The organism is Rhodobacter maris (genome assembly GCF_900217815.1).
GTDB classification, from domain to species: Bacteria; Pseudomonadota; Alphaproteobacteria; order Rhodobacterales; family Rhodobacteraceae; genus Rhodobacter; species Rhodobacter maris.
On the sequence record NZ_OBMT01000003.1, the window covers coordinates 220,520 to 275,629 of the forward strand.

Sequence of the window (55,110 nt, forward strand, 5' to 3'; positions counted from 1 at the left end):
ACCAGATCGGCGCGGTGGTGGGCAGCCAGCCCTTTGGCGGCGAGGGGCTCTCGGGCACCGGGCCGAAGGCGGGCGGGCCTCTTTACCTGAACCGCTTCTTTGCGCCCGATGCGCCGGAGGCGCCGCAGACGGCAGCGGCCCCGGCCGCTCTCGAGATCGTTCTGCCCGGCCCGACCGGTGAGCTGAACCGGCTCAGCTTCCATCCGCGCGAGCCGGTGCTTTGCCTCGGCCCGGGGGTGGAATGTGAAGCGGCACAGGCAACGGCTGTTTTGGCGCTGGGCGGGCGGGCAAAACGCCCCGAGGCTCCGGTGACGCCCGAGCAACTGACGGACATGGAAGGCATTTCCGCCGTGCTCTGGTGGGGCGATGCGGAGCGGGGCCGCGCCTTCGCGCAGGCGCTCGCCGCGCGGCCCGGGCCGATCGTGCCGCTGCTGACGGTGCGGCCCGATGCGGCGCATGTGCTCCATGAGCGGCATCTGTGCGTCGATACGACCGCCGCGGGCGGCAATGCGGCGCTCCTGGCCAGCTGAGTGCCGATCCATGCGTAAAACGCATGGATGCGCATGAAATCGGCGGTCGATCCGGGGCCGCCGACGCGCTAACAAGGGCCTTGGCGCGGCAGGCGCGCCGAGGGAGACGGAGATGACGGACGCGCCGCTCAAAGGGCTCAAAGTGGTCGAGCTGGCCCGGATTCTGGCCGGGCCGTGGATCGGTCAGGTGCTGGCCGATCTGGGCGCGGAAGTTGTAAAAGTAGAATCCCCCGAGGGCGACGACACCCGCCGCTGGGGCCCTCCCTTCATCGAGCGCATCCGCGCAGACGGCACGTTTGAGACCGTGGCGGCCTATTTCCACGCTGCAAACCGCGGCAAGACCTCCGTGACCTGCGATTTTTCCGACCCGGAGGACTTGGCGCGGCTGAAGCGGCTGATTGCCGGGGCCGATGTGGTGATCGAGAATTTCAAGTTTGGCGGGCTGAAAAAGTTCGGTCTCGATTACGAAAGCCTTGCCGCCACCAACCCCGGCCTCGTCTATGTCTCGGTCACGGGTTTTGGCCAAACCGGCCCGCGCGCCGCGCAGCCGGGCTATGATTTCCTTGTGCAGGGCATGTGCGGGATCATGGACCTGACCGGGGCGGCAGGGGGCGAGCCGCAAAAGGTCGGAGTGGCGTGGATCGACATTTTTACCGGGCTTTATGGCGTGATCGGGGTGCAGGCGGCGCTCGCCGAGCGGGCGCGCTCGGGCCGTGGCCAGCAGGTGGATATGAGCCTTCTCGATTGCGGCGTCGGGGTGCTGGCCAATCAGGCGATGAACCATCTGCTCGGCGGGCTGGTGCCGCACCGGCTTGGCAATGCGCATCCGAATATTGTGCCTTATCAAGTGTTTCCGGCGGCTGACGGGCATCTGATCATTGCTTGCGGCAATGACCGGCAGTTTGCCGCTCTGTGTCAGATGCTCGGTTTCCCGGAGCTGGCGCAGGCGCCCGACTATGCCACCAACCCGGCCCGCGTTGCGCATCGTGACGCGCTTTGCGCGCGCATTGCCGCGGCGACCGTGGCGCGCTCGAAAGCGGATCTGATTGCCGCGCTGGAGGCGGCGGGCGTGCCGGGAGGGCCGATCAACGATGTGGCCGAGGCTCTGGCCGAACCGCAGGTGATTGCGCGGGGCATGCACATCGCACCCGAAGGGATCGCCGGGCTGCGCACGCCGATTGCCTTTTCGCGCTCGGATCTGACGCTTGAGAAGGCGAGCCCGGTGCTCGGTGACGGAGATTGGCATTTTTCCGTCGGTTGAGGCGTTGCCGGAGGGCGCGCGCGCCGCATATCTGGGCAAACCGCGCGGGAACGAGTGACCAAGATGCCGAGTTTCGACTTCGACCGGGGGCCGGAAGGCGCCGGGCAGCGTTTCGCGCAGCCCGAGGCGGTGATCCGGGTCGAGCGGCCGGAGGAGGTCGCGCCCGCATTCGCGGCGATTGCGACGGCGCAGCGGGCAGGCAAATGGCTCGCGGGGATGATGAGCTATGAGCTGGGCTATCTCTTCTCCCCCAAACTCGCGCCGCTTCTGCCCGAAAACCGGGATCTGCCGCTGATGCTGTTTGGCGTTTACGATGCGCCCGCGCCGTTGCCCCCCGAGGTGGCGCCGTGCCCGGAGGCGCCCGCCTTTACCCCGATGATGTCGCAGGCGGAGTATCTGGCGGCATTTGCTCGGGTGCAGGGCTATATCGCGGCGGGAGACTGCTATCAGATCAATCTGACCTTCCCGCTTGGTGCGCGTTTCAGTGGCGATCCGCGCGCGCTTTATGCGCGCCTCAAGGCGGTGCAGCCGGTCGGGCATGGGGTGCTGCTCGAGGCGGAAGATTTCACGCTGCTCTCGCGCTCGCCGGAACTCTTCTTTGCCATTGATGCGGCTGGCCAAGCCACGGTGCGTCCGATGAAAGGCACGGTGCCACGCGGCCGTGACCCTGCCGCAGACCGCGCCGCAGCGGACTGGCTCCGCGGCTCGGAAAAGAACCGCGCCGAGAATTTGATGATCGTCGATCTGTTGCGCAACGATCTGAGCCGGATTTCGGCGCTGGGGTCGGTCAGGGTGCCGCGGCTTTACGAGATCGAGAGCTACCGCACCGTGCATCAGATGACTTCGACCGTCACCGCGCAGATCTTGCCCGGCACGGACTTTCGAAGCATTTGCGAGGCGCTCTTTCCCTGCGGCTCGATCACCGGCGCGCCGAAGATCCGCGCCATGCAGATCATCCGCGAACTGGAAATCAGGCCACGGGGTGCGTATTGTGGCGCTATCGGCTGGATCGCCCCCACAGGCGCGATGGCGTTCAACGTGGCGATCCGCACCATCACGCTGCGGGGCGATGAGGCGGTGCTGAATGTCGGCGGAGGGCTGGTGCATGACAGCGAGGGGGCGGCAGAATGGGCGGAAGCGCTGAGCAAGGCCGCCTTCGTGCGCGCGCCCCTGCCGGATTGCAACTGATCGAGACGATGCGCTGGGTGCCGGGGCTCGGCGTCGAGTTGCTGCTCGGCCATATGGCGCGGCTCGAAGCGGGCTGCGCGGCGCTCGAGATCCAATGCGATCTGTGGCGGGTCGAGCAGATGATCGATGCGGTCCGCGGCGAAGAGCCCTTGCGCCTGCGGCTCACGGTGGGGCTCGATGGCACGGCAGATCTCACGCAGGCGCCGCTGCCGGACCCCAAGCCGATGTGGCGGGTGGGGCTGGCGCAAGCGCGGGTTGATGCGACGGACCCGTTCCGGCAGATCAAGTCGACGGAACGCGCGCTTTATGACGGGACAAGGGCGGATCTCCCCAAGGGGTGGGACGAGGCGGTGTTCCTCAACGAGAAAGACGAGCTTGTGGAGGGCACGATCAGCACGGTCTTTCTTTGGGCGGACAATGCGCTTCTGACGCCACCGCTTTCCTCGGGGGCGCTGCCGGGCGTCTTGCGTGCCGATCTGATCCGGGCGGGCCGCGCGCGCGAGGCCCGGCTCAGCTTTGCCGACATCATGGATGCGCGCATCTATATGGGCAATGCGCTGCGCGGGCTCATTCCGGCAGTGGTGATCTGAGGGGGATTCCCATCCCTGCGCGGCTGTGGCAGGGTGCGGGCGCTAACATGAGAGGACCGCATGCGGAAAGTGGAACTGGGCCGGACCGGCGTGATGGTAACGGAAATCTGCCTTGGCACGATGACCTGGGGGACGCAAAATACCGAGGCCGAGGGCCATGCGCAGATTGATTGCGCGCTCGATCGGGGTGTGAATTTCATCGACACGGCAGAGGTTTACCCGGTCAACCCGATCAGCGCCGAGACCGTCGGGCGCACCGAGGAAATCATCGGCACTTGGTTTGCCAAAACCGGGCGGCGCAAGGAGGTGGTGCTCGCCACCAAGATCGCGGGCAATGGCATGAAGGCGGTGCGCGAGGGCGGGCCGATCTCGCCTCAGGAGATCCGCACCGCGGTCGAGGGCTCTCTGAAGCGGCTCCAGACCGACCACATCGACCTTTACCAGTTCCACTGGCCGAACCGCGGTGGCTATCATTTCCGCCAGAACTGGAAATATGACGCCACGAAGCAGCCCGGTAAGGCGGAGATCGAGGCGGATATGATCGCCTGCCTCGAAACCCTCGCGGCGCTGCGCGGCGAGGGCAAGATCGGCCATTTCGGGCTTTCGAACGAAAGCGCCTGGGGCACGATGCAATTTGCCCGCCTTGCGGACGCCGGGCATGGGCCGCGCGTCGCCGCGATCCAGAACGAATATTCGCTGATGTATCGGCTCCACGATACCGATCTGGCCGAGACCTGCGTGCATGAGGGGGTGACGCTGCTTGCCTATTCGCCGCTCGCCACCGGCATGCTGAGCGGCAAATATTCGGGCGGGGCGGTGCCGGAGCGCTCGCGCCGTTCGATCAACCGTGATCTCGGCGGGCGCTCGAACCCGCGCGCGTTTGACGTGGCCGATCTTTATGTCGGGCTTGCCCGCGAGGCGGGGCTCGACCCGGTGACGATGGCGATTGCCTGGGTGATGGGGCGGCCTTTCCCGGTGGTGCCGATCATCGGCGCAACTTCGGTGGCGCAGCTCGAAAAATCGCTCGACGCCGCGGGGAGAACGCTCGACAAGGCCCTCCTCGACGCAATCGACCGGGTGCATCATGCCCATCCGATGCCGTTCTGAACTCGCTCTCCTCGGGCTCGTTGCCCTGCTCGCTGCCTGCAAACCGGGGGGCGAGCCAGAGGCGGCGCTGCCCCCGGTGGGGGAGGCCGCGCTCGCGCAGCAACAGGCCCAATGCGAAAAGGATGGCGGCCAGTGGGCGCGGCTTGGCGGGGCGTTCACCTGTGTCCGGCGCACCAAGGATGCGGGCAAGGCGTGCCACACCGGCCTTGACTGCGACGGCGCCTGCCTCGCACGCTCGATGACCTGTGCGCCTGCGCGCCCGCTTCTGGGCTGCAACGAGGTGTTGTCCGAAACCGGGATCAGGGGGACCGAATGCATCGACTGAGCACAGCCGGGGCCGGGCTTTTGATGGCGGCGGCGCTTGCGGCCTGTTCCCCGCCCCCGCCGCTTTTGGCGCCCCTGCGCAATACTGGCGCGCGGATCTCTTCGGCGGCGCTTTTTGATCCGGCCCGCTTTGGCGGCGACTGGATCGTGGTGCAATCCGGTACGCCGGGCTGCATGGGGGCGAAGCAAAGCTGGATCTGGGACGCAAAGCACGGCCGCTATGATCTCACGGGCGTGGATTGCACCGGTCTTACCCCGAGCCGTCTCAATGGCGAGGCGGAGCTGACCGGGCCGGGCGGGCGGCTCAGCGCGATCAAGGGCTACGGTCAGGACGTGATCTGGGTACTCTGGTTCGATCAGGATTACCGGGTTGCCGCGCTTGGCACACCCTCAGGATCCTGGGGGGTGATCCTGGTGCGCCCCGGGCATGACCGGCTCGACCTGATCAATGCGGCGCGCGAAGTGATGGAATTCAACGGCTACGATACCAGCCGGATCGGCCCGTGATCGCGGCACGGCCGGCTATTTCAGCCGGGCGAAAGTCGCGCGCGGCCCGCGGTTGTCAAAAAACGGGATTGTCGCGGGCTCGGTTCCAGAGACCAGTTGCGCCTGCACCTCGGCCAGCACCACTTCGGTGATGAAAGGCAGGTTCAATTCGCGCGCCTGCGCGAGCGGCACCCATTGCAGAAGGCTCAGCTCGTCGCTTGCGCGGCTGAAATCATCGGGGTCGCAGGCAAGCGCGCGGGCCTCGGCGAGAAAGAACCGTGCATCGAAGCGACGTGGTCGGCCGGGCGGCGTGATGGCGCGGAAGATGAAGCGCAGCCCCGCAGCAGAGGGGCGATGGCCGGTGGCCGCAAAACCGGCCCAGTCTTCCGGGACCGGCCCCTCCCAGGCGCCGGGCTCCCCGAGGATCAGCCCGGTTTCCTCCCAAAGTTCGCGGATCGCCGCGGTCGCCAGCGCCGGGCCGATGCCGTCCGGGGCGTCTTGGGCGAGACGTCGCGCGGAAGCGTCGGGCAGGGGGGCCGCAAGGGGCACCACACTGTCGCCCGGATCGAGCGCACCGCCAGGGAAGACATGTTTCGAGGGCATGAAGGCGGCCGTTGCACCGCGCAGACCCATCAGCACGGCCGGTCCCTCGGAATGATCGCGGCGCAGCACGATCAGCGTCGCGGCATCGCGCAGAGCGGATTTGTCGATAGTCATGCGGCCTCGATCGGGCGGGGACGGTCGGGGCAAGCCTAGCGACGGCCCCGGTCGCTGAAAAGCCTGACCGCGCGTCACGGTGTCGTGAAGGGGCGACGGAATGGTGCGGCCGGGGCGTTTGGTCAGCACATACGGACAATGAACCGTGCGCGAACAGGAGAATAATGATGAAATCTGCTCTCACCAAAACGATGATCGCCGTGCTGGCGACGAGCGTAGCCCTGGGGGCGATGCCGGTGCTGGCGCAGGAGACCGCACCTGCCGCAGACGCCGCCAATCCGGCGCAAGCGGTGCCGCCCGCGGCGATGCCGGGCGGCCCCGGCCCGATGGGACCGCAAGGTGGAATGGGGATGGGCGGCATGGGTCCGCAAGACGGGATGGGGCCGATGGGCGGTTCGTTCGAGGGTCCGATGGGGCCGCTGGCCGACGGTTGGCCCGCCATTGATCTGAAAAGCCTCGACACAGATGGCGATGGCAAGGTGACGATGGCAGAGATTCAGGCCAGACGCGCCGAGATGGCGAAGGGGATTGACGCGGATGGCGATGGTCTTCTGAGCGCCGACGAACTGGTGGCAGCCGATCTCGCGCGCATCAAGAGCCGTATCGAGACACGGGTGCAGGCGCGGATTGCGGCGCAGGATATCGATGGCGATGGCAAACTCTCGGCGGCGGAACTTGCGAGCCCGCCGGTGCCGGTGCGGCTGTTCGAACGGCTCGACACCAATGACGATGGTGCGGTGAGTGCGGAGGAAATGGCGCAGGCGCCGCAAATGATGCCGCACCGCGGCCAGGACCGCGGCGGTCGTCCCGGCCCGCAGGGCATGGGGCCGATGGGTCAGGGGCCTCAGGGCATGGGGCCGCAGGGAATGGGGTCGATGGGCCCGGGCCAGAATGGCATTGGGCCCGCGGGAGACCAGGGGCCGGGCGGGGGCTGCGATGCCGCTGCGCGAGATCATCATCGCGGCTGGTTCAATTTCGGCAATTGACGCCGGAAGCGGGCGGCCCCGGGCATCCGGGGCCGGGCCGATGATTGCGATGCGGATCGATCCGCGCTAGGCCTGAGGCGATGGAGATGGCATTCGACGCGCAGAGCGAGCTTTCCGACGAGGCCCTGCTGGTGCTTTATGGCAACGGCGACGGGGCGGCGGCGCGCGCGCTCGTGACCCGGCTCGGGCCAATCGCCTATCGTGTCGCGCTGCGGATGCTGAACGATCGTGCCGAAGCCGAGGATCTCGCCCAGGAGGCGATGCTGCGGCTGTGGCGGATCGCGCCGGACTGGCGTTCGGGCGAGGCGAAACCCTCGACCTGGATCTACCGCGTCACCACCAACCTCGCCACAGACCGGCTGCGCAGGCGGCGCGGTCTGGGGCTCGACGAGGCGCCAGAAGTGGCCGACGGGGCGGCTTCGGCGCTCGACACGATGATCGAAACCGATCGCGCCTCGGCGCTGGAATGCGCTTTGGCGCAACTCCCTGCGCGGCAGCGTCAGGCGGTGGTGCTGCGCCATCTCGAGGGACTCTCGAACCCCGAGATCGCGGCGGCGATGGAGATCGGGGTCGAGGCTGTGGAAAGCCTGACCGCGCGTGGCAAGCGCGCCCTTGCGGCGCTTCTGGCGGGTCGGCGGGAGGAACTGGGGTATGGGCATGACTGAGATGAGTGACGAAGACGACATCCGGCTTGAAGATTTCTTTGCCCAGGCGCGCCAGGTGGCGCCCGAACCCGCGCCGGCCCTTCTGGCGCAAATGGCGCTTCAGGCCGAAGTGATTCTCGCCGAGCGGCAGGCGGCCACTGCCGCTGCGCGCGCCAAAGCGGCGGTGGCACCCCGGCGCGGGCTGCTGGCGACCCTTGCGGAGACGTTTGGCGGGTGGAGGGCGCTCGGCGGCATGGCGGGCGGCATGGCCACCGCCACCGTGGCCGGGCTCTGGATTGGCATCGCGCAGGCCCCGAACCTGATGCAATCGGCGGGGTTTGCGACCAACGGCACGAGCACGGCTGCGGTGAGCGAGACATCAAGCTATCTCAACGATGGCGATATTCTGGCGCTGGCACTGGTGGATTGAGAGGGCAGGCATGACGAACGACACGACCGGCGCACCGCAGCCCGCACCGGGGAAAAGCGCCGAGGGGCGGATGCGCGGCGGTGTGAAAGTGCTTTTCATCCTCTCGCTGACGCTCAACTTTCTGGTTCTGGGCGTCGTCGCCGGAGGGGTGATCGGCCATTTCCGGCATCCGCCGCCCCCCCCGGGGATGGAGCGCGGCAGCGGCGGGCCGGAGGCTTTCGCCTTCGGGCCGCTCGCCGGGGCCTTCACCCGCGAGGACCGGCAGGCGATGCGCCGCAGCGCCGAGGGCGCGGGCAGCGATCTGGCGGGGATGCGCGCGCAGATGCAGTCCGATTTCGCGCAACTCGATGCTGCGCTTCGGGCGCAGCCCTATGATGAGGTGAAATTGCAGGCCGTGCTTGCCGAGATGCGCGCCCGCTCGCAAGCGCGGATTGATCTGGGCGAACAGGTGATGCTGCGCCGGATCGCGGCGATGAACGATGCCGAGCGCGCCGCCTTTGCCGACCGGATGCAGAAGGGTGTCGAACGGTTTCAGCACCGCTTTGACGAGCGGCACGGACAACGGCCGGAAGGGGGAAGGCCCGGGGAAGACAGACCCGGTGACGCCGGCCCCGGATACGGTCAGCCGGGCCGCGCCGGAAACTGAGCCGACAGGGCGCGGCGGGGCCGGTCAGGCCGCGCCGCGCTGGAACACGGTCACTTGATTGCGGCCCTCGGCCTTGGAGCCCAGGAGCGCGCGGTCGGCCTGATGGATCAGCTGCTCGATCGCTTCGGGCTCGGAGCCCAGATTGCTCGTGCCCCCGCCGATCGCGAGGCCAATCGACACGGTGATGTCGAGGCGCAGTCCGCCGGGCAGATTGAAGGGCGTTTCCTCGATCATCCGGCAAAGCCGTTCGGCGGCGATCCGCGCCGCCTCGAGCGTCGTTTCCGGCATTGCCACCAAAAATTCCTCGCCGCCGATCCGCGCCACCAGATCGACCTGTCGCAGATTCATTGTCAGCCGCCGCGCCACCTCGACCAGAACGGCATCGCCAGCGGGATGGCCATAGGTGTCATTGACCGATTTGAAGCGGTCCAGATCGAGCGCCATCAATGCGAAACTGCGCCCCGAAAGCCGCGAGCGCTCCGCCAGCCGCGCCAGATGCGGCATCGCGTAGCGGCGGTTGTAAAGCCCGGTGAGCGGATCGACCAGCGCGAGCCTCAGCCCGTCGGCCACCCGTTCGCGCTGCCGGTCGTGGCGGCGCTTGCGCGCGATCTGGGCGCGTAGCCTGAGCGCCGCCTCTTCAGCCAAAGCGGGCTCGGTGAGCCGCCCGGGCGTGACATCGGAGGCGCCGAGATCGAGCGCCACGGCCGAGGTTTCGCGTGCCGCCTCGGGCACGCCGATGCAGATCACCGCATGGCGCGAGCCGGTGCGCGAGCGCAGCTCGGACATCAGCCGCAGCCCCTCACCCGGGCGGGTCAAATCGGCGGCGATCACATAGGCATCAAGGGGCGGGCTCTCGGCCGCGGCCGAAAGCGCTCCCTGATAATCGAGCACCCGCAGCGTATCCTGCGGCAAGAACCGCGCCATCGCATTTTTCCAGCTGACGCAGGTTTCACGATCCGGCGCGACGAGGCCGATGCGGGCGGGCGGCTCGATGGCCGGGGCCGCCGCCTCGGCAAACCCGAGATCCTGACAGGTGGTTTCGCGCAGCCGCAGTTCCTCGTCGGTCTCGCGCATCCGCATCAGCGCGCGCAGCCGGGCGAGCAGCGTCAACTCCTCGAACGGTTTGACGATGAAATCATCGGCCCCCATCCGCAGCGCCTCAAGGCGCAGTTCGGGTGTGGGAAAGGCGGTGACGACGATCACCGGGAGATGACGGCTGGCCGGATCGGCTTTCAGCCGGCGGCACACGTCCAGACCGCTCATGTCGGGCAGCTGCACGTCGAGAAGCACGAGATCAGGGCTCTCCTGCGCGACCATGCGCAGAGCCGCCGCCCCGGTGCCGGCCTGAATCGTCTCGTATCGGGCGCCCGCAAGCTTGACCTTCAACACGATCCGATTGGTCGCGACATCGTCCACGATCAGGACTTTCCCTGCCATGAACTTTCTGCTCCTTCCACCTGCTCGTTATGATGTCTATCATTGCTTAGGAAAGGTTAACAAATCCTTTAACATTGCGAAGGGGCAGTGGTTTGGAACGCGATTCGGCACAAATTCTTGCGATCAGGGCCCTGGGCTGGATGGCCGGAGAGCCTCCTGTCTGGGACGCGTTCCTGGCTGCGAGCGGGGCGGATGCAGGCCAGGTGCGCGCCGAGGCGGGCCAGCCGCAGATGCAGCGCGCGGCGCTTTCCCATGTGATGCGGGAGGATGACTGGGTGCGCGCCTGTGCGGCCGCGCTCGGTGTGCCGCCCGAAGACCTCGCTATGGCGGCGGCGCTGCTTGAGGGCCCGGGCGGCCGGAACTGGACCTGAGGGGGCGTGATGACGGATATTGTCGCGATCCTCTTTGACAAGGATGGCACGCTTTTCGATTTCGAGGCGACCTGGGGGGCCTGGGCGCGCGGGCTGATGGCGGATCTGGCCAGTGGCGATGCGGCGCAGATCGGGCTGCTTGCGGACGCGATCGGGTATGATCTTGTGGCGCAGCGGTTTGCGCCCCGGTCACCGGTGATTGCCGGGACGGTCGCGCAGGCCGCAGCCTTGATGCTGCCGTACCTGCCGGGGCGGGAGCTGGGCGAGCTTGTGGTGACACTCGATGCCGCGGCGCTGCGCGCCCCGCAGGTGCCTGCGGTCGATCTGCCGCGCTGTCTGGGCGGGCTGCGCGCATCCGGGTTCCGGCTTGGCGTGGCGACGAATGACAGCGAGGCCTCGGCGCGCCACCAGCTTGCGCGGGCAGGCGTTGAAACGCTGTTCGACTTCGTCGCGGGCTACGACAGCGGCTTTGGTGCGAAACCCGAGCCGGGCCCGCTGCTGGCCTTTGCCGCGCGGCTGGGCGTGGCTCCGGAGCAGGTGGCAATGGTGGGCGACAGCCTGCATGATCTTGCCGCCGCCCGCGCCGCCGGCATGCTGGCTGTCGCGGTTCTGACCGGCCCCGCAACGCGCGAGACGCTGGCCCCCGCCGCAGATCTGGTGCTTGAGACGATCGACGGGCTCGCCCCCTGGATCGCCGGTTCCCCACAGGTCTGAACCCGCTGGCATACCGGCGCCGTCGGCGCTAGCCTGCCGCAACGGCAGGAGAACACTATGACGGAACGGCTCATTTTCATTTTCATCGGCCTTGTCGGCGGGCTCGCCTTCTGGGGGCTCACCGAGGCGCCCGAGGTGTTCCGGGCGGCGTTCCTCTGGCTGCCGCTTTGCGTCGCTGCGGCGGCGTTCTTCTTTGCGCTGCTGTCGATGCTCTCCGATCTCGGGCTGCGCCGGGCGCTGTTGCTGGCGGCGGGCATCGCGCTTGTGACGGCCGCGCTCTCTGCGCTTGAACGGAGCGCTTTCGCGAACGCGGCGCAGATGCTCGACACCGGCCACAACCTTGCGGCGCTGATCGTGCTCGGCACGCTTCCGGTGCCCTTTGCGCTCGCTTTCGGGCGCGAGGGGCGGCATGGGCTCACCGATTACCGCATTCTCTTCATGGAGAGCTGGAACATTGTTGTGCGCCAGCTTGCCGCCTGGCTTTTCGTCGGCGTGGTTTTTGCGGTGCTCTGGTTGATGGGAGCGCTGCTCGATCTCGTGGGCGTGCATCTGCTCAGTGCCCTTCTCCAGCAGGGGCTGGCGGTCTGGCTGATCCTCGGCGCCACCCTCGGGCTCGGCCTCTCGGTGGTGACGGAGATGTCCGACATGGTCTCGCCCTATCTTCTGCTGCGGTTCTTGCGACTGCTGACCCCGCTCGTGCTGGCCGTGGTGACGGTCTTCCTCGCCGCGCTGCCCCTGCGCGGCCTCGGCCATCTCTTTGGCGCGCTCTCGGCGGCCTCGGCGCTTCTTGCGACGGCGCTGGCGGTGATCGGGCTCGTATCGGTGGTGGTCGATCAGGACGAGATCGAGGAGGCGCATGCGCCGGTGCTGACCTGGTCGGCGCGCGGCCTCATGCTTTTGCTGCCAGCGCTGGCAGGGCTTGCGATCTGGGCGCTGGCCGAACGGGTGCGCCAATACGGCTGGACGCCGGACCGGGTGGCGGCAACGGCGCTCGCCGGGGTGGTGGCGGGCTATGCGCTAGGCTATCTGGGCGCGCTTTTGTCGGGGCGGCGCTGGATGGAGAAGCTGCGTCAGGCCAATGTGGCGATGGCCTTCGCGATGATCGGGCTCGCCGCGCTCTGGCTCACGCCGCTGATTTCGCCGGAACGGATCGCAGCGCAGGGGCAGCTCGCCCGCTTCGCCGCGGGAACCGTGCAAGCCGGGGCTTTGCCGCTTTGGGAGATGGCGCATGACTGGGGCCGACCCGGGGCTGCGGCGCTCGCGGATCTGCGCAAGGAGGCCTCGCAGGATGGTGCGCTCGCGGGCCGGCTGGCCCAGCTCGATGCCGCCGAAAACCGCTTCAGCTTCGCGCGTGCGGCGGCCCCGGCTTCCGTTCCCGTAACCTGGCCCGCGGGGCTTGTGCTCTGGCCCGCGGGCGAAGCGCTGCCCGAGGGGCTTGAGGCCGCGCTGCTTGCCGCGCTCGAACCCACAGAGCAGGCGCAATGCGCCGCCCCCGCCGGGGCCGGGGCCGTGCCGTCCTGCGCGCTGGTTCTGGCAGATCTGAGCCCGGTGGCGCCCGGGCCGGAGGCGGTGCTTTTGCGCGCTGCGGAATGGGGCGCGCCGAGCGTGTTCGTGAAGGGGCCGAAAGGCTGGAAACGGGTTGCGGCGCGGCTTCTGGGCGCGGGCACGGCGCCCAGCGGGACCGATCTGATCACCGCGCTCGAAGCGGGCTCGGTGGCGCCGGTTCCCGTCGACCTTCGGGCACTGCAGGCGGGCGCCTGGCAGATCATCGTGCTGCCGCAATAAGCCGCGCATGCGACCTGCGTGGCCCGACCGACCCTGCCGGCCCGCGCACACTGAAAAAAACGGGCCGTGTGGGAGAATCCGCTTCGCTCCCCGGTGCCTCTTCGTGCTTTCTTAACAGCCGAACCTCTAGGCTGCGCGCGTGGAGGTCGCATGCTCGGTGTTGTCAATAAATCTATCCAATCCTTTTTGAGCTCCCATTACGGGGGGCATGTCTGGCGTGAGGTGGCCGAGCGCAGCAACGTCGACCCGGCAGGGTTCGAGGCGATGCTGAGCTATGACGACCGTCTTACCGAGGCGCTGCTCGACGCGGCTGAAGCGGTGCTGGAGACACCGCGGGCGATGATCCTCGAAGATATCGGGGCCTGGCTTGCGATGACCGAACCGATGCGGCGGCTGTTGCGCTTTGGCGGCGCGGATTACTGGGACTTTCTGTTTTCCCTCGATGAACTGCCCGGCCGCGGGCTGATGGCACTGCCCGGGCTTGGCCTGCCCGAGCTGATGCTGGCGACCGAGGCGCAGGGCCGGTTCACGCTCTCCGTGAAGGGCGCGATGCCGGGCTGGGGCGCGGTTATGGCGGGGCTCATGCGCGCGATGGCGGATGATTACGGTGCGCTCGTGCTGATCGATGCGAGCGGGCGCAGCGGTCCGGTGGAACGGGTCTCGGTGACGCTGCTCGATATGGCCTTTGCCGAGGCACGGCATTTCGATCTGGCCCTGCCGGCGGGAGTTTTGCGCCATGACCTTGCTTGATCCGAAGGGCCCGGTGCTGCCCGGCGCCCCCGAATTGCAGCTGACCCTCACCCCTGCGGTGCTGGGGCGACTGATGCCGCTGTTCCTCTGGCTGGACCGGCGCGGCCGGATTCAGGCGATGGGGCCGACGCTGGCGAAGATTGTCGGATCCGAGGCGCTGGGCACAAGCTATGCGCGCCATTTCACGTTGCGGCGCGCGCGCGGGCGTGATCTTGGCCCGGAATCGCTCGCGGACGGCCGGCATATCGCGGTGACGCTGGTGCGTCATCCCGGCTTCAACCTGCGCGGCACGGCCGTGGAACTGCCGGGCGCGGCGCAACCGGGGGCCCTGCTCGTCAATCTCTCCTTCGGGATCCACCTTTCGGAAGCGGTGCGGTTCTTCGGGCTGACCGAACAGGATTTCGCGGCTTCCGAGCTGGCGATCGAATTTCTCTTCCTCGCCGAGGCGAAGACCGCGGTACTGAACGAATTGCAGGCGCTGACGCGGCGGCTTGAGGAGGCGCGGCGCGAAGCCGAGAGCGAGGCGCTCAGCGATCCGCTCACCGGCCTGCCGAACCGGCGTGCCTTCGATGCCGCGCTCGACCGCGCGGTAAAGCTGCTCGCACGTGGTGGGCGCAGCTTTGCGCTTCTTCATCTCGATCTCGATTTCTTCAAGCAGGTCAACGACAATCTTGGCCATGCCGCAGGTGATACGGTGCTGATCCGCGTGGCGCAGGTGCTGGCGGAGGAGACCCGGCGCGGCGATATGGTGGCGCGGGTCGGCGGCGACGAGTTCATGCTCATTCTGCGCGGGCCGATCGACGAGCGGCGCGTCGCCGCCTTCGCAGAGCGGCTGATCGCCCGGCTTGAGGAGCCGATCTTCTATGATGGCCGGCCCTGCTGCGTGTCCGCTTCGATCGGTGCGGTGATCGGCGCCGATGGCGCGGGCGCGGTGGCCGACCGGATGCTCGCCGACGCCGATTCGGCGCTTTACCGCTCCAAGCGCGCCGGGCGAGGGCGCTGCACTGTCTGCGCGGAGTGAGCGAGGGCGCGTCGCTGCGTCCCGTCACCCGAGCGTCACATGCCGGTGGCGCGGGGCCTGCCGATCGGATAGGGCAGGGGCATGAGACAGGGCTTTCCCATTGCCATGCGCGGCCAGCGCATCGGCCTTCTGGGCGGATCGTTCGATCCCGCCCATGAAGGTCATGCGCATATCACCCGCGAGGCGTTGCGCCGGTTCGGGCTCGACCGGGTCTGGTGGCTCGTCTCGCCGGGCAATCCGCTGAAAGCGCGCGGCCCGGCGCCAATGGCGACGCGGCTGAGGCAGGCGCGCCGGGTGATGCGCGATCCGAAAGTGGTGGTGAGCGGTCTTGAGGCCGAGCTCGGTACGCGCCACACAGCGCAAACGCTGGCGCGACTCACCGCGCTTTATCCGGGGGTGCAGTTCGTCTGGCTGATGGGGGCCGACAATCTGGCGCAATTCGACCGCTGGGAGGGCTGGCGCCGGATTCTGGCTCTGGTGCCGGTGGGGGTGCTGGCGCGCCCCGGGCACCGGATGGTGGCGGGGCAGGCGCGCGCCGCACGGATCTTTGCGCACGCAAGGCTCGATGCGGGCCGGGCGCGGCTCTTGCCTTTCGCGCGCCGTCCTGCATGGTGCTTCGTGCAGATGCCGATGTCGGACCTCTCCTCTTCCGCGATCCGCGCGGGGGGCGGCTGGCGCGGCCGGTGAGGGCGCACGACGGGGACGGACCATGAAGCTGACGCGGCGGAGCATTCTGTGCGGGGGTGCGGTTGCGGGGATGACGGCGCTGGCTGCGCCACGGCTTGCGCGGGCTGAGGCGCAGGCGCTGCGCCCGCTCTCCGGGGCGGAACTTGTCGCGGCGGCGCAGCTTGGCGGCGAGGTGGGCTATCTGGTAGCCGATGCCCGCACCGGGCTCGTGCTCGAGGCGATGAATGCGGATCGGGCAATGGCGCCCGCCTCCACGGCAAAAACGATCACCACACTTTATGCGCTTGAAACGCTTGGATCTTCCTATCGTTTTGTCACCCGGCTGCTGGCAACGGGGCCGGTGAGCGGGGGCGTTTTGCGGGGCGATCTGATCCTTGCTGGCGGCGGTGATCCGACGCTCGACACCGACGGGCTCGCCGATCTGGCCGCCCAGCTCGTGCGCGCGGGCGTGCGCGGGCTCACCGGGCGGTTCTACACTTGGGGCGGTGCGCTGCCCTATGCCGCCGAAATTGCCGCCGACCAGCCCGTCCATGTGGGCTACAACCCGTCGATTTCCGGGCTGATCCTGAATTACAATCGGGTGCATTTCCGCTGGAAACGCGGTCAGGGCGGCTATGCGCTGGGGATGGAGGCCTGGTCGGAGAAATACCAGCCCACGGCCTATACGATCGACGCCGCGCTCGCAAACCGTTCGACGCCGCTCTTCGGCTACCGGCAGACGGGGGGGAAAGAGCACTGGACGGTTGCATCGGGGGGGCTGAACAAGGCGGGAAGCCTCTGGTTGCCGGTGCGCCTGCCCGATGCTTACGCGGGCGATGTGTTCCAGACACTGGCGCGGGCGCAGGGCTGTGCGCTGCCCGCGCCCGAACCCCTGCGCGGGCTGCCTGCCGGTGCGCAAATGATCGCCGCGCGGCAATCGTCAGAGCTTCCGGTGATCCTGCGCTCGATGCTCAAATATTCCACCAACATCACCGCCGAGGCGGTGGGGATGACCGCGAGCGCGGCGCGCGGGGCCAATGCGGCGCGCGGCGCTTCGGGCGCGGCGATGAGCGCCTGGCTCGCGGCCAAGCTTGGGGGGGGCAAGGCGCGGTTTGTCGATCATTCGGGGCTTGGGGCCGAGGACCGGATCTCGGCGCTCGAGATGGTGCGCGCTGTGACCCTGCTTGGTCCGAAGGCGGGGCTGCGAGGATTGATGAAGCCCTTCGGGCTGCGCGATAGCGCGGGGCGCACGGTTGAGGTGCCGGGGCTGCGCGTCGACGCCAAGACCGGCACGCTGAATTTCGTCTCGACGCTGACGGGGTTCATCACGGCGCCTGACGGCACCGAGCTCACCTTTGCGATTTTCACCGGCGATCTGGCGCGCCGCGCGCGCTCGCAAAGCAGCGGCGAGCCCGAAGGGTCACGAACCTGGGTGCGGCGGTCAAAAGTGCTGCAAAGCCAGTTGATCACGCGCTGGGCCGCGCTTTACGGCTGACGCAATGGACCGGCTTTGCCGCTGCGAGGCTTTCCCGCCTGCCATCCGGCGGCAATGAAAACCTTGTCGCTTGCACGACCCTATCTCTTGCGGGGTCGTTTCACCCCGCCGCGTTGCCCCGGGCGGCCCGCGGTTGAGCGGCCCTTGGCCTGTGTCGCGGCTTCGACCGCTTCTTCCACAACGGACTGACGCGCCAGCGGATCGTCGGCAACCACTAGCTCCACCGCCTCGAGACGCTTGATCTCGTCGCGCAGTCGCGCCGCTTCCTCGAATTCGAGGTTCTCGGCAGCCTTGCGCATTTGCAATCTCAGCCCCTCAAGATGCGCCGCCAGATTGGCGCCCGATTGCACTTTATCAACTTTTGCGGTGACGCGCGCCATATCGGTGTCGCCCGCCCAGAGCCCGGCCAGCACATCCTCGACATTCTTGCGCACGGTCTGCGGTGTGATGCCATGCGTCGCGTTGTAAGCGATCTGCTTTTCGCGGCGGCGGTTCGTTTCGCCAAGCGCACGCTCCATCGAGCCGGTGATCTTGTCGGCATACATGATCACCCGGCCATCGGCGTTGCGCGCGGCCCGCCCGATGGTCTGGATCAGCGAGGTCTCCGAGCGCAGGAAGCCCTCCTTGTCGGCATCGAGAATGGCCACGAGCCCGCATTCGGGAATGTCGAGCCCCTCGCGCAGAAGGTTGATGCCGATCAGCACGTCAAAGGCGCCAAGCCGCAGATCGCGCAGGATCTCGATGCGCTCAATCGTGTCGATGTCGGAGTGCATGTAGCGCACCCGCACCCCCTGTTCGTGCAGATATTCGGTGAGGTCTTCCGCCATGCGCTTGGTGAGCGTGGTCACAAGCACGCGCAGCCCGCGCGCCGCGACCTTGCGGATTTCATCGAGAAGGTCATCCACCTGCGTCTCGACCGGGCGGATCTCCACCTCCGGGTCCAGAAGCCCGGTGGGGCGGATCACCTGTTCGGTGAACACGCCGCCGGTCTGCTCCAGCTCCCATCCCGCGGGTGTGGCGGACACGAACACCGATTGCGGGCGCATCGCATCCCATTCCTCGAATTTGAGCGGACGGTTGTCCATGCAGGACGGCAGCCGGAAGCCGTGTTCGGCGAGCGTGAACTTGCGCCGGTAGTCGCCCCGATACATGCCGCCGATTTGCGGCACGGTGACGTGGGATTCATCGGCAAAGACAATCGCCGTGTCGGGAATGAATTCAAAAAGAGTCGGGGGCGGCTCGCCCGGATTGCGCCCGGTCAGATAGCGCGAATAGTTCTCGATGCCGTTGCACACACCCGTTGCCTCGAGCATCTCAAGGTCAAAATTGGTGCGCTGCTCAAGCCGTTGCGCCTCCAGAAGCTTGCCCTCGCCGGTGAGCTGCTTGAGCCGCTGCGCGAGCTCCGAGCGGATCGACTTGATCGCCTGCTGCAGCGTCGGGCGGGGGGTCACGTAGTGGCTGTTGGCGTAGATCCGGATCTGCTCGAAGCTGTTCGTCTTCGCCCCCGTGAGCGGGTCGAATTCGGTGATCGCTTCCAGTTCCTCGCCAAAGAAGCTGAACTTCCAGGCGCGGTCTTCGAGGTGGGCGGGCCAGAGGTCGACCGTGTCGCCCTTCACGCGGAAGGCGCCGCGCTGGAAGGCGGCATCGAGGCGCTTGTATTGCTGCGCCACGAGGTCCGCCAGAAACTTGCGTTGATCGTAAAGCCCGCCCACGGTCAGGTCCTGCGTCATCGCCGAATAGGTCTCGACCGAGCCGATGCCATAGATGCAGCTCACCGAGGCAACGATGATCACATCGTCCCGCTCCAGCAGCGCCCGGGTGGCCGAGTGGCGCATCCGGTCGATCTGCTCGTTGATCATCGATTCCTTCTCGATATAGGTGTCGGTGCGCGCGACATAGGCCTCGGGCTGGTAGTAATCGTAGTAGGAAACGAAGTATTCCACCGCGTTGTCGGGGAAGAAGCCTTTGAATTCTCCGTAGAGTTGCGCCGCCAACGTCTTGTTGGGCGCAAGGATAATCGCCGGGCGCTGGGTCTCCTCGATCACTTTCGCCATCGTGTAGGTCTTGCCGGTGCCGGTGGCCCCCAGAAGCACCTGATCGCGCTCGCCCGCAAGCACAGCGGCGGCAATCTCGGCAATCGCGGCGGGCTGGTCGCCGGCCGGGGCAAATTCGGTCTTCATGGTGAAACGCTTGCCGCCTTCGAGCTTGGCGCGGGTGAGCACATCGGGGCGTTCGACGGGGCGGTTGTCGTTGTTGTGGGGCATGCTGAGTCCTCGGGCAGGCCTCACTGTCGGTCCCTTTTCGTTCTCTTTCAAGGCCTTGTCGAAAGAGTTGCCGAAAGGTTAAGGTAAACGTTCAAATTGATATAGCAAATCAATGAGTTGCGCGGATATTTCGCTTGCGATTCGGGGCCGTTGTTCGCATGTTGTCGGAGCAAGCAGCATTCGCTACCGGCCGGGGCACCACCCCCACCCCTCGCTCCCCAGACCCGGCCGGTAGCATCCCTCCCCCTTCTTCCGAGCATGATGTGCGGGCGCCTGTGCGAACCGCAGTTTCGGCACACAATGGTATGCAGCGCTTGCGTTTCCGCGCGGATCCGATACAAAGAGGTGTCAGCAGAGAGGGTCCCATGCGCGCACGTATCTACCAGCCTGCCCGCAACGCGATGCAGTCCGGCCAGGCGAAAACCAAGCTTTGGTATCTCGATTTCCTGTCATCCGAGGCGCGGGACATTGACCCGCTGATGGGGTGGACCGGGTCGTCGGACACGCAAAGCCAGGTGCGCCTCAAGTTCGACAGCCGCGAGGCGGCAGAGCATTATGCAAAAACCAGAGGCATCGATTATGTCGTGACGGGCGCCCACAAGCGCGCGATCAATATTCGCCAGATGGGCTATGGCGAGAATTTCCAATCGAATCGCCGTGCGAACTGGACGCATTGAGAGTGTAGAAAAGACCCGAGTTCTCACCGTAGGGCATAAGTTTTAACCGAGATCTGCATATGGGGCGCCCTTGGGGCGCCCTTTTTGTATCTGCTGTGCGCAGGGCGAAGGCTCGTGCGCGGCCCGCGCGCAACAGGGATGACCGTAACAGGGATGACCGTGACAGCGCTGACCTGCACCGGCAGATCTTCCACGATCGCCCCGCACCATCTGTCGAAGTGCGGGGCGGCGGCGAACCAAGGGGCTCTGGACCCGTGCCGGCAATGATCGTGATGCGGCTGCGAAGATCGGAGAGATCCTGCCGCGGATCTCTCCCTACCCTTCAAGCGGCGGTGGCCCGGGGATCCGTCTCCGCGGTGCGGAACCGCTTGACATTCGCAACGAGTTGATCCGCCTCGATCCGCAGGGCCGAGAGTGCGGCATTCGTCTCTTCGATCATCGCGGCGTTTTGCTGCGACACCCGGTCGAGCTCGGTGGTTGCCTTGGAAATCTCCGCGATGCCGACCTTGCTTTCGCCCACGGCGCCCGCGATATGCTCGATCCGTTCCTGAACATCCCCGATCGAGCCGACGATCTGGCCAAGCGCATCGGCCGTGTGATCCACCATCTCGACGCCGCGCCCGACGTCGCGCGCCGCGGTTTCAATGATCTGCGCGATCTCGCGGGAGGCTTCGGACGAGCGCTGCGCCAGCGCGCGCACTTCCGAGGCGACAACGGCAAAGCCGCGCCCGCTTTCGCCCGCCCGCGCCGCCTCGACCCCGGCGTTGAGCGCCAGAAGATTGGTCTGGAAGGCGATTTCGTCGATCACCTGGAGCACGCGCTCGATCCGTTCGGACGATTGCCGGATGCTTTCCATTGCGACAAGCGCATCCTGGGCAATGGTGTTGCCGCTCTCGGCATGGGTCGAAATGGTGTGCATGCGCTCCTTGGCATCATTGGCGATCCCCGCCATGCCACCGATGGAGCTCGCCATTTCCTCAAGTGCCGAGGCGGTTTCCTCAAGCATCGCGGCATTGTGCTCGCTGCGCCGAGCCAGATCGTGCGCGGCGGTCCCGATTTCGGCGCTCGAACTGTCGATGATGCGTGAGGTGTCCTCGATCGCCCGTACCGTCGTTGTGATGCTGTCGTTCGCCGCCCGCACCGATTGCGCCATCTCGGCGAAGACACCGACGAAACCATCAGAGATGAGATAGGTCAGATCGCCTTCGGCGAGGTGACGTAGCGCCCTGTTCACCTCGGCGATGCCCGCATCGGCGATCTCGCCGATCTGGTTCAGACCCCGGCAGATCTCGGCCAGGATCCCCTCCTTGTCGGCCAGGTCGATCCGGCGCGAGAAATCACCTTGCGCACAGGCATTGACGACGACGGAAATCTCGGCGGCGATATGGCGGTCGCGTTCGGCCATCAGCCGTGCCGCCTCGGCCTCGCGGGCCAACCGCGCTTCCTTGCCGGCCCGCGCCGCTGCCTCGCGCTCGGCTTCCTGCCGGCGATGCGCCTCGCGCTCTGCCCTGGCTTGCCGCTCGCGCTCCTGCGCCTCAAGGATGCTCACCCGGAAACTGTCGAGCGCCGCGCCCATTTGCGCCGTTTCGCGCAGGTGCGGCAGGGGCAATGCAGTATCCAGCGCGCCGCGTGCCATCTCGCCCGCCGCCTGTGCGAGATCGCGCACATCCGTCTCGGTGCGTCGCACCGATCGCAGGCCAAGGATCAGGGAGCCCACGAGGGCGCCGACGATGATCCCGCCCACCGCAAGAAAGCCGATCAGGGCGGAACGGGCCTCGTCGGCCGCTTCCGCCTTGATGCCATTGCCGATCACGCTTTCGGCCTCCTTCATCGCCTCGATCCTTTGGGTCGCCGTCGCAAAAAATTCTTCGCCCGTCACACCGCCCAGATCCTGGGTTTCGGGCGAGGTGAAGGCGATCTGACGCATCCGCGCCAGCTCGACGTTGGCCGGCAGCGTTTCAAGGCGCGCGACCGCGGCGCGGTCTTGCGGGGCGGCCAGCGCCTCGAAGAAGAGGAGCGCTTGTTCCTGCTGCGCCACCATCGTGCGCATTGCGAGCAGGACCTGGGTGCCGAAGGCGCCCTTGCGAAAGGCTCCGGCCCCCAGCGCCCGTTCGAGTCCGGAGCGCTCTTTTGCTGTCAGGAAAGCGCCATAGGCGGCGATCCGGTTGCTGATCCGCGCGTTCGAAGTGGACCTCGCCACCACTTCGACCATTTGCAGCACATCTGCATCCATCTCGGTGTAATATTCGATCGCCTCGGCCACTGGCAGGCTGCGCGCATCGACCCCGCTGCGGATCTCCTCGGAGCGTTCAAAATCTCCCGCAAGTTCCGTCACGAGCGCGGAAATCTCGTCGGACAGATGGTCGAGCCCGATCCCGTCGGCCTTTGCCAGAAGCGTCGCGCGTGCGGTGTCGGTGGCGGTGCGCTGCGCCACCAGCCGCTCGGGCAAGGTGGTTTCCGTGCCGTTCAGGAACAGGCTCGTCATGCCGCGTTCGAGTTGCTGTTCATGCGCCACGGCGCCCGCGTCCTGGGCCAGCTCCATCAGTTGCTGAACCATGCGCGCATCGCTCAGCACCTGCCAGCGCTCTGCGATCAGGAAAATGCCGAACACCAGCGCGAGGGTCGCGGGAAGGCCGAGAGACACCGCCATGACGCGGCGCAAGGAGGTTTTGGGGAGGTTAACAGATGTCATCGTTACTACCACAGATCTACATGGGAAAAAGGTGCGGCAAGTTTCCTAAAGCTTCGCAAAGGCGCCCCGGGCCGTGGATTGATCCCGCAAGCGGTACTCGCAAGCGCTTGGATCAACACCGCATTTCTTTCCCTAAAATCCCGACTATCGGCGGTTTTCCCGAAAAAAGGCGGCGTGTTGCCCCTCGCGGCCTGTCCTGCAGGCAACCAAACAGAAGCGGGCGGGCGCGGGGCGAGCCGGGTCAGAAAGGGATCGGCGCAACCGCGCGCTGCGACGGTGATCCTCTGGCTGCGTCAGGCGCTTTGCGTCCCGGCCCAGCGGAACACCCTTAATCCTTTCTAAACCGAGCCGGATTAAGCCTGTTTGTGCTGCGGCCGTGGCCAATTTGGCCCCGATCACATCTCAGAAGGAGACAGCTTTGAACGCCGAAGAATTCCTTTTTCCGCGCGCGCTGGAGGTCCGGCCCAGTAAAATATCGAAGGTTCTGGTCCTCGGCTCCTGCATGGCCGAGGAAACCGTAGCCGGGTTCCGCCGCCAGACGCCGAACACCGAGTTCGATCTTCTGGTTTTCAACGGGCCGGGCGATTTGCCCGATCTGTCAAAAGAAGCCGTTCTGGCCTATGATTTTCAATATGTTCAGCTCTCGCTGCGCTACATCGTGCGCGATGAGGTGGTGCGCTTTGCCGATTTCCAGCAGCCCGGCGTTGCAGAGAGCGTCATGGAGCGATCCTTGCAGTTCTTGCGGGTGACGCTTGAAGCGGCCCTCGCCTACAACCGTGCGCATGGTCTGCTGACATTCGTGACGAATTTCTTCGTGCCGCAGGTGCCGGTCGTGGCGGCCCTCGACCGGGCGGGCAGCAGCAGCGATTTTGCGTCAATCGTCCGTCGGCTGAACGAGGAATTGGCGCGGCTCGTGGCGACCTGTCCCAATGCCTATATCGCCGATGTGGACATGGTTGCCTCTGCCTGTGGCAAACGGTTCCTGATGGACGACACTTTCACTTTCTACTCGCATTCCCATTTCTGGTCGGCGGTCGACAACGAGTTCGACATCTCTCCGGAGTGGAACGCCCCGGCCTGGGGGCGGCTGGACCCGGTGGTTCCTCTGGAGGACATCTACGCCGGGCCGGGGGGTGATGTGTTTTGCGCGCTCTGGCGTCAGGCCGAGTGCCTCTACCGGATCGTGAACCAGACCGACATGGTCAAGATGGTCATCTTCGATCTGGACGACACGCTCTGGCGCGGCCAGATCGTCGAGCATTATGGCCCCGGGATCGCTTCGCCTGTGTTTCACGGCTGGCCTGTGGGCATGTGGGAAGCGATCCAGCACTTGCGCGCGCGCGGCATCATCACGGCGGTGTGCTCGAAAAACGAGGAAAGCCTCGTTCGCGAGCGCTGGCATCATGCCGTGATGCCAAGCTGGCTCACGCTCGACGATTTCGCCATCGTCGAGATCGGCTGGACCCCGAAGGCGGAAGTGATCGGGCGGATGATCTCGCGGGCGGGACTGACCCCCAAGAGCGTGGTATTTGTCGATGACAATCCGGTCGAACGTGAGGCGGTTCGCGCGGCCCTGCCCGGCATCCGCGTGCTTGGCGACTCGCCGAACCAGACGCGGCGGATCCTGCTGTGGTCTCCGGAAACGCAGCTGGCGACATTGTCGAACGAAACGGTCAATCGCGAAACGTCGATCCGGCAGATCCAGCATCGGGAACAGGACCGCGAGACCCTCTCGCGCGAGGAATTCCTGCGCGATCTCAATTGCCGGGTGCGTCTGGTCCGGGTGCCGTCGACCGCACATCGCGACGGTGCGCGCTGCCTGGAACTGCTCAATAAGACCAACCAGTTCAACACAACAGGCCTGCGCTGGACGGCGGCGCAGCTCGACAGTGTGCTCGCCTCCGGCGGCACGCTTTACGGCTTTTACGCCCAGGATCGCTATACGGATTATGGATTGGTCGGGGTGGTGATCTATCGCGAGGGGATCTTTGTGCAATTCGCGATGAGCTGCCGCGTCCTTGGTTTGAGCATCGAGCAGGCGGTCATTCGCGAGATCATGGCCGATGTGCGCCTGCGCGAGCCGGGCCGTGAGTTCGGGGCCCGCATCTTTGCCACCGACTCCAATCTGGTCAGTCGCGATGTGTTCCTGAAATGCGGCTTTCGCGCGCTCGAGACCGATCAGACCGTGCAGGTCGCCGCCGGTGGAACCGAAGTCGCCGCGCCCGCGCATGTCGCGCTCACTTTCGAGCTGTCTGCCGCCGCCTGAGCGCGGCGAGGCCCGGCCTTCGTCGCGCCGAAGGCACCAAAGCGGCCGTGCCGGCTTCAGCCCCGTCTCGCGGGGCTCGGAGCGCCGGAGCGAAGGGCCGCTCCGGCACGCCGTCACATCAGCCGCTCGATCGCCATCGCCGTTGCCTCGCCCCCGCCGATGCAGAGCGTGGCGACGCCGGTTTTCAGGCCATGCGTCTCAAGCGCGGCGAGCAGCGTTACGAGCACCCGCGCCCCCGACGCGCCGATCGGATGGCCAAGCGCGCAGGCGCCGCCGTGGATGTTGACCTTCTCGTGGTCCAGATCGAGCGCTTGCATCGCCGCCATGGCCACCACCGCGAAAGCCTCGTTCACCTCGACAAGATCGACCCGCGCGAGGTCGAGATCGAGTTTGTCCGAGAGGCGCCTGAGCGCCCCGATCGGCGCCGTCGGGAAGAGGTTTGGCCTGTCGGCATGGGTCGCATGGCCGAGAATGCGGGCGCGGGGGGTAAGGCCCCGCCGTTCGGCCTCTGAGGCCCGCATCAGCACGAGGGCCGCGGCACCGTCGGAGATGGAGGAAGAATTCGCCGCCGTCACGGTGCCGCCCGCCCGGAACGCGGGGTTCAGGGTCGGGATCTTGTCGAGCCGTGCCTTGCCGGGCTGCTCGTCGATCTCCACGAGTGTCGTGCCCTTGCGGCCCGAGAGCGGGACCGGTGCGATCTCGGCGGCAAACCGCCCCCCTGCGATGGCCGCCTGCGCGCGGGTGAGCGAGGCGATCGCGTAGCTGTCCTGCGCCGCGCGGGAAAAGCCGAAGCTCTCGGCGCAATCCTCAGCAAAGGTGCCCATCAGGCGGCCCTTGTCATAGGCGTCTTCGAGACCGTCGAGGAACATGTGATCGAGCACCTGATCATGCCCGAGCCGGTAGCCCCCGCGCGCCTTGGCGAGGAGGTAGGGGGCGTTCGTCATGCTCTCCATGCCGCCGGCAAGCACCACCTGCGCCGTGCCCGCAAGCAGCAGGTCATGCCCGAACATCGCCGCTTTCATCCCCGAGCCGCACATCTTGTTCACCGTGGTTGCGCCAGTAGCGAGCGGCAGCCCCGCGCCAAGCGCCGCTTGCCGCGCGGGGGCCTGCCCCTGCCCGGCAGGGAGCACGCAGCCCATGATCACCTCCTCCACGGCCTCGGGCGGGAGCCCGGCACGCGCGACCGCGGCCTTGATCGCCACCGCGCCGAGATCGGCCGCGCTGGCGGTGGCGAGATCGCCCTGAAAGCCCCCCATAGGGGTGCGCGCCATCCCCACGATCACGACAGGATCCATCGCATCCCCCCTCATTTGGCGGCCATCCTGAGCGCACCGTCGAGCCGGATCACCTCGCCGTTGAGCATCTGGTTCTCGAGGATATGGCGCACGAGCGCCGCATATTCGGACGGATCGCCGAGCCGGGGCGGAAACGGCACCGAAGCGCCGAGGCTCGCCTGCACCTCCTCGGGCAGCCCTGCCATCATCGGCGTCTGGAAGATGCCGGGCGCCACGGTGACCACGCGGATGCCATGGCGCGCGAGTTCCCGCGCCGCGGGCAGTGTGAGTGCCGCAACGCCGCCTTTCGAGGCGGCATAGGCGGCCTGACCGATCTGGCCGTCAAAAGCGGCGATTGAGGCCGTGTTGACGATCACGCCGCGCTCGCCCCCCGGGCCGGGCGCGTTGGCGGCCATTGCCTCTGCGGCAAGACGCAGCATGTTGAACGTGCCGACAAGGTTGATCGCGACCGCGCGGGCGAAACTTTCCAGCCGGTGCGCCCCCTCGCGGCCGAGGATCTTTTCGCCCGGCGCCACGCCGGCACAATTGACCAGCCCGTCGAGACGGCCGAATGCCGCGCGGGCAAGCTCGATTGCCGCAATGCCCTCGGCTTCGCTTGTCACATCGGTGCGTGCGAACCGGGCTGCCGTCCCGAGCTCCTCTGCCATCGCCATGCCCGCTTCGGCGTTCACATCGACCAAAACCACCGATCCGCCCGCTTCCGTGACCATCCGCGCGACGGCCGCGCCAAGCCCCGAGCCGCCGCCGGTGACAGCGAAGACCTTGCCTTCGATCTGCATGATTTCCTCCCTTTCCCTGAGGGAAAGTTTAATCGCGCCCGGCCGCCCCGCAATGCCCGAGCGGGTCTGAGGCCGAAAGCGACGCAACGGAATTTGCCGTTGACGGGGCCGGACCGGGCGGCGAGAACGGCACAAAGGAGAGCGCCATGAGCACTGCCACCCCCGCCACCCGCGCCCTTGAGGCTGCAAAAGTGGCATTTGAGCGGATCGCTTACGACTATGTCCCGGGGCAGGAGAAAATCGGGCTGCATGCGGCCGAGGCGATCGGCGCCGCGCCGCGGGAAGTGCTGAAAACACTGATGGTCGAGGTGGATGGCAAGCCCGCCTGTGCGGTGATCCCGTCGGATGGCTCGCTGTCGATGAAGAAGGTGGCGGCGGCTTTCGGAGGAAAGACCGCGGCGATGATGGCCCCCGACAAGGCCGAGCGTCTGACCGGTTTTCATACCGGCGGCATTTCGCCTTTCGGGCAGAAAAAACGTGTGCCCGTCGCGTTCGAGGAAAGCGCGCTCGGACTGGTCTCGGTGGTGATCAACGCTGGCCAGCGCGGCTTGATGGTGCGGCTCGCGCCAGCCGATGCGCTTGCCGTCTCGGGCGGCACGGCGCGGCCGCTTCTGGCGGGATAAGACATGTCATGGCCCCTGCGGCGGCCGGACAGCGGCTGCAATCCAGGGCGAGGCTGAAGGCGATGCGGACCCGGGGCTCCGGCCGGGAAGAGAGGCCCGATGATGAAAACGCTCCCCCCGTTTTGGCGACCGCGACGGGGAGATGCGCAGCCTACGCGCAAGCGGCCGCGGCTCGGTCCGCACAACCGGCTTGGCGGCTTGAGCGGATTTTAGGGGCTCACCCGACACTTCAGAAATTCGGGGGCCAGCCGGAACGGCAATGGACCGGCGCGCTGCGGAGCGACAAACGCTTTTGAACCGGGGCGCGCCGGGGCGCGAAGAAGGGGATTCACAAGCCGAATCACTCGTGCTAGCCTGAGGGCAATCAAGGACCAGAAGGTCCATACCCAGGGCACGGGACATACAGGCAAAGACCTCTTGACCTCTCGAGGCGTTCGTGAGGTCAAGAGATTTCGGAAATCCGCGACATTCCCGGAAGACCCTTGCCGCTTTCGCGGTGCGCCCATGCGCGCCGGCGGCCCGAACCCGATCAACGCTCGGTGAGTTTGAGTTCGATGCGGCGGTTCTGGGCCCGGGCATCCTCGCTTGTGCCTTCCGCTACCGGGCGGAATTCGCCATAGCCCGCCGCGGCGAGGCGTTTCGGGGCGAAACCCTGTGCGTCGATCAGGTAGCGCACCACCGAGAGCGCGCGGGCCTGACTGAGTTCCCAGTTGTCCTTGAACGCGCCTTGCCCGGAAAGCGGTGTGTCATCGGTGAAGCCATCGACTTCGAGCACCCAGTCGATCTCGGGCGGGATCTCCGAGGCCAGGATGCGGAAGGTTTCTGCCACACGGGCGATTTGCGCCTGCCCTTCCGGGGCGAGATCGGCCGAACCGGGAGTGAACAGCACTTCGGACGAGAACACGAACCGGTCGCCCACCACCCTTACGCCTTGCCGGCCTTCGAGCAATTGCGACATCCGGCCGAAAAATTCCGAGCGGTAGCGCGCAAGATCCCTCGCTTCCGCTTCGGCGCGTTTGCGCGCCTCTTCTTCCAGCGTGGCGCGACGCTTCTGCTCGGCGGCCACCTGCGCCAGCGCAGCGTTGAGCTGGGTGCCGAGCGCCTCGACTTGCACCTTCGCGGCATCGTCCTTCGCTTTAGCCTCCCCCAGAACCGCTTGCAGATCGGCAAGCTGGCCGCGCAGGGCCGCGATCTGCTGGTTCAGAAGTGCCACCTGTTCGGCATTGCGGTCGGCCTCTGCCCGGGTTTCGGTGAGGGTCTTTTCAGCCAGCGCCTTCAGCGCGGCTTCCTTCTCGGCGGCGCTCAGCTGGGTCTCGAGCCTGCCTTGCAGATCCGTTTTCGCAGCCTCGGCGGCAGCGAGAAGCGTGAGCGTTTCCTCCGCCTTCCTGCGCGCCTGATCGAGGTCGAGCCGCGCTGCTGCGAGGGCGCTGTCGGTGGCCTTCAGATCCGCCTGAAGCCCCGCGATCTGCGCCGCTCGGGCCGTGAGATCCGTGCCTTGCGCCGCGATCGTGGCACTTTGCGATGCGATCCGTTCACGCGCCGTCGCGGCCTCGGCAAGAAGCCCCGCCACCTGCGCCTCGAAAGCGGAGATCTTCTCGCCCGCCGCGGTGAGCCGCCCGGTCAGCGCAGTGTTTTGCGCCTCTTGCAGGGAGAGCGCCTGCGCCAGCCCCGCCACCTGCGCGGCAAGGGCATCAAGCTCCTGATCTTTCGTGGTGATGGTGTCGCGCAGCATGGATTGCACGATCAGGAAGATCGAGATCACGAAAAAGAGTACCATCAAAAGCGCCGCCATCGCATCGACGAAGCCGGGCCAGACATTGGTGGAAAAGCGTGCGCCGCGGCGCGCCGAGAGTGCCATCGCGCCCCCTAACCTTCGGTTCGCGCACGCGCGAGCACCGCACGGGTGAGGGCGGCAAAGTCGTTGTGCAGCTCCGCCATGCTCTCCTGCCGACCCGCCGCCATCTCTTCGAGGAGCCGCGACATCTGCAGGTCGATCGAGCGCATCCGCATCCGCATCTCGCCATCCATCTCGGCATTCTGTGCGGCGTCCGCCCGTGCACTCACCCCTTCGAGCGCCGCAATCAGCCGCTCTTGTCCGGCGGTCATATGATCGATCGCCTCGGCCTGTGCGGCGCGGGCGGAAAGTTCGGGCGCCATCTGCGCGGCAAAATCGGTGAAAGCCTGCGAGAGCCGGGCAAGCTGAAGTTCAGTCTGGCCGCGGGCATGTTCGGCGCGCGCGAAAAGTGTCTGCAGCGCATCCATCTGCTCGGCCATGTGATCGAGGATCTCGGTCACGGCAGCGTTTTCTCCCCCTTCGCCTTCGCCCGCGGCAAAGCTGAGCCGGGTGATCGAGGAGATCCACTCCTCAAGCTCACGGTAAAAGCGGTTTTGCCCATGCGTGACGAAGAGCTCGAGCAGCCCGACGACAAGCGAACCCGCGAGCCCCAGAAGCGAGGAGGAAAACGCGGTGCCCATGCCGCCAAGCTGGCTCTCCAACCCCGCCATCAGCCGGTCAAAAACTGCCGTGGCGGTTTCGCCGGGTGCCGGCGCGAGGGCGCGGATCGTGTCCACCACGCCCGGCACAGTGGTCGCAAGCCCGTAAAACGTGCCCAGAAGGCCAAGGAAGATCAGCAGGTTCGAGAGGTAGCGGGTGATGTCGCGCGCCTCGTCGATGCGGGTAGCGACCGATTCGAGGATCGAGCGTGCCGCGGAAGTGGCAATCGTCCGGCTCGTGCCGCGCGCGCCCAGAAGGGCGGCGAGCGGCGCAAGCATTTGCGGCGGGCGATACTGCGGGCGGCCGGGACGGTCCGCCGCGAAGCTCTCGATCCAGACCACGGCTTTGGCAAGCTGCGCCACTTGCCAGAAGCAGCCGAGCATGCCCAGCACGAAGACGGCGAGGATCAGGCCGTTGAGCCAGGGGCTCGCCTCGAAGATCGTGAATACCCGGCCATAGGCAAACCAGCCGCCGAGGCCCACGAGGGCCAGCACCGCAAGCATCGAGAGCACCTGCCGGACGGGTTGCGAGAACTGCGGGGCCTGGGGGCGGGCCGGTGCGCGCATGAAGTGCCTCTCGTCTTCTTTCCCGGAAAGATTAGGGCGGGGGCGCGGCGCTCACAAGGGTCAAGCTGGGAGCGCCCGTACCCGGGCCGCAAGTGTGGCGAGCGCGTCATCCTCGAGCCCGAGCGCGCCCAGATGTGCGACGGTATTGAAAAGGTAATCGCGGTTCGGCCCGCGGGTGCCTGCGGCGGTGGCGATGATCTGCGCCTCTTCTTCGGGCGAGAGGCGGCAATATTGCGGCCCGTCCCGGTCGATCACGTAAGCAATCGCGGTGACGCTGCGACCGTCTTTCAACGTTACGGGAAGCTCGCGTTCCAGATAGGCGTCGGAGATCAGTTCGCGGGCGCGGGTCTCGGCCAGCACGCGCGAGCGGTCATCCTCCGCCACGCGCAGCGCCACGCCCCAGCAATGCGCCCCCGGGGCGGCGTCGAGCGCGAGCACGAGGCCCGGCGCCGCTGTGGTGCCGCGAAAATGGATCGAGCGCATGCAGAAGCTGCGGTGCCAGCCGTCGAGCCGCGCGGGGACGACTTCCGCGGGCGCAAAGCCCGGATCCCAGATCAGCGACCCATAGCCGAAGATCCAGAGTGCGTTTGTCATCCGCTGGCCCTCCCTTGCGGCGCGGCATAGAGTGTGGCGCAGGGTTTGGAAAGGGGGCGCAATGCGGGGCTGGATCGGGGCAGGGCTTTTTGTGGCGGCGCTGGGCGTAGCCAGCTGGGGCGCCGGCATGGCGCTGGAGCGGGGGGCCGTGGCGGGCTTTGCAGCGCTTTCGGCGCGCGGGCAAGGCGGGCTCGAGGCGGCGCAGGCCGTGGGCTTTCCGGCGCGGATCGGTGTGGATCTGCAAGGGGTTGCGCTGCGTGATCCGGCCCGCGGGATCGACTGGGAGATCCCCCTGGTCGAGATCGCCGCTCCGCTCTGGGCGCTCTGGTCCTGGCGCGCCGATCTGGCGCTGCCGCAAAAGCTCACGCTGGGCGGGCAAAGCTTCACGCTCAGCGGCGCTCAGGCGCAAGGCGCGATGCGGTTCGGTTTCGGGGCGGATCTGCCGCTGCGCGCCCTCGGGGCGGATCTGCAAGCGATCCGCCTCACCCATGAGGGGGCGGCGGCTCCCGCCTTTGCGCTGGATCGGGCGACCGTCGCAGTTGAAAGCACGGACACTGCGGGCGGTTATCATTTGCAGGCAGGGTGCACGGATTTCGCGCTTCCGCTCGGGCTCATCACGGGTTTCATTCCGGAGGCGCGCTTCCCTGATCAGATCGAAACATTCTCGCTTGACGCGAAGCTGACCTTCGCCGCCCCGCTGGGGCTTTTGCAACACCGCCCGCCGCCGCTCACCGGCCTTGAGATCGGTGCGGCGGAACTGGTCTGGGGCGGGCATGCGCTGACGGCCACCGGAGCGCTTGCGATCACCCCCGAAGGCTGGCCGGAGGGCTCGGTAATGCTCGCAGTTTCCGATTGGGACGCGTGGCTCACGCTCGCCAAGGGCGCGGGGTTTGTGCCCGCCGGCAAAATGCCGATGCTCTCGGCGCTGGGGCAGGGGCTCGCGCGCCAAAGTGCTGACGGGCGCGTGCATCTGCCGCTCAGCTTCCAGAACGGGATGGTCTTTTTCGCCGGGTTGCCGCTTGGACCTGCACCGCGGATCGTACCCTAGCTAGCGACAATAGGGGCCTGAGCGGTAATACGCCGTATCGACATGGATATGATTGAGGTGGAACCGGTCCGATTTCGGCCCGAGCACGGTGCCGAAGGGGCCGCAGGCGGCTGCATGGATCGCGCGCAGCATCCGCGGCTCGCTTTTCCAGCCGGTGAGCACGTCGATCACCCGGCCGTTTTTCAGCGTCACCCCGCCGAAATCCACCGCGCGTCCCTGCCCGTGTTCGGAGAGCTTCGCGCCGCGCTGATTGTTGCGTGGACGGCAGGTGTAGCTCGCGAAGATCTCGATCCGCGCAATGCCGCCGCCCTTGCGCCCCACCGCCGGAACGATGCCACGGTCGATCCAGGTTTTCATCGCCTGCGCCGTCGCGCAGTCGATCGTCAGGGGGTCCGAGAAGGGGATACCCGAAATGGCTGTCACCTTCACCCCATCGCTGAGCCCGCAGCCCGGCACCTCGCCCTTGATCGGCGCGATCTGCGTGCCCTCGATGCCGCGGGTGCCGCAGAGCGCGCCCCGGGGCGAAAGTGCGGCCGTGGGGGCGCTTGCGGGGCCGGAGGCGCGCGGAGCGGGCGCGGCGGGGCGGGGGAGCGGTTTCGGCGTGCTCAGCACTCCGGGGCGGAACAGGCTTCCGGGCATTGCCGCAGGTGGTGGGGCGGCGGGGTCGGGGACAGGTTCGGGTTCAGGCTGTGGCATGCTCTCTGGCGCAGGGGGGGCCTGCGTCCCGGGGCGCGGCAAAGGGCGCGGTGAGCGGGGCAGGGCTGGCCCGGTCGTCGTTTCAGATCCTTCCGTTTGTGGTCCTGTCGCTTCTGGCTCCGTCGCCGCAGGGGCGGGCTCAGTTGTTTCGGGCGCGGGAGGTTGCGGAAAGAGCGAGGCGCCGGCCGTCCCCGCCCCCGGACGGGGCGCCAAAACCATGGGCTCGGGTGCGGCGACGGGCTTTGCGGGCGCGGGCGCCGCCGCGGCGGGATGGGGCAGGGGGCGGGGCGACCGGTCGAGCGGGCGAGCCTCCCCCAGGGCCGGGGCGAGCGCGAGGGCCGCTGCGAGCGCAAGGGCTTCCGCCCGGCGCATCACTTCGTCTCGGCGGGGGGGCTGCGGCCGAAATCGGGGGCGGCGGTATCCTGCCCGGCCTCAATGATACCGCGCCGGATCGCCCGCGTGCGGGTGAAATAGTCAAACAGCATCTCGCCATCGCCCATCCGGATCGCGCGTTGCAGCATGAAGAGCTCTTCGGTGAACCGGCCGAGGATGTCGAGGGTGGCCTCCTTGTTCGTCAGGAAGACGTCGCGCCACATCGTCGGATCGGAGGCCGCGATCCGGGTGAAATCGCGAAAGCCGGAGGCGGAATATTTGATCACCTCGTCATGGGTGACGCGGCGCAGATGGTCGGCTACGCCCACCATCGTATAGGCGATGAGGTGGGGCGTGTGGGAGACGACGGCGAGCACGAGGTCATGCCGCGTCACCTCCATCTCCTCGACATTGGCGCCCATCGCCGCGAGGAACCCCTTGAGCCGGGCGACGGCGGCGGGGTCATTGCCCTCGAGCGGCGTGACGAGCCACCACCGATTGACGAAGAGCGTGGCAAAACCCGAGCGTGGCCCGGAATGTTCGGTCCCGGCAAGCGGGTGCGAGGGGATGAACTGCACATGCGCGGGCATATGCGGGGCGACGGCCTCGATCACCGCCTGTTTCACCGAGCCGACATCCGTCACGGTGGCGCCGGGCGCGAGATGGGGCGCGATCTCTGCGGCAATTGCCGCCATCGCGCCCACCGGCACGCAAAGCACCACAAGATCGGCGCCTGCCACCGCCTCGGCGGCGGTCTCGAACACCCGGTCGACAAGGCCGATCTCGAGCGCGGTCGCCCGTGTCTCGGCCGAGCGGGCATGGCCCCAGATCTCGCCCGCTAGCCCGCCCGCGCGGATCGCATGCGCCATCGAGGAGGCGATGAGCCCCAGCCCGATCAGCGCGACCCGGTCATAATGTTTCATGGCTCAGACCGTGCCGCCGGCCTTGAACACGCCGATCAGATGCGCGACGCGGCGGCAGGAGGGCTCGTCGCCCACCGTGATGCGCAGGCAATGCGGCAGCCCGTAGCCCGCCACGCGCCGCACGATCAGCCCGTCTTTCTTCAGAAATTCATCGCAGGCCACGGCCTCGGCCTCGGAGCCGAAACGGGCAAGCACGAAATTCGCCATCGAGGTGTCGTTCGGCACGCCGCGTTCGGCCAGCGCTTCCGAGAGCCAGTGCCGCAGCCGCGCATTCTCGGCCCGGCAATGGGTGATCCAGTCCTGATCGCGCACCGCCGCCTCGGCGGTTTCAAGCTGCGCGGTCGAGAGGTTGAACGGGTCGCGAATGCGGTTGAGGACGTCAATGATCGCCTGCGGCCCGTAGGCCCAGCCGATGCGCAGCCCGCCAAGGCCATAGATTTTCGAAAACGTCCGCGTCATCACCACATTGGGGAGCCGGTCAGCAAGTTCGGCGCCGCCGTCATAGCCATCGACATATTCGGCATAGGCGCTGTCGATCACGAGGATCGCCTGTTTCGGCATGCCAAGCGCCAGCCGCTCCAGCTCGGCCAGCCCCACCATCGTGCCGGTCGGGTTGTTCGGATTGGCGATGAAGACGAGTTTCGTCTTTTTGGTGCAGGCCTTCAGGATCGCATCGACATCAATCGTGCGCTCGCGCTCGGCCACCGAGACCGGCGTCGCCCCCGCGCCCTTCGCGGCGATCGCATACATCAGGAAGCCGTGCTCGGTGTGGAGCACTTCATCCTTTGGCCCGGCATAGGCATTGGTGAGCATGCGAATGAGTTCGTCCGATCCGACGCCGCAGATCACCCGGGCCGCATCGAGCCCGTGTACTTCCGCGATCGCCTGCCGCAACCCGGCATGATCGGTCGACGGGTAGCGGTGCAGCTTGTGCATGCAGCGCTGGAACGCCTCCTTCGCCTTGTCGGAGGGCCCGTGCGGGTTCTCGTTCGAGCTGAGCTTGATCGCATCGCTGACCCCGGCGACATGCGCCGCCCCGCCTTCGTAAAGCGCGATGTCGAGAATGCCGGGTTGGGGGCGAATAGGGTCGGTCATGGCAGCCTTTCCTCGTACGTGTCGCCTCAATAGCGGGCAAGTTCGCGCTTTGGAAGCCTTGTTTCAGCCGCGCGGAGACGGGGCGCAAAACCGTGGCCCGCTTGCCGATCCGGAAGGGCGGGGGGCGGTCGTTTACGAAAAATGCACGCCTTTGCGCAACGAAAGGACAGCGCTCTGGTGCTCGCCCCGGTCCGGGGCGGCGCCGGGGCGATCCGTTCCTCGATCACAGGCTGACCATGTCCGTTCCGTCTTCTCTTCGTTCCGCGCTTCTGGGCGCTGCCCTGCTGTGTCTTGCCCTCGGCGTGCCCGATGCCGCCGGGGCCGATGGGCTCGCGGCGAGCTTCCGCGCCCTGCCCGAGGCCGATCGCATCTCTGTGCAGCACGAGCTGCGGCGCGCCGAGCTTTTTCTCGGGGATGCTGACGGGCGCTGGACCGGTTCGACAGAACGCGCGCTGCGCCGCTCTGTCGAGAAGATCGCGCAGGTCTCGCAGGAGCGGTTGCACCCGCGGATCGGGTCCGAAACCGAGGCAACGCAGTATCTCGATGATCTTGGTGCGGGCAGTTACCGACGGATCCTTTATCGTGGCAGCCTGTTGGAACGCATACTCTACATCGACCGCGATCCGGTGATGATGGTGCAACGCGCCCTGGCCGAACACGCCGCCGAAAAGTAGGCCCTGAGGGGCCAGCCTCTCCCGCAGCGTCAACCGGTTCCAAAGAAAAAGGGCCGCCCATGGGGCGGCCCTTCCGGTTCGGAGGCGAAGAACAGATCAGTTCTTCGCGTAGAATTCGACCACGAGGTTCGGTTCCATCTGCACCGGGTAGGGCACGTCGCCCAGCGCCGGGGTGCGCACGAAGGTCGCGGTCATCTTGTTGTGGTCGACTTCGAGATAGTCGGGCACGTCACGCTCGGCCGATTGCACGGCTTCGAGCACGAGGGCGAGTTGCTTGGAGCGATCGCGCACCGCGATCACGTCGCCTTCCTTCACGCGGTAGGAAGCGATGTTGACGCGCTTGCCGTTCACGGTGACGTGGCCGTGGTTCACGAATTGACGCGCGGCGAAGACGGTCGGCACGAATTTGGCACGGTAGATCACCGCGTCGAGGCGGCGCTCGAGCAGGCCGATCAGGTTTTCACCGGTGTCGCCCTTCACACGCTCGGCTTCGGCGTAGATGCGGCGGAATTGTTTTTCGGTCAGATCGCCGTAGTAGCCTTTGAGCTTTTGCTTGGCGCGGAGCTGGGTCCCGAAGTCCGACAGCTTGGCCTTGCGGCGCTGGCCGTGCTGGCCCGGACCGTAATCGCGCTTGTTGAGCGGCGATTTCGAGCGGCCCCAGATGTTCTCGCCCATGCGGCGGTCGATTTTGTACTTGGCAGCGGTGCGTTTGGTCATCGCTGATCTCCTTCTGTGTTACGAAGGGCGTTGTCCTTTCCCTCCACCCCATCCGCGAGGCTTCGGGCGACAGGTTTCCCCTTGCGGGGTCCACCAACACCAATGAAAGGCCCGGCAGCCTTGGCCACCGGGATGGGCGGCTTATACAGGCCCGCGCCCGGGAGTCAACGGAGCGATGCGGAAAATCCCGCGCTCAGCGGGAAATCTCGACGCCAAGCTGGCGGCGTCCGATTTCGCGCCCTTCCCGGGTGAGCACGACCTCGGCGCTATAAGGTCCGGGCGTGAGCCCGCCCGCGGGGGCGCGCTTGCCGCCATAGCGATAAAACAGCGCCTGTGGTTTTTCCAGACGGGTCTGATGGTCGAAGACGAAACCGCCGGGGCCGGTGAGGCGCAGCGTGAGCAGATCGCCTGCGCGGCTCTCATAGCCATAGGCCCAGAGGAGAAGCGGGGCATCGGCGGGAAGGGTCGCGGGGGCAGCGAGGCCTGCTTTCACCGCGTCAAAATCTGGGGGCGCAGCCGCCAGGCCCGCCTGCAACAGCCCGCCGCCAACATAGGGCAGGGGCGCGCGCCAGAGCCCGTCTGCGGGAGGGGTGTCGCAAGTGAGCGCAGCGCCGGGGTGGAACGGGTCGATCTCGTGGCCATCCTTGCGCACAGTCAGATGAAGATGGGGAAATTCCGCCGCACCGGAGAGGCCGATCAGCCCGAGCCGGGCCCCGGCTGCGACCTGCTCTCCCGGTTTCACTGCCACCGAGCCGCGTTTGAGGTGGCAATACTGGGTCTGATAGCCCTCGGCATGGTCGATCACCACGCCATTGCCGCATTCCTTGCCCGCGACGCTCTCGCCCGAGAGAAGCGCGCCATCCGCCTCACCATCGCGCACCGCGCGCACCCGGCCCGGTGCCGCGGCGATGACCGCCACGCCTGTTGCCATCGCCGCGCGCGTGGGGAGCGCGAAATCGGTGCCGTCATGGCCCTCATAGGTGGCCGAGCCGCAGCCGTAATCAACGACGCCCGGCCCCGGGTCTCGGTCGAGGTAATGCTGGATGTAGCAGGTCTCGCCGAGCGTGCAGGCGACGGGCAGATCGAGCGTGAGGGCCGCCCCCGCGCCGGGCAGAAGCGCCGCGCACAGCGCGATAAAAAACCCCCGCCCCGACAGAGCGGGACGAGGGAGGAAGAAGGCTTTGGGGGCGGTGCCCCCGGTGGCCGGGAGCCGCATCGCTCAGCCTGCGGGCAGGAGCCGCGGTTTCGAACCGGAGAGGCGCGGCTTGCCGGGTTCCTCGACTTCGAGGGCGATCGCGTCGTCCTTCACCGTCACCCGCACCACGCCGCCTTTCATCAACCGGCCGAACAGCAGTTCCTCGGCGAGCGGCTTTTTGATGTGCTCCTGGATCACGCGGCCCAGCGGGCGGGCGCCCATCTTGTCGTCGTAGCCCTTCTCGGCGAGCCAGCCCGCGGCCTCGGGGGTCAGCTCGATATGCACGTTGCGGTCGATGAGCTGCGCTTCGAGCTGGAGCACGAACTTGTCGACCACCTGCAAGATGACCTCGCGCGGCAGCGGCGCGAAGCTCACCACCGCATCGAGGCGGTTGCGGAACTCCGGCGTGAAGGTGCGCTCGATCGCGGCGGTATCCTCGCCCTCGCGGCGCTCGCGGCCAAAGCCGATTGCGGCTTTCGCCATGTCGGAGGCCCCGGCGTTCGAGGTCATGATCAGGATCACATTGCGGAAATCCACCTGACGGCCATTGTGGTCGGTCAGCTTGCCGTGGTCCATCACCTGCAGCAGGATGTTGAACACATCGGGGTGCGCCTTTTCGATCTCGTCAAGCAGCAGCACGCAATGCGGATGTTGGTCGATGCCATCGGTCAGAAGCCCGCCCTGGTCAAAGCCGACATAGCCCGGAGGCGCGCCGATGAGACGGGAGACCGCGTGTTTCTCCATGTATTCCGACATGTCGAAGCGGAGCAGTTCCACGCCAAGCGTGCTCGCAAGCTGATTGGCCACCTCGGTCTTGCCGACGCCGGTGGGGCCCGCAAAGAGGTAGTTGCCAATCGGCTTTTCGGGCTCGCGCAGACCGGCGCGGGAGAGCTTGATCGCCGAAGCGAGCGCCTCGATCGCCTTGTCCTGACCAAACACCACACGCTTGAGCGTTTTTTCCAGATCGCGCAGCACCTGAGCATCGTCTTTGGAGACGTTTTTCGGGGGGATGCGGGCGATCTTCGCCACCACGGCCTCGATCTCTTTCGCGCCGAGGGTCTTGCGTTTCTTGCTCTCGGGCAGGAGGTGCTGGGCCGCGCCCGCCTCGTCGATCACGTCGATCGCCTTGTCGGGGAGCTTGCGGTCATGGATGTAGCGCGCCGAAAGCTCCACCGCCGCCTTGATCGCGTCATTGGTGTAGCGCACCTCGTGGTGCTCTTCGAAATAGGGTTTGAGCCCCATCAGGATCTTGATGCTGTCGGGCACAGAGGGCTCGTTCACGTCGATCTTCTGGAACCGGCGCGAAAGGGCGCGGTCCTTTTCGAAGTGCTGACGGAATTCCTTGTAGGTGGTCGAGCCCATGCAGCGCAGCTTGCCGCCCTGCAGCGCGGGCTTGAGCAGGTTGGAGGCATCCATCGCGCCGCCCGAGGTGGCCCCGGCCCCGATCACGGTGTGGATCTCGTCGATGAAGAGGATCGCGTCGGGATGGTCTTCGAGCTCTTTCACGACTGCTTTCAGCCGCTCTTCAAAGTCGCCGCGGTAGCGGGTGCCCGCCAAAAGCGCGCCCATGTCGAGCGAGTAGATCGTGGCATGGGCCAGAATTTCCGGCGTCTCGCCGCGGGTGATCTTGAGCGCGAGGCCTTCGGCGATCGCGGTTTTGCCCACGCCCGGATCGCCCACCAGAAGCGGGTTGTTCTTGCGGCGGCGGCACAGCACCTGAATGCAGCGCTCGACCTCTTCGGCGCGCCCGATCAGCGGGTCGATATCGCCTTTTTGCGATTTCTGGTTCAGGTTCACGCAGTATTTGCCAAGCGCGGATTCCTTTGCCTCGCCGGGCTGCGCGGCCTCGGATTTCGTCTCTTCCTCGGCGCCGACAACCGGACGGGCCTCGCCAAATTCCGGGTCTTTCGCCACGCCATGGGCGATGAAGTTCACCGCGTCATAGCGGGTCATGTCCTGCTCTTGCAGGAAGAAGGCGGCGTTGCTCTCGCGTTCGGCAAAGATCGCGACGAGCACATTCGCCCCCGTCACCTCGGTGCGGCCCGAGCTTTGCACATGGATCGCGGCGCGCTGGATCACCCGCTGGAAGGCGGCGGTGGGAACGGCTTCGGAGCCTTCCACCTCGGTGATCAGCGTCGAGAGATCGTCGTCGATGAATTCGGTGAGCGTCTGGCGCAATTCCTCCAGATCGACCCCGCAGGCGCGCATCACACGGCTGGCATCGGGTTCGTCAAGCAGCGCCAGAAGCAGATGTTCGAGCGTCGCCAGTTCGTGTTTGCGGGTATTGGCAAGGGCCAAGGCCGCGTGAATTGCTTGTTCGAGCGTGGTCGAGAACGAGGGCATCCGGCGCTCCTTTCTTGGGGTAATCCGATCCTGGCGTCACAAGGTTAAGTTTCGGTGGATTTCGTCGCGCTTCAAGCCCTGAAGGGGCATTTTTCTCGACCCGTTCTAACTCTGTTGCAATTGTGATCAGTCCCGGAGGATGGCGCCCGCGATTGCAGCGTCACCGTGTCTGGTCTGAGGAAGCGGCGCCCGGATCGAAACCCGGGGCGCGGCTGGTGAGCGCGCTCACAAGGTCAGCGCGCCCCACCATGCCGACAAGACGGCCGCCATCGAGCACCGGCACGGGCAGCGCGCCGGGCTCGGCAAAGCGCGCCAGCAGCGCCGCCAGAGGCAAGTCGGCGGCGACCGGGCGCGGCAGCGGGTCCATCAGTTCGGCCGCTTGCGGTTCGCGGGCGAGAAACGTGCGGGAAGGCTGGCCATAACCTGCCGCGAGTGCGGCGATCAGGCGGCTCTGATCGACAAGGCCGAGCAGGCTCCCCTCGCTGTCGGCCACGGCGAGCACCCGCAACCGACCGGCGCGCATCCGCGCGATCAGCTCGCGCATCGGCATTTCCGGGCCAACAGTCACGGCTGGGTGCATGATCGTGCGGGCGGGGGTGGTGGCAAGGAGCGTCTGCGCTGCGCGTGCCGCGACCGCCGCGGTCAGCCGTTCCAGATCCTCGGGCGCGATGTTGGTGGACTGGCGGAAATCGAGCAGCATCTTTTCCAGCGCCGCGGCATCAAGGCCGCTGGCGGGGCGGGGGGCATCGGCGATGCGGGGTAGCCGGTTCGGGTAGCGTTGCCGGAACAGCCGGTGCCACAAAAGCGCGAGCCCGATCAGCCCCGCCATCAGCGCCCCCACCGGAAAGAGCGGAAAGAGCGGATGCACCGGCCGCCCGGCCTCGGCTTCCAGCACCACGAAGAGGGCCACCCCGGCGGCGGGCGGATGGAGCGCGCGCAGCGCCATCATGCCGGCCACCGCTCCCGCGAGCGCTGCGCCGGTGGCAAAGGGATAGGGCACGAAGCTGGTGGCGGCCACCGCGGCTTCGGCCGAGATCACCATGCCCATGAAGGCCGACCAGGGCTGGGCGAGCGGCGAATTGGGAATGGCGAAGATCAGCACTGCCGAGGAGGCGAGCCCCGAGACGAGGAAGAGCCCGTTTGCGCGGTCACCATGAAGCGCGGAGATCGCGACATCGGCGAGCGCCATGGCAAGCCCGACCCCGAGGGCCGGGCGCAGGATCTCGGGCAGCGGGCGGCGCCCCATCGCCGGGCCAAAGCCGCCCAGAAGGCGCCCGAAGCGCTTCAGGGGGCCGGGTGCGGCCATCGCTCAGAACCTGTCCTTGCGCGTCCGCGCCGCGGTGAAGACCTCGAGCGGTTGCGCGTCCTCGCCAAGGCCCAGCGCGGCGCGTAGGCCCGGTTCGGCGCTGCGCAGGAACGGGTTGGTGGCAAGCTCGGTCGCGAGCGTCACCGGCAGGGTGGGGCGGTCTTCGCGCCGCGCCGCCTCTGCCGCGGCCAGGCGCGCCAGAAGCGCCGGATGGTCGGGCTCGAGGCTGAGCGCAAAGCGGCCGTTCGCAAGCGTGTATTCATGCCCCGAACAGACCAGCGTTTCGGGCGGCAGCGCGGCGAGGCGTGCGAGCGTCTCGTGCATCTGCGCCGGGCTGCCCTCGAAAAGCCGTCCGCAGCCCCAGCTCATCAGGCTGTCGCCGGAGAAAAGAAGCCCCGCGTCGGGCAGGTAATAGGCGATATGGCCGAGCGTGTGGCCGTCGGCGCCGAGCACCTGCACGTCTTCCACCCCCACCGGCAGCACCTCGCCGGGGCGCAGCGGATGATCGAGCGGGGGCAAGCGATGCGCATCGGCTGCCGCCCCCGCCACCTTGGCGCCCGTGGCCTGGGCGAGCGCCTCCGCCCCGGCGATATGGTCGTTGTGGTGATGAGTGAGCAGGATGTGATGGAGCTGCCAGTCGCGTTCGGCGAGCACCCGCATCAGGGGCGCCGCCTCGGGCACATCGACGGCAACGGTGGTATCGGTGGCTGTGTCATGCCACAGATAGGCGTAATTGTCGGCCAGGCAGGGAATGGTGAGCAGTTCGAGGGTCATGGCGTTTTGAACTTCTTGCACTATCCTGACCAAGCTAAGCCGAAGGAAGGCGGAACTGCAATGCATCTCGACGTGCTCGACCTGCGCGAATTCTACTATCGCACCCAGCTGGGCCGCACGGCGCAAAAATCGGTGCGCGACCGGGTCGAGGCGCTCTGGCCCGCCACCGGGGGCGAGATGACCGGGCTCACCGTGGCGGGGTTCGGCTTTGCGGTGCCGCTCTTGCGCCCCTACCTTGGTGCGGCGCGGCGGGTGATCGGGTTGATGCCCGCGCCGCAGGGCGTGATGCCTTGGCCCGCCGGCGAGCCCAATGTCTCGGTGCTTTGCGACGAGACCCGCTGGCCATTGGAAACCGGCCGGGTCGACCGGCTGATCGTGCTGCACGGGCTTGAGGTCTCAGATCATCCCGATGCGCTGCTGGAAGAATGCTGGCGGGTGCTCGGCCCCGGCGGGCGGGCGCTTTTCATCGTGCCCAACCGCGCTGGCCTCTGGGCGCCGCAGGAGACCACGCCCTTCGGCTTCGGGCGCCCCTATACTCTGGGCCAGCTTGATGCTCAGGTGCGCCGTGCCGGTTTCGTGCCCGAGCGGCAGACGGCGGCGCTTTACATTCCGCCCTCGCAGCGGCGGTTCTGGTTGCGCTCGGCCGAGATGTGGGAGCGTATCGGCATCCGCGCCGCGGGGGTTCTGGCGGCGGGGGTGCTGATCCTCGAAGTGTCAAAACAGGTCCATGCGCCCCGTCGCCCGGGGCTGGGGGCGGCGGTACGCAAGCCGCTCTCCATTCTCGAGGGCACGCCGAACCCCGTCGCGGGCAGGGTCTGAGGGTGCCGCGGCGCGGAAAGAGAATCGCTGCTCCGCAGCTTGCCCCCGGGCGAGCGCGATTTTCCCCCGGTGGCGCCTGAGCTTGCGCCCCGCGCCGAAAGGGGCGGCGAGGCTCAGCGCTAACATCCGGGGCTTGGCCTGAAATGTGCCCCGGACATTCACATTCCGTATGCCAAGATGGTTGCGAGGGTCACATTGCTCTGTTACTAGCACCCCCGAATGCGGCGCGCGCATGGGAGACTTGCGCGTTCCAGGGGGGCCTCTGCCCCGGTCGCGGCGGTGTCGGCCGGGGTGCGGAGGCAAAAGCATCGGAAGGGTGGACGTGTCCGAACCAGCTTCGATTTCTGCAGCCATTGCCGGGCGCTATGCCACGGCCATCTTCGATCTTGCGAAGGACGCCGGCGGGCTGGACGCGCTTTCGGCCGATGTGGACGCGCTCCGCGACGCGCTGAACGCCTCGACCGATCTGCGCGACCTGATCGGCTCGCCGGTCTACAGCCGCGCCCAGCAGGAAGCCGCGATCGCTGCGCTCGCCGCGAAGATGGGGCTCTCGGCGCCGCTTGCCAACGGGCTCAAGCTCATGGCCTCGAAGCGCCGCCTGTTCGCGCTGCCGCAACTGCTCAAGGGGCTGGCCGAGGCGATTGCCGAGGCCAAGGGCGAGATGACCGCCGATGTCACCTCCGCCATCGCGCTGAGCGCCGCGCAGACCGAGAAGCTGGCGGCCACGCTCGCCAAGAAGACGGGCAAGACCGTCAAACTGAACGTCGCTGTCGATGAAAGCCTCATCGGCGGCATGATCGTCAAGCTGGGTTCGCGCATGATCGACACCACGGTCAAAGCCAAACTCGCTTCCCTCCAGAACGCCATGAAAGAGGTTGGATAATGGGCATCCAGGCTGCTGAAATCTCTGCGATCCTCAAGGAGCAGATCAAGAACTTCGGGCAGGATGCCCAGGTTGCCGAAGTGGGCCGCGTGCTCTCGGTGGGCGACGGTATCGCGCGCGTGCACGGGCTCGACAACGTCCAGGCCGGCGAGATGGTCGAATTCCCCGGTGGCATCCGTGGCATGGCGCTCAACCTCGAAGTCGATAACGTCGGGATCGTTATTTTCGGCTCCGACCGCGACATCAAGGAAGGCGACACTGTCAAGCGCACCAACGCCATCGTGGACGTTCCGGCGGGCAAGGGCCTGCTCGGCCGCGTCGTCGACGCGCTGGGTAACCCGATCGACGGCAAAGGCCCGATCGAAGCCGCCGAGCGCCGCATCGCCGACGTGAAAGCCCCGGGCATCATTCCGCGCAAATCGGTGCATGAACCGATGGCGACCGGCCTCAAGTCGGTCGACGCGATGATCCCGATCGGTCGCGGCCAGCGCGAACTGATCATCGGTGACCGTCAAACCGGTAAAACCGCGATCGCGCTCGACACGATCCTGAACCAGAAGTCCTACAACGACGCCAACCCGAACAACAAGCTGCACTGCTTCTATGTTGCGATCGGCCAGAAGCGCTCGACCGTGGCGCAGCTGGTGAAAAAGCTCGAAGAAGCCGGCGCGATGGAATACACCACCGTTGTCGCCGCGACCGCTTCGGACCCGGCGCCGATGCAGTTCCTCGCCCCCTATTCGGCGACCGCGATGGCGGAATACTTCCGCGACAACGGCATGCACGGCCTGATCATCTATGATGACCTCTCCAAGCAAGCCGTCGCCTACCGTCAGATGTCGCTGCTTCTGCGCCGTCCGCCGGGGCGTGAAGCCTATCCGGGCGACGTGTTCTACCTCCACTCGCGCCTGCTCGAGCGTTCGGCCAAGCTGAACGAAGACTTCGGCGCCGGTTCGCTGACCGCTCTGCCGGTCATCGAAACGCAAGGCGGCGACGTGTCGGCCTTCATTCCGACCAACGTGATCTCGATCACCGACGGTCAGATCTTCCTTGAAACCGAACTCTTCTACCAAGGCATCCGCCCGGCCGTGAACACCGGTCTGTCGGTGTCGCGCGTGGGCTCCTCGGCGCAGACCAACTCGATGAAATCGGTGGCCGGCCCGGTGAAACTGGAACTCGCCCAATATCGCGAGATGGCCGCCTTCGCGCAGTTCGGCTCGGACCTCGACGCCGCCACGCAAAAGCTGCTCAACCGCGGCGCCCGCCTGACCGAGCTGATGAAGCAACCGCAATATTCGCCGCTGACCAACGCGGAAATCGTTGCGGTGATCTTTGCCGGCACCAAGGGCTTCCTCGACGCGATCCCGGTGAAAGAAGTCGGTCGGTTCGAAAAGGGCCTGCTCGCCTATCTGCGCTCTTCGCGCAAGGACATCCTCGACTGGCTCACCAACGAGGATCCGAAGATCAAGGGCGATGCCGAAACCAAGCTGAAGTCCGCGATCGAAGAATTCGCCAAGACTTTCGCGTGACGGCCTGAAAGGACAGGGAGATGCCCAGCCTTAAGGACCTCAAAAACCGGATCGTGAGTGTCAAGAACACTCGCAAGATCACGAAAGCGATGCAGATGGTCGCGGCGGCGAAACTTCGCCGCGCCCAGGAAAGCGCGGAAGCTGCCCGCCCCTACGCCGAACAGATGTCGGCGGTTCTGTCGAGCCTTGCCACTGCGGTGGGCTCGAACGAGGGGGCGCCGCGGCTTCTGGCCGGCACCGGCTCCGAGCAGGTTCAGCTTCTGGTCGTGATGACCGGCGAGCGCGGCCTGTGCGGCGGCTTCAACGCCAACATCGCCAAGCTCGCGCGGACGCGGGCCCATGAGCTGATCGCCCAAGGCAAGACGGTGAAAATTCTCACCGTCGGCAAAAAGGGCCGCGACGCGCTGCGCCGCGACCTGGGCGACCATTTCATCGGCCATGTCGATCTGAGCGAAGTGAAGAAGCTCACCTACGCCACCGCGCAGGGGATTGCCGAAGACATCCTCGCCCGCTTCGACGCTGGCGAATTCGATGTCGCGACGATCTTCTACTCGACCTTCCAGAGCGTGATCAGCCAGACGCCGACGGCGCAGCAGATCGTGCCGGCCGAGATCGAAACCGTGGAAGCCGGGGCCTCGACGGTCTATGACTACGAGCCCGGCGATCAGGAGATCCTGACGGCCCTCCTGCCGCGCGGCGTGGCGACGGCGATCTTCGCCGCTCTGCTCGAAAACAACGCGTCCTTCAACGGCGCCCAGATGACGGCCATGGACAACGCCACCCGCAACGCGGGCGACATGATCGACCGTCTGACAATCGAGTTTAACCGCTCGCGTCAGGCCGCCATCACCAAAGAGCTTATCGAAATCATCTCGGGCGCCGAGGCGCTCTGACGGAACCGGAGATAGAACCAATGGCAAGCAAAGGCAAAGTGACCCAGGTCATCGGCGCCGTCGTCGACGTGCAGTTCGAAGACGGCCTCCCGGCGATTCTGAACGCCCTTGAAACCACCAACAACGGCAAGCGCCTCGTGCTCGAAGTCGCCCAGCACCTCGGCGAAAACACCGTGCGCACGATCGCCATGGACGCCTCGGAAGGCCTCGTGCGCGGCGCCGCCGTGAGCGATACCGGCGGCCCGATTACCGTTCCGGTGGGCAATGCGACGCTCGGCCGTATCCTCAACGTCATCGGCGAGCCGGTGGACGAGCGCGGCGCTGTGGCGAAAACCGAGGCCCGGGCGATCCACCAACCGGCCCCCGATTTCGCGGCGCAATCGACCGAAAGCCAGATCCTCGTGACCGGCATCAAGGTGATCGACCTGCTCGCCCCCTACTCGAAGGGCGGGAAAATCGGTCTCTTCGGCGGCGCCGGCGTGGGCAAGACCGTGCTCATCATGGAACTGATCAACAACATCGCGAAAGTGCACTCGGGCTTCTCGGTGTTCGCGGGTGTGGGCGAGCGGACCCGTGAGGGCAACGACCTTTACCACGAGATGATCGAATCGGGCGTTATCAACCTCGACAACCTCGAAGAGTCGAAGGTGGCCCTCGTCTACGGTCAGATGAACGAGCCTCCGGGGGCCCGTGCCCGTGTCGCGCTGACCGGCCTGACGCTGGCCGAGCAGTTCCGCGACCAGTCCGGGACCGACGTGCTGTTCTTCGTCGACAACATCTTCCGCTTCACCCAAGCGGGTTCGGAAGTGTCGGCGCTTCTCGGCCGTATCCCCTCGGCCGTGGGCTACCAGCCGACGCTCGCCACCGACATGGGCGCGCTGCAAGAACGCATCACCTCGACCAAAGCGGGCTCGATTACCTCGGTGCAGGCGATCTACGTGCCGGCCGACGACCTGACCGACCCCGCGCCGGCCACCTCGTTCGCCCACCTCGACGCCACGACCGTGCTGTCGCGTGCGATCTCGGAACTCGGCATCTACCCGGCCGTGGACCCGCTCGACTCCACTTCGCGGATCCTCGACCCGCAAGTCGTGGGCGAAGAGCACTACCAGGTCGCCCGGGACGTCCAAGGCATGCTGCAACGTTACAAGTCGCTGCAGGACATCATCGCCATCCTCGGCATGGACGAGTTGAGCGAAGAAGACAAACTGACCGTGGCCCGCGCCCGGAAGATCCAGCGCTTCCTGTCGCAGCCCTTCGACGTGGCGAAAGTGTTCACCGGCTCGGACGGGGTGCAGGTTCCGCTCGAAGACACCATCAAGTCGTTCAAGGCTGTGGTGGCGGGCGAATATGACCACCTGCCGGAAGCGGCCTTCTACATGGTCGGCGGCATCGAAGACGTGATCGCGAAAGCCCAGCGCCTCGCCGCTGCGGCGTAAGGGGGGCATGATGGCCGATACGATGCAGTTCGACCTCGTCTCGCCGGAGCGGAAGCTCGCTTCCGTCCCGGCCCGCGAGGTCCGTCTTCCCGGCGTGGAAGGCGATCTGACGGCGATGCCGGGCCATGCGCCCGTCATCCTGACGCTGCGGCCGGGCATCCTGACCGTGGTGAGCGCCGAAGGCACCGCCGAATTCGCCGTCACCGGCGGCTTCGCGGAGGTCTCGGGCGAGAAAGTGACCGTTCTGGCCGAGCGCGGCGTGACCAAGGCGGAACTGACCGCCGCGATCCATGCCGAGATGCTGGCGGAGGCGAAAAAGGTTCTCGACGCGGCGCCGCCCTCGGTGGCGGATGCGGCGGCGAAGATGCTCGCCGATATGGAGGCGCTCGGCACTCACATCAACCTGTGAGCGCGGCCCGCAAGGACTGGAAAGCCCCGGCCTCGCGCCGGGGCTTTTGTTTTGCGCGCCCGCATAATAGCGTGCCCCGAACCAGAAGGAGCGAGTGGCGCTGCATGCTGAAACTGTCTTCCACGCGGATCGGGATCGCGCAGGGCTCGATCGTGCTCTTTTCTGACTATCAGGACGGCGGCGTGATGTGGACGGGCGAGGGGCCGCGCGAGCTGCGCCGCGCGGTCGTATTCGACGAGCCATTCCAGGAGACGCCCGCGGTGCAGGTCTCGCTGTCGATGTGGGACATCGACCAGAAGCACAATCCGCGCATGGATATTTCGGCCGACATGGTGACGGTCGAGGGCTTTGTCATCGTGTTTCGTACCTGGGGGGATACGCGCGTGGCCCGGGTGCGGGCCGACTGGCTCGCGATCGGCGGTTGCAAGCATGAGGAGGATTGGGAGATCCTCTGAGCGTCAAGGCTCGCCGTCATCCTCCAAGTCCATCCCCTCGGTCGCGGCGCGATGCGCGGCAAGCTTGCGCGCCAGCGTGCGCCGATGCATGCCGAGCCGTCGCGCGGTCTCTGAGATATTGAAGCCGGTCTCGGCAAGGGTGCGCTGGATCAGCTCCCATTCCTGTGCCTTCACGCCGATTTGCGGCGCCTCGATCTCCGGCATCGCCATCCCGGCGCGGTGCCCAAACGCCGCCTCGATCTCGCGCGCGGTGGCGGGCTTGGCGAGATATTGCGTGGCCCCGAGCTTGATCGCCTCGACCGCCGTGGAAATCGCGGCAAAGCCCGTCAGCACCACAGTTGCGGGCGGGGCAGCCTTTTCGCCCAGGGCCTTCACCACGCCGAGCCCGGAGCCTTCGGCCAGCTTCAGATCGACGATCGCATGGGTGAAATCATAGCGCCCGGCGAGCCCGATCGCTGCCTCTTCGCGCGTTGCGGCATGCACCTCATAGCCGCGCCGCGCAAAGGCCCCGGCGAGGGTCTCCGCGAGATGTGGATCATCCTCGACGATCAGCAGGCAGCGGGGCCCGGAAGGCGCGGCGGCAGTGTCGGTCATGATGGATCTCCTGGGCCAAGGGGGCGGTCGAGTACCGGCAGGCAGAGCCGGACCTCCGCGCCCGCGGGGGTGTTGCGCAATTCCATCCGGCCCCCCAGCCGGTCGATCGCATTGCGCGCGAGAAACAGGCCGAGCCCGCGGCCGGGCATGCCCGAGCCCGAGAGGAAGGGCGCGCCTGGATGGGCAAGAACGCTTTCAGGAAAGCCCGGGCCGCGATCGGTGAGGGTCAGAACGAGCCGTTGCCCCTCGGTTTCAAGGCGTGCGGAAAGTGTGCCCGGCGCCGCGCTCTCGGCATTGTCGAGCAGGTTGACGAGCGCGGCCTCGAAAATTGGCGCCGTCAGGATGCGGGCGCCACGCAGGGTGGCGCTTGCGGTAAGCGGTACCCGCGCCCGCCCGCGTGAGCCGCTCCACATGGCAAGGATGCGCCGGATCTCGGCTTCGGCGGGCACATCCGCCGCCGCCTCGAGCCGTTCGCGCCCCGCGGCCTGCAATGTACGCGAAACGATCGCGCGGCAGCGGTGGAGCTGTGCGATCATCCGCTCAAGCTCGGATGTCATCGCCGCGCCTTCCGGCGGGCCGATCTCGGCCCAGTCATCGAGCGTGACAGCAAGGGTGGTGAGCGGCGTGCCGAGTTCATGCGCCATGCCCGAGGCGAGCAGCCCGAGCCCGACAAGCTGATCGGCCTCGGCCTTGGCGCGGCGCAGCTCCTCGATCGCCGCCTCGCGCGCCGCCATGCTGAGCCGCAGCCGCAGCACGAACCAGACCATCAGCGTCGAGGTGAGTACGAAGGCGAGGAATAGCCCGGTCGGCGCCGCCCCCGTGGTCTCGCCCCTGAGCGCGGAGCGGGTGACGAGCCAGGACATTGCCGCATTGCTCAAAAGATAGATCGGCAGTGCGGAGAAGGGCGCGCAGAGCGAGACGGCAAGAAGCGGTGGCACTGCGAGCAGCATCAGGAACGGGCTTGAGGCGCCACCAGACAGAGCGAGGAGCGCAGTCAACGCGCCGCTGTCGAAGGCGAGCTGCAGCACGATGATCCAGTCCGGCAGTTTTGTCGAGCGCTGCACCGAGACTGCGGTGACGAGATTGTAAAAGACCAGCAGTACCACCACCACGGCGATATGTTCGACCGGCAGGGCGATGCCAAGAACCTTTACGGCATAGGCAGTGGCGGCGATCAGGCTCGCAAGCGCCACCCAGCGGATCTGCACGAGCAGCCAGGCGGTCTCACCATGCCGGGTGGCGGGCGGAACGGCAGATCTGGGCTCGGCAGGCGCAGGCGGCGGCATCGGGTCTCGCACAGGTTGCGGCGGATTGGGGGCGACAATGCCGCAAGCCCGCCGCAGGGGCAACCGGATGCGACCGCGGCATCGGATTGGTCTTTGCTCCGGCGGCGCAGGCTGCTACCGTTGGCCGAGGTTCTCCAAGAGGTTTCGATGCCCCGTTTTGCTGTCGCCCCCGCCCTGCTTTTGCTGGCTCCGCTTGCGCTTGTCGCCTGTGTCGAGGGAATGCCGGCTGACCCAACGGCGCCGAAGATCAGCCAGCGCGGCACCTGTTTTGCTTATGTCGGTACGGAGCCCGGCGGGCAATTCTCGCTGATCACCGGCAAGGGCGATGGCACGCTTGCACCGGCTGCCCAAAAGGTCGGGCCGATGTCGGCCGACAAGGTTGATGCCGCGCTCGCCCATGAGATCGAGGTGATGCAAGTGATGCCCGAATGCCTTGCGGTCTACGCGCGCAACCGCGCCGCCGCGCAACCTGCCCCGGCGCCCGTTCCCGCCCCGGCGGGCTGAGCCCGCTGACGGCGGGATGCGGTGCCTGAGTCCGCGCCGCCACACCTCCCCCCCCGTATCTGGTAGGGTCACATTTTTGCTACCCGATCTGTCGGTTCCCCCCTATAGTCTGTGGATAACCGGGGCGTCAGACCCCAACATGAGGCGGGAACAGGAAGAAAGGGGAAGCGATGCGCTGCCCATTTTGCGGGAATGTCGATACTCAGGTGAAAGATAGCCGTCCGGCGGAGGATCACGTGGCGATCCGGCGGCGGCGGTTTTGTCCGGCTTGCGGGGGCCGGTTCACCACCTATGAGCGGGTGCAATTGCGTGATCTCGTGGTGATCAAAAGCTCCGGGCGGCGCGAGGATTTCGACCGCGACAAGCTCGAGCGCTCGATCCGCATCGCGATGCAGAAGCGCCCGATCGACCCGGAACGGATCGATCAGATGATCTCCGGGATCGTGCGGCGGCTCGAATCCTCGGGCGAGACGGATATCCCCTCGCGCGCCATCGGCGAGATCGTGATGGAAACGCTGGCGCGGATCGACACCGTAGCCTATGTGCGTTTTGCGAGCGTTTACAAGAACTTCCAGGCGGCTGACGATTTCGACAAATTCGTCTCGGAACTGCGTCCGCAAGGCGGAGAAGCCGAGTGAGCGAGGCCGACGGCCGCTTCATGCGGCTGGCGCTGAGCCTTGCCGCGCGCGGGCTCGGCTCGGTCTGGCCCAATCCTGCCGTAGGCTGCGTGATCGTGCGCGACGGCCGGATCGCCGGGCGCGGCTGGACGCAGCCGGGCGGGCGGCCCCATGCCGAGCGCCGCGCGCTCGATCAGGCCGGGGCAGCGGCGCAGGGCGGCACGGCCTATGTCACGCTTGAGCCCTGCGCGCATTTTGGCCATACGCCGCCCTGCGCTCTGGGGCTGATCGAAGCGGGCATCACGCGCGTGGTTTCGGCTTTCGAAGACCCGGATCCGCGGGTGGCGGGCAAGGGGCATGCGATGCTGCGCGCGGCGGGCATCGAGGTTGTCACCGGTGTGATGGAGGCCGAGGCGCGCGCGCTTCAGGCGGGGTTTCTGAGCCGGATTTCCTATAATCGCCCGTGGCTTGCGCTGAAGCTCGGGGCGAGTTTCGATGGCCGGATTGCGCTTGCGAATGGCGAGAGTCAATGGATCACCGGCCCGGAAGCCCGCGCCCGCGTGCAGGCGCTGCGCGCGCGGTTTGATGCGGTTCTGGTCGGGGGCGGCACGGCGCGCGCGGATGATCCGCTGCTCACCGTGCGTGCCTTCACGCCGGTGCGCGCGCCGGTGCGGGTGATTGTGGCGCGCAGGCTCGATCTGCCGCGTGACCGGCTGGCGGGCTCCCTTTCTGCCGCGCCGCTCTGGCTTGCGCATGGCGCCGAAGCGCCCGTCGAGGCGCGGGCCTATTGGGCGGGGCTCGGCGCCGAGTTGATCGAACTTCCCGAGACACCTGCCGGGCTCGACCCTGCCGCCTTGATGATGGCGCTGTCCGGGCGCGGGCTCACGCGCGTCTTTTGCGAGGGCGGCGGGCAACTTGCCGCGGCCCTCATGGCGGCGGGGCTTGTGGACGAGCTGATCGGCTTTACCGCGGGCGTTATGCTCGGCGCGGATGCGCGGCCCGGCATCGGTGCGCTGGGGCTTGACCGGCTGACAGAGGCGCCGCGCTATCGCCTCACGGAGGTTCAGCCGATCGGTGGCGACGTGCTTGCGCGCTGGCGCCGGGACTAACGCCAGAGCCCGGCGTGGCTCGCGAGCAGGCCTTGCAACTTGGCAAGCAGCCGATTGATCCCCCCGGGCCGGGGCAGGGGCCCCTTGGCGAGCCGTTCGAGCACCACCTCGGGCGGGCAGGGGCGTTGCGAGACCGGATCGTAATAGCGTGGATAGGCAATGAGCGCGGCATGGGCGAGGTGCTCAAGGCTGACCTTTGCGCCGCGCCGGGCCGGGATCTCTCCAAGATCGCGGGTAAGCCCCCATCCGGCATAGAAGGGCGCGCCGGTGGTGGTGACGGGTGTGCCGCGCAACAGCGCCTCGAAGCCCAGAAGCGAAGTCATCGTCCAGACCTCGTCGACTGCCTCGATCAGGGCGATCGGGTTCGATTTGTGCAAGATCGCGTCAGCGTAGCGCAGCGCCTCTTTGTCAGGAATGGCGCCGGGGCGCAGCCCCGCCTCTACATCGGGATGAGGTTTGAAAAGAATGATTTTATTTGGGTTTTGAGTTCGAACAAGGGCCAATAAAGCCAGATTTGTGCAAATCTTGCCGGCACCGAGGCGGATCGAGACATCGTCTTCCACCTGCCCGGGCACCAAAATCCGGTGCCCTTCGGGCAGGTCGGGGAGATCTCCGCCGATGTTGTATTTCGACACACCCGCCCGGCGCAGCCCCGTGATCAGCCGTGCGGCGCGCCGATCTCCCCCGGGGGGGAGGGGAGCGGTGATCAGCGCTTCGAGATCAGAAGGGCGAGTGGGGTCGTAATAGATGCCGCGGGTGTCGGTGACCAGCGACAAGGGGGGCACAAGATCGGCGCCAAGCCCCTTCGAGCGCAGGAACCCGTCTTCGATGCGGCGCGCGGGGGCGTTGAACCCCTGGGGCTCCTTGCCCGCCCAGACCAAGAGCCCGCGCCCGCTCTGCTCTGCGCTTTTGGCGGCGCGTTCGGGCGGGTCGATGAAGTTCAGCCGCTGTTCTTGCCCGAAGAACGCCTGTAACGGGCCGCGTTTCCACAGCCGCATGCCGGTGGCGACATGGCCAAAGCGATCTTCGCGGAAGGCGCGCACCTCGGCTTCAAGCTGATCCATCGCCTCCTCGAAGGAGCAGGCACGGGCGCGGCAGGGGTCATACCAGCTTGGCGCGAGGATATGGCTCACGGCAAAAAGTTGCGCGCGGGTGAGGCGGCGGCTGCGGCGGGCGACCGGAGTTTCGTCCTGCGTCAGCCCCCAGCCCGCATAGAAGGGCTGGCCGAAAACGCGCGGCTTGTGGCCCGCAAGGATCGCCTCATAGCCCATCTGCGAGGAGACGGTATAGACCGCCACTGCGCCTTCGAGCAAAGCCCAAGGGGAGACCGGCGCCTCGTAAAGCCGGGTGCGCGCATCTTCATGGGCAGGCGTGTAATGGCCGGGGCGCAGCCCGGCGCGGCTTTCGGGATGGGTGCGGATGAGGATCCGCGCGCCCGGGTTCTCGATCTGCGCGACGGCGAGCATTTCGCGGAAGGTGGCGGGGGTGGCGCCGCCAAAGCGCACCGAGGCATCGCCCGCGATCTGGTCGATCACCAGCACATAGCCCGGAGGAGGCGGGTCGAGATCCGGGTCGAAGTCGTTGTATTTCGAGAGGTTGGAGGCGCGCAGCCGGGCAATGCCCTCGCGCGCGCGGTCCAGAAGCGCGGTGTCGTCAAGCGGCGCGCGGGCGGCGAGGCGCTCGAGCATCGAGGGGCGGGAGGGGTCGAAATGCACGCCATCGGGGTCGATCAGGAGCCCGAGCGGGCCGCCGGCGTCGCGGGCGCGGCCCGGATGGACGGAGCGCAGGAACGCATCTTCGACCCGCAGGAGCCCGGCCCCATAGCGTGCCGCCACCCGTTCGCCGCGCGCGGCGAAAGGAGAGCGGCCCCAGACCACGACCCGGTCCTCGGGGCCGGGGCGGCCGAGATGGAGTGTGTAGCCCGAGGTGCGCAAGATCGCGGCGAGCCGCGGCTCGCGCCAGAAGCCGAGCGTGTAACAAAAGAGCCGTCGCGGGGGACGTTCCGCCGCGGCCGGCTGCTCCGTCGTCTCGG

The 55,110-nt window shown here is 66.9% G+C and carries 53 protein-coding genes (2 of these 53 only partly in view); 33 read left to right on the top strand and 20 right to left on the bottom strand.

Going from position 1 to position 55,110, the window contains the following annotated elements; translation table 11 throughout:
- From putA to CRO22_RS07090, 7 genes are all read left to right on the top strand, one after another.
- On the top strand, positions 1-530 hold the final stretch of the coding sequence (putA, locus tag CRO22_RS07060) for a bifunctional proline dehydrogenase/L-glutamate gamma-semialdehyde dehydrogenase PutA (RefSeq protein ID WP_097069424.1). 2,824 nt of this gene lie to the left of the window's left edge; 530 of the gene's 3,354 nt are visible here — the last part of the coding sequence; its start codon lies off the left edge, out of view; the stop codon is at positions 528-530.
- Between the two features lie 112 nt (positions 531-642).
- A complete protein-coding gene (locus tag CRO22_RS07065) occupies positions 643-1,791 on the top strand; it encodes a CaiB/BaiF CoA transferase family protein (RefSeq protein WP_097069425.1) in 1,149 nt (382 codons plus the stop codon).
- 63 nt (positions 1,792-1,854) lie between these two features.
- Complete coding sequence (locus CRO22_RS07070; RefSeq protein WP_097069577.1) at positions 1,855-2,979, top strand: aminodeoxychorismate synthase component I; 1,125 nt, start codon at positions 1,855-1,857, stop codon at positions 2,977-2,979.
- The gene (locus CRO22_RS07075) at positions 2,919-3,569 is read left to right on the top strand and encodes an aminotransferase class IV (RefSeq protein WP_097069426.1); all 651 of its coding nucleotides are present in this window, start codon (positions 2,919-2,921) and stop codon (positions 3,567-3,569) included. The genes CRO22_RS07070 and CRO22_RS07075 overlap by 61 nt, the downstream gene beginning before the upstream one ends.
- A 60-nt stretch (positions 3,570-3,629) precedes the next feature.
- Positions 3,630-4,676, top strand: a complete 1,047-nt coding sequence (locus CRO22_RS07080; protein ID WP_097069427.1) for an aldo/keto reductase — start codon at positions 3,630-3,632, stop codon at positions 4,674-4,676.
- On the top strand, positions 4,654-5,001 hold the full coding sequence (locus CRO22_RS07085; RefSeq protein ID WP_097069428.1) for a hypothetical protein: 348 nt from the start codon (positions 4,654-4,656) through the stop codon (positions 4,999-5,001). The genes CRO22_RS07080 and CRO22_RS07085 overlap by 23 nt, the downstream gene beginning before the upstream one ends.
- Positions 4,989-5,507 (top strand): lipocalin/fatty acid-binding family protein, encoded by a 519-nt coding sequence (locus CRO22_RS07090; RefSeq protein WP_097069429.1) that lies wholly within the window; start codon positions 4,989-4,991, stop codon positions 5,505-5,507. The genes CRO22_RS07085 and CRO22_RS07090 overlap by 13 nt, the downstream gene beginning before the upstream one ends.
- Positions 5,508-5,522: 15 nt before the next feature.
- On the opposite strand, the gene CRO22_RS07095 is transcribed toward CRO22_RS07090, so the two are convergent.
- The gene (locus tag CRO22_RS07095) at positions 5,523-6,203 is read right to left on the bottom strand and encodes an NUDIX hydrolase (RefSeq protein WP_097069430.1); all 681 of its coding nucleotides are present in this window, start codon (positions 6,201-6,203) and stop codon (positions 5,523-5,525) included.
- Positions 6,204-6,370: 167 nt separating this feature from the next.
- On the opposite strand from CRO22_RS07095, the gene CRO22_RS18815 reads away from it, so the two are divergent.
- The 4 genes from CRO22_RS18815 to CRO22_RS07115 all read left to right on the top strand — a co-directional run bounded on the left by CRO22_RS18815 (position 6,371) and on the right by CRO22_RS07115 (position 8,909).
- Positions 6,371-7,189, top strand: a complete 819-nt coding sequence (locus tag CRO22_RS18815) for an EF-hand domain-containing protein (protein WP_245860908.1) — start codon at positions 6,371-6,373, stop codon at positions 7,187-7,189.
- Positions 7,190-7,269: 80 nt separating this feature from the next.
- A complete protein-coding gene (locus CRO22_RS07105; protein ID WP_097069431.1) occupies positions 7,270-7,854 on the top strand; it encodes an RNA polymerase sigma factor in 585 nt (194 codons plus the stop codon).
- Complete coding sequence (locus tag CRO22_RS07110; RefSeq protein ID WP_141399423.1) at positions 7,847-8,263, top strand: hypothetical protein; 417 nt, start codon at positions 7,847-7,849, stop codon at positions 8,261-8,263. Before CRO22_RS07105 ends, CRO22_RS07110 begins: the two co-directional genes overlap by 8 nt.
- Before the next feature lie 10 nt (positions 8,264-8,273).
- Positions 8,274-8,909: a periplasmic heavy metal sensor gene (locus CRO22_RS07115; protein WP_176518573.1), complete on the top strand. Its 636-nt coding sequence runs from the start codon at positions 8,274-8,276 to the stop codon at positions 8,907-8,909.
- A gap of 24 nt (positions 8,910-8,933) precedes the next feature.
- Here CRO22_RS07115 and CRO22_RS07120 read toward each other — a convergent pair whose 3' ends face one another.
- Positions 8,934-10,346, bottom strand: coding sequence for a diguanylate cyclase (locus CRO22_RS07120; protein ID WP_097069434.1), 1,413 nt, complete (start codon positions 10,344-10,346; stop codon positions 8,934-8,936).
- A gap of 92 nt (positions 10,347-10,438) precedes the next feature.
- Between CRO22_RS07120 and CRO22_RS07125 the strand changes: the two genes are divergently transcribed.
- From CRO22_RS07125 to dacB, 7 genes are all read left to right on the top strand, one after another.
- Entirely contained in the window at positions 10,439-10,717 is a 279-nt protein-coding gene (locus CRO22_RS07125; protein ID WP_097069435.1) for a DUF3572 domain-containing protein, read from the top strand.
- 9 nt (positions 10,718-10,726) lie between these two features.
- Positions 10,727-11,431, top strand: coding sequence for an HAD family hydrolase (locus tag CRO22_RS07130; RefSeq protein ID WP_097069436.1), 705 nt, complete (start codon positions 10,727-10,729; stop codon positions 11,429-11,431).
- Positions 11,432-11,488: 57 nt separating this feature from the next.
- Positions 11,489-13,216, top strand: a complete 1,728-nt coding sequence (locus tag CRO22_RS07135; RefSeq protein WP_097069437.1) for a DUF4153 domain-containing protein — start codon at positions 11,489-11,491, stop codon at positions 13,214-13,216.
- Positions 13,217-13,366: 150 nt separating this feature from the next.
- Positions 13,367-13,966, top strand: a complete 600-nt coding sequence (locus CRO22_RS07140; RefSeq protein ID WP_097069438.1) for a heme NO-binding domain-containing protein — start codon at positions 13,367-13,369, stop codon at positions 13,964-13,966.
- Positions 13,953-14,987, top strand: coding sequence for a GGDEF domain-containing protein (locus CRO22_RS07145; protein WP_097069439.1), 1,035 nt, complete (start codon positions 13,953-13,955; stop codon positions 14,985-14,987). Before CRO22_RS07140 ends, CRO22_RS07145 begins: the two co-directional genes overlap by 14 nt.
- An 81-nt stretch (positions 14,988-15,068) precedes the next feature.
- Positions 15,069-15,674: a nicotinate-nucleotide adenylyltransferase gene (locus CRO22_RS07150; protein ID WP_097069440.1), complete on the top strand. Its 606-nt coding sequence runs from the start codon at positions 15,069-15,071 to the stop codon at positions 15,672-15,674.
- Positions 15,675-15,696: 22 nt separating this feature from the next.
- Positions 15,697-17,148, top strand: a complete 1,452-nt coding sequence (gene dacB, locus CRO22_RS07155; protein ID WP_097069441.1) for a D-alanyl-D-alanine carboxypeptidase/D-alanyl-D-alanine endopeptidase — start codon at positions 15,697-15,699, stop codon at positions 17,146-17,148.
- An 80-nt stretch (positions 17,149-17,228) separates the two neighbouring features.
- On the opposite strand, the gene uvrB is transcribed toward dacB, so the two are convergent.
- Positions 17,229-19,412 carry an excinuclease ABC subunit UvrB gene (gene uvrB, locus CRO22_RS07160; protein WP_097069442.1) on the bottom strand — a complete coding sequence of 728 codons (2,184 nt, stop codon included), beginning with the start codon at positions 19,410-19,412 and terminating at the stop codon, positions 17,229-17,231.
- A 365-nt stretch (positions 19,413-19,777) separates the two neighbouring features.
- On the opposite strand from uvrB, the gene CRO22_RS07165 reads away from it, so the two are divergent.
- Complete coding sequence (locus CRO22_RS07165) at positions 19,778-20,089, top strand: ETC complex I subunit (RefSeq protein WP_097069443.1); 312 nt, start codon at positions 19,778-19,780, stop codon at positions 20,087-20,089.
- Positions 20,090-20,411: 322 nt separating this feature from the next.
- Here the strand turns inward: CRO22_RS07165 and CRO22_RS07170 are convergent, their stop codons facing one another.
- Positions 20,412-22,781, bottom strand: a complete 2,370-nt coding sequence (locus tag CRO22_RS07170; RefSeq protein ID WP_097069444.1) for a methyl-accepting chemotaxis protein — start codon at positions 22,779-22,781, stop codon at positions 20,412-20,414.
- Between the two features lie 418 nt (positions 22,782-23,199).
- Here CRO22_RS07170 and CRO22_RS07175 point away from each other — a divergent pair, with 418 nt between their 5' ends.
- Positions 23,200-25,047 carry an HAD-IIIC family phosphatase gene (locus tag CRO22_RS07175; protein WP_097069445.1) on the top strand — a complete coding sequence of 616 codons (1,848 nt, stop codon included), beginning with the start codon at positions 23,200-23,202 and terminating at the stop codon, positions 25,045-25,047.
- A 113-nt stretch (positions 25,048-25,160) separates the two neighbouring features.
- Here the strand turns inward: CRO22_RS07175 and CRO22_RS07180 are convergent, their stop codons facing one another.
- Both CRO22_RS07180 and CRO22_RS07185 read right to left on the bottom strand, forming a co-directional pair.
- Positions 25,161-26,342 (bottom strand): acetyl-CoA C-acyltransferase, encoded by a 1,182-nt coding sequence (locus tag CRO22_RS07180; protein ID WP_176518574.1) that lies wholly within the window; start codon positions 26,340-26,342, stop codon positions 25,161-25,163.
- Between the two features lie 11 nt (positions 26,343-26,353).
- Positions 26,354-27,121 carry an SDR family NAD(P)-dependent oxidoreductase gene (locus CRO22_RS07185; protein WP_097069447.1) on the bottom strand — a complete coding sequence of 256 codons (768 nt, stop codon included), beginning with the start codon at positions 27,119-27,121 and terminating at the stop codon, positions 26,354-26,356.
- A gap of 146 nt (positions 27,122-27,267) precedes the next feature.
- On the opposite strand from CRO22_RS07185, the gene CRO22_RS07190 reads away from it, so the two are divergent.
- Positions 27,268-27,744 (top strand): aminoacyl-tRNA deacylase, encoded by a 477-nt coding sequence (locus CRO22_RS07190; protein WP_097069448.1) that lies wholly within the window; start codon positions 27,268-27,270, stop codon positions 27,742-27,744.
- 529 nt (positions 27,745-28,273) lie between these two features.
- On the opposite strand, the gene CRO22_RS07195 is transcribed toward CRO22_RS07190, so the two are convergent.
- From CRO22_RS07195 to CRO22_RS07205, 3 genes are read right to left on the bottom strand one after another with little or no spacing between them, the layout of a single operon-like run.
- A complete protein-coding gene (locus tag CRO22_RS07195; protein WP_097069449.1) occupies positions 28,274-29,602 on the bottom strand; it encodes a peptidoglycan -binding protein in 1,329 nt (442 codons plus the stop codon).
- Positions 29,603-29,610: 8 nt separating this feature from the next.
- The gene (locus CRO22_RS07200) at positions 29,611-30,804 is read right to left on the bottom strand and encodes a biopolymer transporter ExbB (RefSeq protein ID WP_097069450.1); all 1,194 of its coding nucleotides are present in this window, start codon (positions 30,802-30,804) and stop codon (positions 29,611-29,613) included.
- Positions 30,805-30,864: 60 nt separating this feature from the next.
- Positions 30,865-31,398 (bottom strand): gamma-glutamylcyclotransferase, encoded by a 534-nt coding sequence (locus CRO22_RS07205; RefSeq protein ID WP_097069451.1) that lies wholly within the window; start codon positions 31,396-31,398, stop codon positions 30,865-30,867.
- A gap of 61 nt (positions 31,399-31,459) precedes the next feature.
- On the opposite strand from CRO22_RS07205, the gene CRO22_RS07210 reads away from it, so the two are divergent.
- Positions 31,460-32,446: a DUF2125 domain-containing protein gene (locus tag CRO22_RS07210; RefSeq protein ID WP_097069452.1), complete on the top strand. Its 987-nt coding sequence runs from the start codon at positions 31,460-31,462 to the stop codon at positions 32,444-32,446.
- Here CRO22_RS07210 and CRO22_RS07215 read toward each other — a convergent pair whose 3' ends face one another.
- The 3 genes from CRO22_RS07215 to hisC all read right to left on the bottom strand — a co-directional run bounded on the left by CRO22_RS07215 (position 32,447) and on the right by hisC (position 35,532).
- On the bottom strand, positions 32,447-33,142 hold the full coding sequence (locus tag CRO22_RS07215; RefSeq protein ID WP_245860909.1) for an extensin-like domain-containing protein: 696 nt from the start codon (positions 33,140-33,142) through the stop codon (positions 32,447-32,449).
- 371 nt (positions 33,143-33,513) lie between these two features.
- Positions 33,514-34,437 carry a prephenate/arogenate dehydrogenase family protein gene (locus CRO22_RS07220; RefSeq protein WP_097069454.1) on the bottom strand — a complete coding sequence of 308 codons (924 nt, stop codon included), beginning with the start codon at positions 34,435-34,437 and terminating at the stop codon, positions 33,514-33,516.
- A gap of 3 nt (positions 34,438-34,440) precedes the next feature.
- A complete protein-coding gene (gene hisC / locus CRO22_RS07225) occupies positions 34,441-35,532 on the bottom strand; it encodes a histidinol-phosphate transaminase (RefSeq protein WP_097069455.1) in 1,092 nt (363 codons plus the stop codon).
- A 236-nt stretch (positions 35,533-35,768) separates the two neighbouring features.
- Here hisC and CRO22_RS07230 point away from each other — a divergent pair, with 236 nt between their 5' ends.
- Positions 35,769-36,206, top strand: a complete 438-nt coding sequence (locus tag CRO22_RS07230; protein WP_097069456.1) for a hypothetical protein — start codon at positions 35,769-35,771, stop codon at positions 36,204-36,206.
- Positions 36,207-36,302: 96 nt separating this feature from the next.
- On the opposite strand, the gene rpsD is transcribed toward CRO22_RS07230, so the two are convergent.
- The 5 genes from rpsD to gloB all read right to left on the bottom strand — a co-directional run bounded on the left by rpsD (position 36,303) and on the right by gloB (position 42,541).
- Positions 36,303-36,923 carry a 30S ribosomal protein S4 gene (gene rpsD / locus CRO22_RS07235; RefSeq protein ID WP_097069457.1) on the bottom strand — a complete coding sequence of 207 codons (621 nt, stop codon included), beginning with the start codon at positions 36,921-36,923 and terminating at the stop codon, positions 36,303-36,305.
- Between the two features lie 193 nt (positions 36,924-37,116).
- Positions 37,117-38,139: a M23 family metallopeptidase gene (locus CRO22_RS07240; protein ID WP_097069458.1), complete on the bottom strand. Its 1,023-nt coding sequence runs from the start codon at positions 38,137-38,139 to the stop codon at positions 37,117-37,119.
- Positions 38,140-38,142: 3 nt separating this feature from the next.
- On the bottom strand, positions 38,143-40,461 hold the full coding sequence (gene clpA, locus CRO22_RS07245; protein ID WP_097069459.1) for an ATP-dependent Clp protease ATP-binding subunit ClpA: 2,319 nt from the start codon (positions 40,459-40,461) through the stop codon (positions 38,143-38,145).
- A gap of 160 nt (positions 40,462-40,621) precedes the next feature.
- The gene (locus tag CRO22_RS07250) at positions 40,622-41,767 is read right to left on the bottom strand and encodes an HPP family protein (RefSeq protein WP_097069460.1); all 1,146 of its coding nucleotides are present in this window, start codon (positions 41,765-41,767) and stop codon (positions 40,622-40,624) included.
- A 3-nt stretch (positions 41,768-41,770) separates the two neighbouring features.
- A complete protein-coding gene (gloB, locus tag CRO22_RS07255; protein WP_097069461.1) occupies positions 41,771-42,541 on the bottom strand; it encodes a hydroxyacylglutathione hydrolase in 771 nt (256 codons plus the stop codon).
- A 60-nt stretch (positions 42,542-42,601) separates the two neighbouring features.
- On the opposite strand from gloB, the gene CRO22_RS07260 reads away from it, so the two are divergent.
- From CRO22_RS07260 to CRO22_RS07290, 7 genes are all read left to right on the top strand, one after another.
- Positions 42,602-43,360: a class I SAM-dependent methyltransferase gene (locus tag CRO22_RS07260; protein ID WP_097069462.1), complete on the top strand. Its 759-nt coding sequence runs from the start codon at positions 42,602-42,604 to the stop codon at positions 43,358-43,360.
- Between the two features lie 322 nt (positions 43,361-43,682).
- On the top strand, positions 43,683-44,243 hold the full coding sequence (locus tag CRO22_RS07265; RefSeq protein ID WP_176518575.1) for a F0F1 ATP synthase subunit delta: 561 nt from the start codon (positions 43,683-43,685) through the stop codon (positions 44,241-44,243).
- A complete protein-coding gene (gene atpA / locus CRO22_RS07270) occupies positions 44,243-45,772 on the top strand; it encodes a F0F1 ATP synthase subunit alpha (protein WP_097069464.1) in 1,530 nt (509 codons plus the stop codon). Before CRO22_RS07265 ends, atpA begins: the two co-directional genes overlap by 1 nt.
- Positions 45,773-45,792: 20 nt before the next feature.
- Positions 45,793-46,665, top strand: coding sequence for a F0F1 ATP synthase subunit gamma (locus CRO22_RS07275; RefSeq protein ID WP_097069465.1), 873 nt, complete (start codon positions 45,793-45,795; stop codon positions 46,663-46,665).
- 20 nt (positions 46,666-46,685) lie between these two features.
- Positions 46,686-48,104, top strand: a complete 1,419-nt coding sequence (gene atpD / locus CRO22_RS07280; protein WP_097069466.1) for a F0F1 ATP synthase subunit beta — start codon at positions 46,686-46,688, stop codon at positions 48,102-48,104.
- A gap of 10 nt (positions 48,105-48,114) precedes the next feature.
- Complete coding sequence (locus CRO22_RS07285) at positions 48,115-48,513, top strand: F0F1 ATP synthase subunit epsilon (RefSeq protein WP_097069579.1); 399 nt, start codon at positions 48,115-48,117, stop codon at positions 48,511-48,513.
- 104 nt (positions 48,514-48,617) lie between these two features.
- A complete protein-coding gene (locus tag CRO22_RS07290) occupies positions 48,618-48,968 on the top strand; it encodes an H-type lectin domain-containing protein (protein ID WP_097069467.1) in 351 nt (116 codons plus the stop codon).
- A 3-nt stretch (positions 48,969-48,971) separates the two neighbouring features.
- Here the strand turns inward: CRO22_RS07290 and CRO22_RS07295 are convergent, their stop codons facing one another.
- The gene (locus tag CRO22_RS07295; protein ID WP_097069468.1) at positions 48,972-49,562 is read right to left on the bottom strand and encodes a response regulator transcription factor; all 591 of its coding nucleotides are present in this window, start codon (positions 49,560-49,562) and stop codon (positions 48,972-48,974) included.
- Positions 49,559-50,848: a sensor histidine kinase gene (locus CRO22_RS07300; RefSeq protein WP_097069469.1), complete on the bottom strand. Its 1,290-nt coding sequence runs from the start codon at positions 50,846-50,848 to the stop codon at positions 49,559-49,561. Before CRO22_RS07300 ends, CRO22_RS07295 begins: the two co-directional genes overlap by 4 nt.
- Positions 50,849-50,995: 147 nt before the next feature.
- Between CRO22_RS07300 and CRO22_RS07305 the strand changes: the two genes are divergently transcribed.
- The 3 genes from CRO22_RS07305 (at position 50,996) to ribD (ending at position 53,078) form a co-directional block, all read left to right on the top strand.
- Positions 50,996-51,352 (top strand): hypothetical protein, encoded by a 357-nt coding sequence (locus CRO22_RS07305; RefSeq protein ID WP_141399424.1) that lies wholly within the window; start codon positions 50,996-50,998, stop codon positions 51,350-51,352.
- 170 nt (positions 51,353-51,522) lie between these two features.
- Positions 51,523-51,990, top strand: a complete 468-nt coding sequence (gene nrdR, locus CRO22_RS07310; RefSeq protein WP_097069471.1) for a transcriptional regulator NrdR — start codon at positions 51,523-51,525, stop codon at positions 51,988-51,990.
- The gene (gene ribD / locus CRO22_RS07315; protein ID WP_097069472.1) at positions 51,987-53,078 is read left to right on the top strand and encodes a bifunctional diaminohydroxyphosphoribosylaminopyrimidine deaminase/5-amino-6-(5-phosphoribosylamino)uracil reductase RibD; all 1,092 of its coding nucleotides are present in this window, start codon (positions 51,987-51,989) and stop codon (positions 53,076-53,078) included. The genes nrdR and ribD overlap by 4 nt, the downstream gene beginning before the upstream one ends.
- On the opposite strand, the gene CRO22_RS07320 is transcribed toward ribD, so the two are convergent.
- Positions 53,075-55,110 carry the 3' portion of a capsular polysaccharide biosynthesis protein gene (locus CRO22_RS07320; RefSeq protein ID WP_097069473.1) on the bottom strand. 4 nt of this gene lie beyond the right edge of the window, so only the last 2,036 of its 2,040 coding nucleotides appear in the window; its start codon lies beyond the right edge, outside the window — the gene reads right to left on this strand; it ends in the stop codon at positions 53,075-53,077. The two genes, ribD and CRO22_RS07320, sit on opposite strands and share 4 nt — an antisense overlap.

Coding starts and splice junctions, on each gene's coding strand:
- CRO22_RS07065 (WP_097069425.1), top strand. CDS start 643: ATGACGGACGCGCCGCTCAAAGGGCTCAAAGTGGTCGAGCTGGCCCGG.
- CRO22_RS07070 (WP_097069577.1), top strand. CDS start 1,855: ATGCCGAGTTTCGACTTCGACCGGGGGCCGGAAGGCGCCGGGCAGCGT.
- CRO22_RS07075 (WP_097069426.1), top strand. CDS start 2,919: ATGGGCGGAAGCGCTGAGCAAGGCCGCCTTCGTGCGCGCGCCCCTGCC.
- CRO22_RS07080 (WP_097069427.1), top strand. CDS start 3,630: ATGCGGAAAGTGGAACTGGGCCGGACCGGCGTGATGGTAACGGAAATC.
- CRO22_RS07085 (WP_097069428.1), top strand. CDS start 4,654: ATGCCCATCCGATGCCGTTCTGAACTCGCTCTCCTCGGGCTCGTTGCC.
- CRO22_RS07090 (WP_097069429.1), top strand. CDS start 4,989: ATGCATCGACTGAGCACAGCCGGGGCCGGGCTTTTGATGGCGGCGGCG.
- CRO22_RS07095 (WP_097069430.1), bottom strand. CDS start 6,203: ATGACTATCGACAAATCCGCTCTGCGCGATGCCGCGACGCTGATCGTG.
- CRO22_RS18815 (WP_245860908.1), top strand. CDS start 6,371: ATGAAATCTGCTCTCACCAAAACGATGATCGCCGTGCTGGCGACGAGC.
- CRO22_RS07105 (WP_097069431.1), top strand. CDS start 7,270: ATGGAGATGGCATTCGACGCGCAGAGCGAGCTTTCCGACGAGGCCCTG.
- CRO22_RS07110 (WP_141399423.1), top strand. CDS start 7,847: ATGACTGAGATGAGTGACGAAGACGACATCCGGCTTGAAGATTTCTTT.
- CRO22_RS07115 (WP_176518573.1), top strand. CDS start 8,274: ATGACGAACGACACGACCGGCGCACCGCAGCCCGCACCGGGGAAAAGC.
- CRO22_RS07120 (WP_097069434.1), bottom strand. CDS start 10,346: ATGGCAGGGAAAGTCCTGATCGTGGACGATGTCGCGACCAATCGGATC.
- CRO22_RS07130 (WP_097069436.1), top strand. CDS start 10,727: ATGACGGATATTGTCGCGATCCTCTTTGACAAGGATGGCACGCTTTTC.
- CRO22_RS07135 (WP_097069437.1), top strand. CDS start 11,489: ATGACGGAACGGCTCATTTTCATTTTCATCGGCCTTGTCGGCGGGCTC.
- CRO22_RS07140 (WP_097069438.1), top strand. CDS start 13,367: ATGCTCGGTGTTGTCAATAAATCTATCCAATCCTTTTTGAGCTCCCAT.
- CRO22_RS07145 (WP_097069439.1), top strand. CDS start 13,953: ATGACCTTGCTTGATCCGAAGGGCCCGGTGCTGCCCGGCGCCCCCGAA.
- CRO22_RS07150 (WP_097069440.1), top strand. CDS start 15,069: ATGAGACAGGGCTTTCCCATTGCCATGCGCGGCCAGCGCATCGGCCTT.
- dacB (WP_097069441.1), top strand. CDS start 15,697: ATGAAGCTGACGCGGCGGAGCATTCTGTGCGGGGGTGCGGTTGCGGGG.
- uvrB (WP_097069442.1), bottom strand. CDS start 19,412: ATGCCCCACAACAACGACAACCGCCCCGTCGAACGCCCCGATGTGCTC.
- CRO22_RS07165 (WP_097069443.1), top strand. CDS start 19,778: ATGCGCGCACGTATCTACCAGCCTGCCCGCAACGCGATGCAGTCCGGC.
- CRO22_RS07170 (WP_097069444.1), bottom strand. CDS start 22,781: ATGACATCTGTTAACCTCCCCAAAACCTCCTTGCGCCGCGTCATGGCG.
- CRO22_RS07180 (WP_176518574.1), bottom strand. CDS start 26,342: ATGGATCCTGTCGTGATCGTGGGGATGGCGCGCACCCCTATGGGGGGC.
- CRO22_RS07185 (WP_097069447.1), bottom strand. CDS start 27,121: ATGCAGATCGAAGGCAAGGTCTTCGCTGTCACCGGCGGCGGCTCGGGG.
- CRO22_RS07190 (WP_097069448.1), top strand. CDS start 27,268: ATGAGCACTGCCACCCCCGCCACCCGCGCCCTTGAGGCTGCAAAAGTG.
- CRO22_RS07195 (WP_097069449.1), bottom strand. CDS start 29,602: ATGGCACTCTCGGCGCGCCGCGGCGCACGCTTTTCCACCAATGTCTGG.
- CRO22_RS07200 (WP_097069450.1), bottom strand. CDS start 30,804: ATGCGCGCACCGGCCCGCCCCCAGGCCCCGCAGTTCTCGCAACCCGTC.
- CRO22_RS07205 (WP_097069451.1), bottom strand. CDS start 31,398: ATGACAAACGCACTCTGGATCTTCGGCTATGGGTCGCTGATCTGGGAT.
- CRO22_RS07210 (WP_097069452.1), top strand. CDS start 31,460: ATGCGGGGCTGGATCGGGGCAGGGCTTTTTGTGGCGGCGCTGGGCGTA.
- CRO22_RS07215 (WP_245860909.1), bottom strand. CDS start 33,142: ATGCCACAGCCTGAACCCGAACCTGTCCCCGACCCCGCCGCCCCACCA.
- CRO22_RS07220 (WP_097069454.1), bottom strand. CDS start 34,437: ATGAAACATTATGACCGGGTCGCGCTGATCGGGCTGGGGCTCATCGCC.
- hisC (WP_097069455.1), bottom strand. CDS start 35,532: ATGACCGACCCTATTCGCCCCCAACCCGGCATTCTCGACATCGCGCTT.
- CRO22_RS07230 (WP_097069456.1), top strand. CDS start 35,769: ATGTCCGTTCCGTCTTCTCTTCGTTCCGCGCTTCTGGGCGCTGCCCTG.
- rpsD (WP_097069457.1), bottom strand. CDS start 36,923: ATGACCAAACGCACCGCTGCCAAGTACAAAATCGACCGCCGCATGGGC.
- CRO22_RS07240 (WP_097069458.1), bottom strand. CDS start 38,139: ATGCGGCTCCCGGCCACCGGGGGCACCGCCCCCAAAGCCTTCTTCCTC.
- clpA (WP_097069459.1), bottom strand. CDS start 40,461: ATGCCCTCGTTCTCGACCACGCTCGAACAAGCAATTCACGCGGCCTTG.
- CRO22_RS07250 (WP_097069460.1), bottom strand. CDS start 41,767: ATGGCCGCACCCGGCCCCCTGAAGCGCTTCGGGCGCCTTCTGGGCGGC.
- gloB (WP_097069461.1), bottom strand. CDS start 42,541: ATGACCCTCGAACTGCTCACCATTCCCTGCCTGGCCGACAATTACGCC.
- CRO22_RS07260 (WP_097069462.1), top strand. CDS start 42,602: ATGCATCTCGACGTGCTCGACCTGCGCGAATTCTACTATCGCACCCAG.
- atpA (WP_097069464.1), top strand. CDS start 44,243: ATGGGCATCCAGGCTGCTGAAATCTCTGCGATCCTCAAGGAGCAGATC.
- CRO22_RS07275 (WP_097069465.1), top strand. CDS start 45,793: ATGCCCAGCCTTAAGGACCTCAAAAACCGGATCGTGAGTGTCAAGAAC.
- atpD (WP_097069466.1), top strand. CDS start 46,686: ATGGCAAGCAAAGGCAAAGTGACCCAGGTCATCGGCGCCGTCGTCGAC.
- CRO22_RS07285 (WP_097069579.1), top strand. CDS start 48,115: ATGGCCGATACGATGCAGTTCGACCTCGTCTCGCCGGAGCGGAAGCTC.
- CRO22_RS07290 (WP_097069467.1), top strand. CDS start 48,618: ATGCTGAAACTGTCTTCCACGCGGATCGGGATCGCGCAGGGCTCGATC.
- CRO22_RS07295 (WP_097069468.1), bottom strand. CDS start 49,562: ATGACCGACACTGCCGCCGCGCCTTCCGGGCCCCGCTGCCTGCTGATC.
- CRO22_RS07300 (WP_097069469.1), bottom strand. CDS start 50,848: ATGCCGCCGCCTGCGCCTGCCGAGCCCAGATCTGCCGTTCCGCCCGCC.
- CRO22_RS07305 (WP_141399424.1), top strand. CDS start 50,996: ATGCCCCGTTTTGCTGTCGCCCCCGCCCTGCTTTTGCTGGCTCCGCTT.
- nrdR (WP_097069471.1), top strand. CDS start 51,523: ATGCGCTGCCCATTTTGCGGGAATGTCGATACTCAGGTGAAAGATAGC.